We start from the raw sequence: 57671 nt of genomic DNA on the forward strand, positions 1-57671 counted from the left end.
TTAAGGTTCTGTCTATGAGGTAGCTTTAGTTTATTGAGAGCATTGAGTGTTGTTGCTCTTGAGTGACGTTGACGGTTTTCCATCAATACAACCAAATTAAATCAGTTTGTTTTTTTGAGCTAAGGGGCTTTAGATATTTAAGTTATTCATAAACTAATATTTAGAGTTAAAGTTCAAACTATTGTCATTTACGAAGCTAGGCAATTGATATAACTATACTTTATCATTGTTATTCCGTGATGGTGCTCAAGAGATAGTCTCTGTTTACGTTTTTTTACTTGAAAGCTATGCTAATAAGGACATAATGAACGTAAAGTTTACGTAGGTGGTGAAGGTGTTAATGTGAGCGAATCTAAAACAGAGACTGACTTAAAGAAAACAACTATACATGAAGCCGCAAAAATCGCGGGTGTATCAATAGCTTCGGTTAGTCGAGCTTTGAATAATAAACCTGGTATCAGCGAGAAAACACGTAAACGAATTTTAGATATCTGTAAGGATTTGGGTTACGTGCCGAGTACATCTGCGCGAGAGTTAATGGGAAATCATAAAAATACCATTGCTATATCTCTTGGGCCGATAGACTTCTACGCTTCTCGTTATTTGGGAATGCTTTGGCCTTCACTATCAGCTGCAATTCGTAACTCTGGTCGTAACTTGTTACCTGTGAGCTTTGGGGAAGTTGACTTACAGCAAGTTGGTGGTGCGATTTTACTTGGTATGACTACCAATGACCCACGTGTTGAAACCTGTAAAGAACTGGGTTTGCCATTCGTATGTATTGGTATGAGCGAAGGGTCCTTCTGGGTTGCTCCTGATGATTTCAACGGTGGTCGGGAAGCGACGCAACACCTAGTTGATAAAGGGTTAAGCGACATTTGTTTCGTAACACCAACAACTTATGGTGATGGTTATCAGTTTCGTCATCAAGGTTATATGTCGGTCATGGCGAGTAATGCGCTACCTATACGTGAATTGCGCACTGGGCATGATCCACTGGGAGAGATTGCCGCATATCGTTACTTTGTTTCTATGGATAAGCAACAACTCGAGCGCCACCAAGGGTTTGTTTGTGAGAGTGATGAGACGGCTTTGGGGGTCATTGCTGCGTTAAAGGATCGAGGCTACAAGATACCGGAAGACTTTTCTGTCGTTGGTTATGATGGTTTACCGGGAATTTCAAAAATGCTGACTACAATTGTTCAAGATACGGACAAAATAGCAGCCAAGGCAGCTTCTATGCTTGAGCTTGCTATGTTAGGAGAGCAGCCAGTAGGAGCTGTAGTTCCTATAACTCTGAAGCTCGGGCAATCGACGTAAACCAACAATATTAATTTTATTAACATGGGTATATCGAAAGGTATACCCATTTTTTATTCAATAAAGAAAACTTTACGTTATTGCGATGTGTTAAGTTATGAGATTAAGAAAATAGAGGCTTTTTTATAGTTTTTTCTGTTGGAGAAGCCCAATATCTGGCCAAAATAAGAGCAAGATCACTAAAATGGATTACTGTAACTTAACAAGAACGAAAATGTGACCGGAATAACGTAAGCGTTTACGTTAAGTGTGCATAATACCCTCAGATTTTGAAATTAATGAACTGAGGGCAACATGAAAAAAACAATATTGGCAGCATCCCTACTTGCTGCAAGCCTGTCTGCAACCGCAACTGAAAAAACAGAAATTACTATTGCTGGCTGGGGTGGTAATGATGTCGTTGTATTGAATAACTTGGTCAAAGAAGTATTAGCTGACGATTTTGCAAAATCGGGGCTAAGCGTTAAATACCAAGCGGTAGAAGGTGACTTCTCTCAGTTTATAACCAACTCTTTATCGGCTGGTACTGCACCTGACGCATTCTACGTTGACGTGGTTTTTGCTAATACCCTCGTTAATTCTGGCAAGGTAGCAGCAAACAGTGATTCACTCGCTAATGTGAGCTCTGCAGTCATTCCAAGCCTAAATAGCGCGTTTACGTCAAATGGTAAACAGTATGGAATTGCTAAGGATTTCAATACGATCGCGCTGCAATATAACAAAGATATTTTCGATGATGCAGGCGTTGATTACCCAACAAATAGCGATTCTTGGGAAGATTTACGTAAAAAACTGATCGCGGTGAAAGATGAGCTAGGTGATGAAGTATCAGGTATCTGTGTTATGCCTGATTACGCGCGTTTTGCTCCATTCGCACTTGCGACAGGCTGGAAACCTTTCAATGAAGAAGGCAAAACCGTACTGGATGAGAACTTCGAGCGTGCATTCAATTTTTACACGGGCCTTGTATCAGAAGATGAAGTTGGCATTTTGGCAACAGACTTAGGTCAGGGCTGGGGTGGTGGTTGTTTTGGTACAGAAGAAACGGCTGTAGCGCTTGAAGGTAACTGGATCAGTGGTTACTTACGCGACAAAGCGCCAAACCTTCCTTACGGCACAACACTAATGCCAACCGATCCGAAAACCGGTAAGCGCGGCAATCTTCTATTTACTGTTGCATGGGGCGTAAATGCAGACGGCAAAAACGTAGAAGCAACTCAAAAAGCCGTTCAGATCCTTACTAGTCAAAAAGCGCAAGAGTGGGTATTGGACTCTGGCCTTGCACTACCTAGCCGCAAATCTCTAAGTGACGCTAAATTCTTTGAAGTTGAAGATTCAGAAAGTGAGTTGGCGAAACAAGTATTTAAAGGTGCTCTAGAAGGTAACGTTGAACCATTTGCGTTTGGTGATTACGGCACGGCTTGGATGACTCCGATCAATGAAGCCTTGAACTCTGTACTGCTTGGTCAAATGACGCAAAAAGAAGCGCTCAAAATGGCACAAGCAAAATACGATGTATTGACGGCTAAGTAGTAGGGCGAACGATGAACTCTTTACGTTTACGCCAACAAGTTTACGGATGGCTCTTGGCAGGGCCATTTGTACTGACTTTAGTGGTGTTCTTTCTGTATGCATTGGTTCGTACAGTTTACTTTAGTTTTACTGAGTACGATCTGTTCAGTGACGCTGTTTGGGTTGGCTTAGCTAACTTCAAGGCGTTGCTTTCCGACGACTTGTTCTTACTGTCATTGGCAAATACGATTTGGTTCTCTCTCATCGTAACCTGTGTTCAAACGTTATTAGCACTAGGCTTAGCGATTCTAGTTAACTCAAAGATTCGTGCGAAAAGCTTCTTTAGAACGGCTTTTTACTTACCAAGCATTCTTTCTAGTGCTGCGGTAACGTTAATCTTCATTTGGTTCTACCAAAAAAACGGTTACCTAAACGGCTTTGTTACGGACGTAGTGAATCACTATCCGCACATCAGTTGTTTCGTGCTGATAGCGGTGGCATCTCAATTTGTTTTGGTTACCAAAGACCGTATTAAAGGACTGCCTGTTGGCTGGTTCGACCCGGCATGGGCAATTCTCTCTGTGATTGTGGCGGGCATCGCAACCTTTATTGCAAGTGCAATGGGGTGGATTGAAGTCACGAAAGATGTGGTTGAGGTTAACTGGCTGAACACGCGTGACCATGTTGGTCCAATGCCATTAACACTCTGGGCTATCGTGATTCAGAATATCTATACCACGATTCCAACCTTCATGTTGCTCTTTTTGGCGGGCTTGCAAGGCATATCTGGTGAGCTATATGAAGCCGCGCACATTGATGGGGCTAACAAGTGGCAACAACACTGGAATATTACGATTCCTCAATTGGCTCCTGTGACATTCGTTGTCGTGACCTTCTCGATCATCGGTACGCTACAGATGTTTGACCAAGTTGCTCTGCTGGGTTCAGCTGCACCTCTCGAGTCACGTATTACTATGGCGTACTACGTTTACCACAACGCATTTCCACCGGGTGGCACGCCACAAATCGGTATGGCGAGCGCAGCGGCATTGATATTGGCATTCATTACATTGGCAGTAGTTTATCTGCAGAAAATCTTTGGAATAAAGGAGAAGGCAGATGGCTAGTCACACTATGACTTCAAAAGATGATGCGGTTCCTGTGGCATCTATGGAACAGGTAGCGAAATTTCAAGAACGACGCCGCTGGGCGAAAGTGGCGTGGGTATACAGTGCACTGATTCTGGTCGCAACAGTAATGTTAGGTACTTTCGTTGTCGCCTTTTTAGCGAGTTTAAAAGACGACCCACTTGAGCAACCATTCAAATTTAACTTTGCACAGGTTCAACCTAGTAACTGGGGGGCAGCATACCAACTGGGTCAAGAAGGTAACAACGCACCTATGTTTGGTGGTTTTGCTCCGGGAGCGACGGTCAACTTTACAGTCACTTACGCTGTTGAACAGGGCAAAGAGTTTCAGGTACCGACCATTGAAGTTCCACGTCGCCGTCCAGGTACTGGCATGGCAGCAGCAACGGTGACAGATTTTGCTTCTGATTATGCAGTGGTTAGCGAACCTCGTCTGGTTGCTTCAAGTGATGATGTCACCTATGTCGAAAGGCGTGGTCGTAACGAGATCACAAAGCAAGGCCAAAGCCAAACTTGGGAATTTAACATTCTTTACCAAGGAAACGGTCCTGAAATTGCGACGCTTCCACTAACCGTAGAATCACCTCGTGGACAAGTGTTGATTGATAGCACCCTGGCACCAAGCAAGATGGAGCGTCGTGGTCGAGTCGCTGCATGGGATAACGCAACACCGGGTGTGATCGGCTATGTATTCAAGTCTTACGTTCGTGTTTACACAGAGTCTGTGAGTTTGGATACAGGTAAGAGCTTGTTCATGAGCTGGACCATCAACTCGTTCTTTATCGCGATTGGTAAGGTGATTTTGACTCTGTTCCTCGCGTGCACCGCAGGCTATGCATTAGCACGATTGAAGTTCACTGGTGCACGTGCTGTATTCGCTTTCATGTTGTTCAGTATGATGATTCCAGCACAGGTGACGTTTATTTCTAACTACTTAATTTACAAAGATATTGGGTTGTTAAACACACCTTGGGCGGTCATCACTGCGGTGGTGGCATCCGGTCAAGTACTCATCATGAAGCAGTTCTTTGAAAACATTCCCAAAGAACTGGAAGAAGCGGCAATCGTCGACGGTGCTAGCCCGTTAGTGATTCTTTGGAAAGTATTTATGCCATTGGCTAAACCAGCCATTTTGTCTGTAACCATCCTTGGCTTTCAAGGGGCCTGGAATGACTTCTTCTGGCCACTGGTGGTGATAAACAGCCCTGCGGATGCATTCACGCTTCCTGTTGGTCTATTAAGTTTACGTAACGCCTATGGCGTAGCAGGTGACTGGAACCTGATTCTTGCAGGCGCGTTCCTGTCGACAATTCCAGTACTTATTGTATTTATGGTTTTTCAACGTTACTTCGTTGGTAACGATATTTCTTCCGCTGTTAAAGGTTAATCCTCGGGGATATTTAAGATGTTTATGAACTACACCGCTGGTCAAGGCGAACTAAAAAATTGGATCGTTGAAGAGACGGCATTTGATTCAGCACTTCAAGGTAAATGTGAAGTGGTAATGAGCCAAGGTAACGGCTACATGGGTGCCCGTAGTGCCACGGAAGAAAAGTATGTAGGCCAAGTGCGTAACCTATTCATCGCAGGTACTTATAACAAGTTCGATGAAGAGGAAGTAACCGAGCTTCCAAATGCTGCAGACATGAGTTCAATTGAGATGTTCATTGATGGCCGTCGTTTCCATCTGGAGTCTGGCGAAGTAAGCAACTACTCACGTCGTCTAAACGTTAAGAATGGTGAGCTGACTCGTGAGTTCACTTGGACAAATACAGAAGGCAAAACGTTTGAGATGCGCTTCCGTCGCTTTATCTCGCAAGCAAACCTTCATCTAATGGCGTTCGACGTTCAAGTTAAGGCTGTAAACAGCGATGCGAAAATCGAAATCCGCTCTGGTGTCGATGCTCAGCTATCTAACTCTGGCGCTCAGCACTTCCACGAAGGTGAAAAGCGTATCTACGACAAGCGCTTCATTGAGCTGCTACAACATACGACAGAAAGCAAAGTTGATTTCGTATTCCTAACGTCTCATCGCTACTTCGTAAATGGTACAGAAGTTGAGATCGACCCAGGTCTACAGATGGACCGCCGTAAGGTATGGCTGAACATCCATCAAGAGCTAAAAGCAGGCGAGACATTTGGCACTGAGAAAGTGGGTGTTGTACACACTTCTCGTGACAAGCAGTTCGATGTTGAAGGCTACGAGCTTCAAGCTCTACGTGACCACGCACTAACTAACCTAAAAATGAATGCTGACCGCAGCTTTGACGAGCTATTAGCAGGCAGCGGAGTTGAGTGGGACAAGCGTTGGGACAACATGAACATCACTATCGGTGGCAACGATTTTGACCAACTAGCGACGCGCTTTGCTCAGTACCAACTAAACATCTTCACGCCAATGCACGACTCTCGCTTCGGTATCGGTGCGAAAGGTTTATCTGGTGAAGGTTACAAAGGTCACTCGTTCTGGGATACAGAAGTATTCATGCTTCCGTTCTTCATCTACACGATGCCAGAAGTTGCACGTAGCCTACTTGAGTACCGCTTCAAAACACTGGGCGGCGCACGTAAGAAAGCAGCAGACAACGGCTACATCGGTGCTCAGTTCCCATGGGAGTCTGCACTTACAGGTGAAGAAGTAACGCCAGTATGGGGCGCAGTAGACATCATCACGGGTAAGTCGACCAAGATTTGGTCTGGCTTTATCGAGCAGCACATCACGTGTGACATCACTTATGCGCTATGGCAGTACTACCAGATCACGGGTGACCAGAAGTTCATGGACGACATGGGTTACGAAATCATGTTCGACACAGCAACATTCTGGACAAGTCGCCTAGAGTGGCTAGAAGACCGCAACATGTGGGGTATCTGTAACGTAATCGGTCCTGATGAGTACAAAGAGCACATCGACAATAACGCGTTCACTAACTACATGGCCGTTGAAAACATCAAGCTAGCGATTCGTTACTACGAAGACCTAGAAGCATCTAACACAGAGCTACTGGCGAAGCTGTCTGACAAGTTGAACCTAGTTGAAGCGCGTAAGATGTGGCTAGAGCGTGTTGAAGATATCTACCTACCGCAACCGCGTGAAGAAGATAAGATCATCCCACAAGACGATACTTACCTACAAAAAGAGATCATTGACCTAACTAAGTACAAAGAGCAGCCATTCGTTGGTGGTCTGTTCCAAGACTACAGCCTAGATCAAGTGAACGAGATGCAGGTTTCTAAGCAGGCTGATTTAATGGTTTTATTCCTACAACAGGAAGATAAGTTTGACCTAGAGACTAAGCTAGCGAATTGGAACTACTACGAGCCGAAAACGCTACACGATTCTTCTCTCAGTCTATCAACTCACTCTGTACTGGCGTCAGATGTTGGTAACCCAGAGTTGTCTTACGACCTGTTCCAACAAGCGGCTTCTATCGACATTGGTCAGAACATGAAGAGCTCGGATCACGGTATCCACGCAGCGTCTATTGGTGGTATGTGGCAGTGTGTTGTATACGGTTTCGGTGGTGTACGCATGCTTGGTGGCGAACTGCGCATTAACCCGAACCTACCTAAACAGTGGGATAGCGTTAACTTCCCAATCTACTGGAAAGGTGAGCGTCTGGAAGTAACAGTAGACGGTGCTCAAGTAAGCATTGTTCGTCCAGAGTTTAACGGCCAGCCACTTAACATCGAAGTTGCGGGTGAGCCACGTGTAATTGAATCAACAGAGGCTACTTTCAATGTGTAAGGCATTTATCTTTGACCTGGATGGCGTAATTACTGATACCGCTGAACTGCACTACCAAGCATGGCAGCATATGGCGAACGAAGAAGGTTACTATTTCGATCGTGAAATCAATGAGCAACTGCGTGGTGTGTCTCGTGAGGCCTCTCTAAAAATCATCCTAGATGGGAAAGAGATCAGCGAAGAGAAGTTTGCAGACCTAATGAAACGTAAGAACGACTACTACGTTGATCTGCTAAACACAATTTCTGCAAAAGACGTACTACCGGGCATCGAGCAGTTCCTACTGGAGCTAAATGCACGTGGCATCAAGGTAGCACTGGCGTCAGCAAGTAAAAATGCGCGTCCTATTCTACACCGCCTTGGCCTTACGCCACTGTTTGATGCAATCGGTGATGGATGGTCAGTACAACGCTCTAAGCCAGCACCAGACGTGTTTATTCACGCGGCAGGCCAAGTAGGTGTAAACGCTGACGAGTGTATTGTGGTTGAAGATGCAGAAGCGGGCGTAGATGCAGCCAAAGAAGCAGGTATGCGCGTAGTGGGGATTGGCCCTAATGAGCGCGTTGGTCATGCAACATGGCGCTTCGAGGATACAGCTGAGATGAAACTTGCTGCAATCCTATAAAGCTAAACGCTGATAAAGCAAGCTTTACACATAATAACAAAGGGGCAGCTTGCCTGCCCCTAATACGCCGAACAAGGCGAAAGAATTATAACGTAGGTAGAACAATGGCACGCTTAGAACTGAAGAACATCAATAAAATTTATCCAGATGGTGCGCACATCATCAAAGACGCCAACCTAGTAATCGAAGACGGTGAATTTACGGTTTTCGTTGGGCCATCAGGTTGTGGTAAATCAACCATGCTACGTATGGTAGCTGGCTTAGAAGATATTTCTTCAGGCGAAATGTGCCTAGATGGTGAGGTTGTTAATAACCTGTCTCCTACGGACCGTGGGATTGGTATGGTTTTCCAATCCTATGCACTCTACCCACATATGACGGTAGAAGAGAACATCGCATTTGGTCTGAAATTGGCGAAAAAGCTCAGTGCAGACGAAATCAAAAAAGCCGTTAAAAATGTTGGTGAAATGCTTGAGCTGACAAATTTGATGAAGCAGAAGCCAAGCCAACTTTCTGGTGGTCAGCGTCAGCGTGTTGCTATTGGTCGTGCGATTGTCCGCAACCCTAAGCTTTTTCTTCTTGATGAGCCGCTGTCGAACCTAGACGCATCATTGCGTGTTCGTATGCGACTTCAATTAGCGGAGTATCATCAAAAGCTGAAATCAACCGTGATTTACGTGACACATGATCAGGTTGAAGCGATGACCCTTGCTGACAAGATCGTTGTACTACGTGATGGTGCGATTGAGCAAGTAGGTTCACCGTTAGATCTTTACTATTTCCCGAACACATTGTTCGTCGCAGGCTTTATTGGTTCTCCAAAAATGAACCTGCTACCAGCCACACTAATTTCTGCTTGTGAAGACAAAGCACACGTTGAAGTGGGTGATTACAAGTTTGAAGCGGAAGTGAATGCTCAAGGAGCAACTCAAGGCGCACTAATGACACTTGGCATCCGCCCTGAAGATATCCACCTAGATGAGCAAGGCGTTGGCGTTATTGTTGAAGGTTTTGAGCGCCTTGGCACTGAATCACTGCTTTACACAACACTGGTGCGTGGCGGTCAAGAAGTCTTAGTGCGCGTTCCAGGTACAGTTCATGTTGAAGTGGGCCAGCGTTTGAACATCCGCATCCCTGCTGAAAAATGCCATCTATTTGATAACAAAGGTAAGGCATACGAGCGTGGCCATACGCTCAATGACCTAATCACGCTGCCGCCTCAAGTGCAGCAAGCAAGTTAATAACGATAAGAATAATAAAAAAGCCCGCGGGTGAGCGGGCTTTCAATTACTGCGTTAGCAACGGTTACAGCCGTTGCTAACGTGGACATTAATGCCTGTTGTAGCAGGTACCAATAATTGCTCCTCACCGGAGCGGCAGTAACATAGTGATAATAAGGTAATAATCATGAAAAAAACAGTAGTGGCTTCCTCTGTATTCTTAGCTTTAGCTTTTTCCAGTGCTCTATTCGCTGAAGAGACGCAACAGGATGATAAAAAGGAAGAAAGATTAGCAGCCACAGTTGAGCAGTTAAAGTCTGAATACTCTAATGCAGAACTACTTACTGCGTTAGATGCCCCTCAGCAAGAGGAAAGTAAATTTCATGGAGTTCTAGGTAGTAATATCGAAGTCGAGCGTATTATTCGAGATGATGGCGTTAATGAAGGTAAAGTGAAATACACTATAGCGCAAGGTAGTTTCCGACACGATGACTTACCTGGTTGGGACTTTGGTTTTTATTCTGGCCGTGAAGAGTTGTTTAATGGCAACCTGAAGCATGCCGACTACAACCGAGGCGTAAACTCAATCCAAGAAATCTATGTTAACCGTAGTTACAACCATGAAAAAGGTAACATTGGTTGGGGTTTAAAGTTAGCCGGTGAGAGTATTGATCAGCGCACGACTCCGGGCGGTAAAGTGTTTGGCTCTTACCAACTGACAGATCGTTTGGGTATGCATGGTTACGCGCTTTACCACGTGGAATACAAGCGTGGCACCGGTGAGTTTCCATACTGGGAAGTTGAGCCGGGCTTTGGCTACAAAATCAATGACAATACGGGCGCGTGGTTGAACTTTCGTTACCAAGAAGGTCAGTGGAATGCAAAAGATGGGTACTCAGAAACTGAGACTGAGTGGATTATCAAACCAGGTATTTGGCATAACTTCGGTAAGCTTTCTGCGTCATTGTGGGGTGAATTTGGTTCATTCGAAAAGAGTGTTGATGCAACAGGCGCTCATGCGTGGACGGAAGATTACTCTAAGCTAGGTGTGTCTGCCAACTACCCACTTTCAAAGAACTGGCGCATGTTTGGTGAGGCAAGCTACAAGAAAATTGACTTCGCTAGCGGCCCGCAACGCGATGAGTTCGATGGTTACATTCCACTGTTTATCTTAGGCGCAAACTACAGCTTCTAATTCAAAATTTGTTTCTCTCCTTCAAGCGGAGGAGGGAGCACCACTCTTTTTAGTATTTCTAGTTTCGGGCTGGCTTTGGCGGCAACAGGTCCTTTTCGGAGCCTAAGTGTAGGCTCCATTTTTTATCGCCTATTCGAACCTAGACATATTTTTAACAACATCGGTATCGGCTTATGAGCGAACAATATCGCCCTTCACTCCATATGACTCCTGAATCTGGCTGGATGAATGACCCCAACGGATTGGTCTACTTCAACGGCCAGTATCACCAGTTTTACCAATATTACCCTCATGATACTGTCTGGGGACCAATGCACTGGGGACACAAAACCAGTACAGATCTGATTCACTGGCAAGAACATAGCCCAGCACTGCTTCCTGATGAGTCAGGAATGTGCTTCTCTGGTAGTGCAATTGTCGATTTGCATAATACCTCTGGGTTATTTGAGGATGGCCAGCCGGGTTTACTCGCTTTCTATACTTCGTTTATTCAGCCTAAGGTAACACTTGCCGATGGCTCGGAGGTTGAAGACCCTATTCAACAGCAGTCTCTAGGTTACAGCCAAGATGGCATGACGTGGAAGAAGTATGCTGACGGCGCGCCAATCATTCCTGCTCGTGGCAACCCTGACTTTCGCGACCCGAAAGTACTCTGGCATGAAGAAAGCCAAGCTTGGGTGATGGTGGTCTCTTGTGGTCAGCATATCGAGTTCTATCGTTCAACCAACCTACTAGACTGGCGTTTAGTAAGTGAGTTTGGTTACCAACATGGCGCGCACAGCAAAGGTCCTTGGGAATGCCCGGATCTGTTTGAGATGCAAATTGAAGGTAACGACGAAACTCGTTGGGTGCTAGTGGTTGGCATAGGTGAAGGCGCACATTGCGGAGGTGCGGGCACGCAGTACTTTATTGGTGATTTTGATGGTAAAACCTTCACCAACCACAATTACCCTGAGACTGTGCTGTGGCTAGATTTTGGTCGAGATTACTACGCGACACAATCGTTCTCTGATGTCCCAAAACAAGATGGTCGTCGCATCGTCAGTACATGGATGAGCAATCATCAATATTCATCAGAACTACCCACAAACGCTTTCCGTAGTTCAATGGCACTACCGCGAGAACTGTTTTTGTTCGAAAGTAAGGCAGGATTGCGAGTAGGCCAGCGTTTTGTAAAAGAGTTAAACACAGCGCTAAGCCTTGATGCGCAAGAGATCTTACCAAATGATGAGCAGGCAGTAAGTATCTACAGCCAACATAAAGCGATGAAGTTCACCGCGGATTGTTCGTTGGATTCAGAGCAAACATTGCACCTGAACGTGTACCAAGATACGCCAGCTTTCTTTGAATTTAAACGCTCGGAAAAGGGCATTGAAGTGCGTTCGGTGCGTCGCGGTCAGTTTGGCAAAGCGCACATTGATAAGCACTTCCCACACGATTACCGAATCGAGTTACCTGTTGATAGCAAATTCCAAGTGGAAGTGTTGATTGATAAAGGCTCGGTCGAGCTTCTGATAAATGGTGGCGAGTTCAGCTTCACTAATCTTGTTTATGCAAAAAATACCGATGCCAACGTAGCACTAAGTGTCGATAGCGGCAGCTTAAATCTAGCCAATGTCCAAGTAGCCAGCCTAATGGGAGAGAAATAATGTTAACCGAACAACAAGCTCACAAGGCTCTACATCAAGTACTTGAATCCGTTGATCTGCCTAAGCTAACTAAGAAAGATGAAAAGGTATTTTTAGAACGCCTTGAGCAATACTTCCCATCACTGACTATAAAGCTACATGCTCTCTATGGTGAACGTTATGACTTCTTCCTTCACTTACAAAAGCTGGTGGTTGTCCTCGCTAAGTCCTTTGCTGGTCGTAAGCGAAAGTGGAAGAACCTAGATGAAAAACGTCTAGTAAACCCTACGTGGTATCGCAGCGAAAAAATGCTTGGTATGGCTGTTTATGTAGACCTGTTTGCGGGCGATCTGAACAAGCTGCAACAAAAGATCCCATACCTAAAATCCCTAGGTATTAACTATCTTCACCTAATGCCATTATACAAAGCACCAGAAGGGGATAGTGATGGTGGATACGCTGTGTCGGACTATCGCAAGGTTGATCCTAAGCTAGGCACAGAGAAAGACTTAGCTCAATTGGCTGAGGCTTTGTCGAGTGAGGGTATTAGTCTAGTACTGGACTTTGTATTCAACCATACGTCATACGAACATCACTGGGCAGAGCAAGCGCGTAAGAGTAACCCAGAGTTTGAAGACTTCTACTACTTTTTTACCGAGCAGCAAGATGTCGACGATTACAACCAAACCTGTCGCGAGATTTTCCCAACGGTACGCCGTGGTAGCTTTACGTATCTTGATGATATCCAAAAGCACGTTTGGACAACATTTAACAGCTTCCAGTGGGATCTGAACTACTCAAACCCAGCAGTATTTAACGCAATTACTGATGAGATGCTATTCCTAGCGAATATTGGTTGTGAGGGTTTGCGCCTTGATGCGCTAGCGTTCATCTGGAAAGAGAAATGGACACAGTGTGAGAGTCTACCAAAAGCGCATGCCCTGATTCAGTGTTTCAATACCTGCCTGCAGATTGCTGCGCCAGCAGTGCTATTTAAATCGGAAGCGATTGTGCACCCTGACGAAGTAGCACAATATATCGACAAGGGTGAATGTCAGCTCTCTTACAACCCGCTAATGATGGCGTTGATGTGGGAAAGTCTAGCAACGCGTAAAACTGAGTTGCTCACGGCATCACTTAAGAAAAGCTTTGAGATCTCTGATGCTTGCTCATGGGTTAACTATATTCGTTGTCACGATGATATCGGTTGGACGTTTGATGATTCGGTTGCCGAACAGTTAGGCATCAATGGTTTCGAACACCGTCGATTCTTGAATCAGTTCTATACTGGTAAATTTGAAGGCTCATTCTCGCAGGGCGTGCCGTTCCAAGAAAACCCAACGACGGGCGATTGCCGTGTGTGTGGTTCATTGGCATCTCTAGCTGGCCTGGAAAAAGCGATTGAAGCCGACGACTCACAAGCAATTGAGTTTGCACTTAAACGTATTCGTTTACTAAATAGTATTAACTTGAGCATTGGTGGTATACCACTTATCTACCAAGGGGATGAGTTAGGAATTTTGAACGACCACTCTTACCTAGAAGACGAGTTCAAACGTGACGACACTCGTTGGGTAAACCGCCCAACAATAACTGCCGAGAGTATTAAGCTTGCTGAGCAAGCTGGCAGTTATCAGCACCGTATTAACCGAGACTTAAAACAAATGGTGGAATTGCGTAAGCAAAATCCAGTGTTTGGTGAAGCGAAAACGGAGATCCTTGAAACTTATCGACCACATTTGTTTGCTTATTACCGTGCTCATGAAAATGGTGAAAAACTGTTGGCTATTTGTAACTTCAGTGAAGTCACCCAACACCTTCCCGCTTCTATTTGTGATGTGTTAGGCGGACGCGATTGTCTTGATGTTTTATCTGACCAACGCTTTAGTGGTCCAACAATTGAAGTACCTGCATACGAGGTGTTGTGGTTAAGCAATATTACTAAGGCTTAGTTTGTTGTGATTTATTACGCTCATTTCGTTTGTAGGCTCTGCTTAGTTATCAACTAGATAGCCAGTTTACGTAATGGTACGGCGAAAACACCTTATAAGAAGCCCCACCAACTCGTGGGGTTTTTTACGTTAATTATCGAGCATAGCGTAAATAAATCTAATAAAAACTCATTTAGAGTAAATATAAATTATTGTAAATTAATGATATTTTCTTTGTCTGTGGCCATTTAATGTACTAAGGTTTTAATGTCGCCTGATATAAGGTCACCTTGAACTTGATTCTTTAGGAGAGCCAAATGAAATATCTCATCGCACTTGCTGTTGCCCTAACTTCTATGTCTGCTGCTGCCGGAGTTCCTAAAAATGCGGAGCCAATTATGGCGTGTTATTTTAATGGAAACCTAATCGGCACCATGACACCGACACAGTGTTTTTCAAAAGGGGGCGCGTTATATCATGTTCAGCGTTCTTCCTCGAGAATATCTTCATAAATTGAGTGTAGTGGAAGACATATCTGAATCCATTTGTACGTCAATTTTAGTTACAGTGTGGACTCTCGGATTAGCCTGTATTCGTCATTACATAATGTGGTGGCGCTGATCTCCTGCCAAGTACCTGCTCCCAGATCTAACAAATTGCGCTGTAACTGTTTGAAAGGTGGTTCACGTTATAATTTTTAGAAAGTGTTGCAAGCATCACCTTTAAAAGTCGTTTTTTATAAGCGGCTTTTTGCTTTCTGGTATTTACCAAAACCTCCTCAAATAATGCCCACTTCTTTGGTTAGAATTGTTTTCTCTCGAGCTGTAGGCTTGGTATTCCCTTATACCTTGAGTAAGATGACCCGAACCCCCTTAGTTTTTATGGAATTATGACTGAGTTATTTGAGCAAAAAAATTTGCAGCCTTTGTACATTCAAGTCGCGGGAGAGTTAAAGCGCGAGATTGATAAAGGCACTTATCCTGCGGGCAGTAAGCTACCGTCTGAAAATCAGCTTGTGGACCTGCTGAAAGTCAGCCGTGTAACGGTGCGTAAAGCATTGCAGCAACTCAATGATGGCGGTTACATCTTCTCAGAGAAAGGAAAGGGCAGCTTTGTTAAATCCAATAAACTGCGTCACGATTTTCTTTCCATGTCTGGTTTGGCTCAAGAAGCGGCGGGCGCAGGGTTAGAGGCAACGAATATTGTTGATGCCTTTGAGGTGTTGCCTGCGGATGAGCTTGTCGCTCAGAAACTCAATATTTCGCTTGGTGAGCCCGTTAACTTTGCTCGTCGTTTACGATTGGTGAACGAACAAGTCGTCTCATTTGAAGAGTTTTATATCCCTCGAGTGCTGTTGCCTAACCTCACAGAAGTAGATCTTAAGGGATCTAAGTTCGAATATTTGAGCCGTCACGGTATTGAGATGATCAAGACGCAACAAAAACTGTTGCCGGCTCTGCCCGACGCCACCGTTCAGCAGTTATTGGATGTTGGGGAGCTTGATCCTATCTTGATCAACCAATCACAAAACTACTATGAAGAGCAGAAGATATACGAATATTCAACGGTTTACTATAAATCTAGCTTGTATGAGTTTGAGATAACCGCACGAGTTTAGAGAATGTCGAATAGCCCACCTTTGTGGGCTATTTTTTTATCTATAGGTTTTGAATGTAAGCAATCTTATGCATTTCCAATAAATAACAAGTGTGACGAATAACAAAAAAACGACAGTGAAAAACACAACCTGTATTTCTTTGCACTCTTTGGAGACGAAAATTATGGCGCGAGATGCGAAAGTTGTAGCGAATAGAGTTATGGCCTTGCTGGGAGGTGAGGGCAATATCGCACAACTGAATCACTGTGCAACACGACTGCGTGTTGTGGCCAAGGACGATGAACAAGTCGATGCTGAAGGACTCAGCGCAACAGAAGGTGTACACGGGTACTTCTTCCAAAATGGTCAGCACCAAGTGATCTTGGGTACCGGATTTGTGGGTAAGGTTTTTGCCATTATGAAAGGCAATGAAGCCATTGAAGAAGCCCCACAAACTGAAGAGAAAAAAGACAAAGTCAGCACGTTCCAAACAGTAACACGTACTTTCTCTGACATCTTTGTTGCCATCATCCCAGCGTTGGTTGCAACTGGCTTACTTATGGGCTTGCGTGGGCTGTTGGTTAACGGCTTCGGTATTGAACTGTCGCCACAGTTAAATACGTTGTCTCAAGTTTTAACCGATACTGCCTTCATCTTTATTCCAGTATTGGTGACATGGTCTGCCATGCGCGTGTTTGGTGGTAACCCAGTGCTCGGTATTGTATTGGGCTTGATGCTGGTGGCACCGCAACTCGCCAATAAATGGGATGTCGCCTTTGGTAACGCCGAAGCGATGATGATTCCATTCATGGGTTTCGAAATTGCGGTGACTGGTTTACAAAGCTCGATTCTTCCTGCGGTGTTTATGGGGTGGTTTGCTGCCTTAGTTGAGCGCACATCACGCAAACACATCCCTGAAGTTCTGGATTTGATTCTGACACCATTTATTACGTTGTTGGTCTCTTTGATTGCTGGCTTGGTGTTCGTTGGTCCAATCCTACTCGGCATTGAAAAACTCATTACCGAAGCCGTTCTCTACTTCTTACAAATCCCATACGGCATTGGTGGCTTGATTTACGGAGGCGCAATTCAATTCATGGCGGTAACAGGTATGCACCACACCATCGTGCCTATCACTATCGCAATGGTGACAGATACAGGCTTTGACTACATCAACCCATTGGGTACTGCTGCAATTGCAGGCCAGTTTGGTGCGGCAATGGCGGTTATGTCGATGCAGACAGACAAAGTAAAGCGTACTGGTATGTTTGGTGCAGCGTTGCCAGCTCTGTTTGGTATCACTGAACCAGCGATGTTTGCGATTACTCTGCCTCGCGTAAAACCTTTCTTGTATGGCTGTATTGGCGGTGCATTAGGTGGCTGTTTGGGCGCGATTGCGGGTATTGGCTCTGCGGGTACGGGCGCAACTATGTTACCGGGTGTTCTGCTTTATCTTGGCGGCGGTCTAGGAATGTATGTGCTTGTTATGTTGGTGGGTGCGGCTTCGGCTTTCGCATTAACAAAGCTGCTTTACAAAGAGCCTAAATAATTTTTCACCACCTATTTGAGTGAATATCTTTTTCTTGGAGTTGTTATGGATTTTTCTAATCGTCAAAACCGCTTTGTCCGAATTCACGAGGTGAGCGAGGAGTATTTGGCGGATATTGAACACAAAACACAAACAGACCCGTTTTACCCGAGCTACCATATTGCACCAAAGCACGGCCTGTTGAATGACCCGAATGGTTTGAGTTACTTCAATGGCGAGCACCATATTTTTTACCAGTGGTTCCCGCTTGGTCCAGTGCACGGTTTGAAGCACTGGTACCACGTATCGACCAAAGATTTCGTGAACTTTACTGACCGCGGTATCGCGTTGTACCCAGACCAAGATTACGACCATCATGGTTGTTATACCGGTGTTGGTGTACCACACGATGACCAGTTGTACATTTTCTACACGGCGAACTTGAAAAAGGAGAATGATCAACGTCATCCGACTCAAGTTCTCGCGATTATGGACAAGCAAGGTAACGTGGAAAAGAAAGGCGTAGTCGTGGATTTCGATCCAAATGCCTACACTGCAGAGATTCGTGACCCAGTGCTGGTTTGTCGTGACAACGATTATCACATGTTGATTGGCGCTCAAGATCACAACGAAAAGGGCACGCTGGCTTATTATCACGGCAACGATATTGATGATTACCACCATATGGGTGACATCGATGTGGGTCTCGAAGACTTTGGCTATATGTGGGAGTGTCCTAATTACTATGAAACCGATGAAAACGGGGTTTATATCTTCTCACCTCAAGGCGTGAGCTCAGATAATAAGTATGATCTTAAGAACGTCTTCTCAGTGGTTTACATGGTCGGTGAACGTATTGATTTTGAATCAAAAGTCTTCAACAACCAAGGCTACCATGAGCTTGACAAAGGCTTCGATTTCTACGCGCCACAAACTTATCTGGATGACCAACAACGTCGCATCCTTATTGGCTGGCTGGGCAACTCAAAAAGTGACTACCCAACCGATAAGAATGGCTGGGCACACATGTTGACTCTGCCACGTGAGTTGACGATTGATGGTAGCTACCTAATTCAGACACCACTGAAAGAGCTTGAAGCGCTGCGTCAAAACTTAGTGGATGTTGAAGGCTCTACACCGGTGGAATTAACGTCACGTTCGTTTGAGTTAGAACTGAATGTGGATGAGTCTTTCACTCTGACTCTGGCTAACCAGAAAGGTGAGCAGATGGTGTTCCAAGGTGATCGCGATGAGCTGATTCTGGACCGCTCTCACGTTTCACATCTGCACGCGGAAGCATACGGCACGGTTCGTTATGCACAGCGCCTAGAGCAAGCACAAACTATTCGCATCTTTGTCGATAACTCAGCGATGGAAATTTTTGCTGACAACGGCAAGACAGTGTTCACCTCTCGCATCTTCATCGATGAGCTGTCTCTGGTCGCGCTCAATAATGCGACTGGCGCACTGCATTACATGTCTGCGATACAGGCTGCTCGCTAGCCACCAATAAATTATTCCAAAACAAAAAATAAGGCCCTCGTCGGGGAGGGCCTCTTATTGCCAAAATATAGGGTTTAGCATGAAAAATACACTAAAAATGTCGCTCGCTGCGGCTTCAGTAATGGCTGCAATGACAGCGAACGCTGGAATCAGCATTGTTGATACGGAAGAAGGTAACTTCTCTGTTGGCGGTAACGTGGAGTTGAACTTCAACTACCAAGACCGTGAATCACACGATAATAATGACAGCGAATTTAACCAAGACGGCCGCGTTCTAATTGAATTTGTTGGCGAAAAGTACACGAGCAACGGTCACTATGTGGGGGTTAAAGCACAACCTTTGTTTGAGAGCACAGGCAATATTGCACTGGATGATGCGTACTTTGAGTTTGGAGAAAAAAACGGCTGGGCAATTAAAGCAGGTCGTTTTGAAGCTTACGATATGTTCCCTGTTGGTCTTGATGTATTCCTAGAGTACTCAGGTGATACAGCTAACGACCTGTATTCAGACGGATCAGCCTATACGTACCAAGCAAAAGAAGTGCGTGGTCGCGGTTCAGACGGTCAAATCATGTATAGCCAAACCTTTGGTAACTTATATGTTGAAGTAGGTGCGATGCTAGGTGACCGCTCTAATTTGTTCGATGGCGGTCTTAACGGCAAATACCACGGTAAAGAGATCGAATCGAGCAAAGATTCATTTTTCGTTCGTCCAGTTGTCGCTTATCAAATGGGTGATTTTACGGTAGCCGCTTCGGTGGAAACCAACTTAGTTTCAGACGCGATTGTAGCTGATGGTGTAGATATCTCAGATCGTACAGGTTATGCACTAACCGGTAACTGGAGCAGCGGCGATTGGAGTGTCAATGCGAACGTTGCTTACCTAGATGCTGTAGACGAAAATAACCTAACAGCCGGTGTTAATGCACTTTGGAACAACTTTGGCTTAGGTTATATTCACGCTACAAATGAGTATGAAAACAAAAAGTTTTCTTCTTGGGCTGAAGGAAACGTAAATGTGTCAACATGGTATGCATCTTACGCATTCCGTGATGTACTTGAAGTACAAGACTTTTCAATTCTTCTAGGTACATACTACACGATGGTTGATAACAAACTAGACCAACAATCGGATGCATCCGCCTTTGCTGAAGAAGACGATTTCGGTGCTCGTGTACGTCTGTTCTACGAATTCTAATTTAAACGTCGTTACTAGAGGCAAAGTGATATGAACAAGGTTTGGGTAACTGGGGATGCTGTTGTGGATTTGATTCCAGATGGCGAGGCTCGTTATTTAAAATGCCCTGGTGGCGCACCAGCAAACGTTGCTGTGGCCATCTCTCGATTGGGTGGTGATACAGCTTTCTTTGGTCGAGTTGGGCAAGATCCGCTAGGGCGCTTTATGAAGCAAACCCTAACGGATGAGAAGGTGAATACCGATGACATGCTTCTGGATGAAGCTCAGCGAACATCTACAGTGATTGTCGACTTAGATGATGATGGTGAACGCAGCTTTACCTTTATGGTTAAGCCAAGCGCCGACCAATTTTTCAGCGTCGAAGACATCCCAACATTTGCATCTGGGCAATGGATGCACAGCTGTTCTATCGCTTTGGCTAACGAGCCATCACGCAGCGCAACGCTTGAAGCGATGAAGCGAATGAAATCAGCAGGCGGCTTCATCAGCTTTGACCCTAATCTAAGAGATGAGGTATGGTCAGACCCATCTCAGATCCAAGAAGTGGTGATGAATGCGGTCAATCTGGCAGACGTAGTGAAGTTTTCTGAAGAAGAACTGACGTTCCTGACAGACACTGATACCCTCGATACGGCTTTAGATGCATTAAATGCGGCGCCTAACAAGCTGATCATCGTGACGCTAGGCGCTCGTGGTGCGTTGGCGGTTTACAATGGTGAACGTCGAGTGATTGAGGGCACTAAAGTTGAACAAGTTATTGATACAACAGGTGCTGGTGATGCATTCGTTGGAGGCTTGCTAGCCAAGCTGTCTCAGAATACGGACTGGTGTTCTTGGAGTCAGGTTGAAGCTGCGGTGCACTGGGGTAACGGCTGTGGCGCACTTGCGACGACGCAAAAAGGTGCTATGACGGCACTGCCAAGTTTGGCTCAACTTACGAAGTTAGTTAGAGAGTTGTGATTATTGTCTTTTCACTTTCTGAAAAAAGTCGCTCAACAAGAGCGACTTTTTGTTATCTAAAGAGTGGGCAATATGCCGCAACATAACTGAAGGTGCTTGTTCTTTACTTGCTCATTATTAATGACTTTCCATACCTGTAGTTATTCATAAATTGCTAATGTTCGATTTTCTGAGGCTGATGTTTGTCCAGAAACGACTTAGACAGTTTTTCCTATAGTTAAATTTGGTTAGAAATATGCCTAGCATTTTAAACAAGAAAAACTACTGTATAAGTCCACCTTTCGTCCACCCAAGCAAAGCTGAGATAAAGTGGGGAAGGGGAAAGTTGATTATTTTCAGTGTATTGAGCGAGATTTACGACGTTTTTGAGGGCTCAAAAACGGTGAAACCCCGATGTTGGTAGCATCGGGGTTTCGAATTTCTAGATTTCTCGACTGGTAAGATCGATTATCTTTTCTATGCAGAAGGCTGGATTAATCCAATCTTATTCCTTGGTAGGGAATTAGATGCGGATGAAGTCCATGTGCTCAACTTTTGGCTTGAACGCGTGACGTTGAACGTCTTGTGGCTTAACCTTAACTTCTGCGCCGTCAATCAGTAGAGTGATTGCTTCGTAGAATTCAGGCTTGTCCATTTGGTTGATCACGTCAGCGTGAACAAGTTCGATAGCTACAGCTTCAGCTTCGCCACCGTAGATTACAGCTGGGAATTTACCAGCGTGACGTAGGCGGCGGCTCGCACCTTTACCTAGTTCAGTACGTACTACTGCTTCAAATTTCATAGTTTTACTCTCAAATTAGTAAAAATTAACTTCACACCTCAATGCGACCTTGAGTGTGTGGTAATGCTTAAACATAAAAGTTCATGCTTAAGCGAGCGCGGATACTAACATCACATTCCAATATGAGCAAGTCAGAAGCCCATCTCAAAGTGAATTTCCTTCGATAAGTGGTTCGTTTGGAGATAAAACGTTCGCTAACGCTTGTTTAGCGCATTTTACTCCCTTTTACATCGCAATCCTTATCTATTTATATCACTGCTAAATCATCAAGTTAATGAACGGAAAATGAATGTTTGCCTAAGACTTGGTTAAGTCTTAGTTCGTTAATCTTAGTGTTAATTAAACAGCAGAATGAATAGGTGAAAATATGAAACCGGTAAGCATTGTCGTAATTACGCTAAACGAAGAGAAACGCATTAGCCGCTTAATGGAAGAGTTGAGCGTGCAAACCCACCAAGAGTTTGAAGTGATTGTTGTCGACTCGAACAGTGAAGATAACACCAGAGAAGTGGCGCAAGCTTATGAAAACGCGTTGCCAAAATTAACGGTGCATCACATGGAAAACCGTGGTGTGAGCCTTGGCCGAAACACGGGTGCTTCATTGGCGCAATACAACCGAATCCTTTTCTTAGATGCTGACGTGAGCTTGCCTCGAAACTTCCTTGCGAAAGCGCTTTATGAACTAGAAGAGAAGAAGCTTGAAGTGGCGGGTGTGTACATGAGCTCGAAAGGTTTGCCGCTTGTACACAAGTTTGGTTACGGGCTATTTAACGCAGGCTTGTTTACTACTCAGTTCTTTTTCCCGACGGCGATTGGCGCATGTATTTTCTCGACTAAACGGGCGCATGATGAGATCGGCGGTTTTGATGAAGAGATCGTCCTGTGTGAAGATTGTGACTACGTAAAACGTGCGAGCAAAACATGGCGATTTAGATTCCTAAATATGACTTTTGGTTTTGACCCACGTCGCTTAGACCAAGATGGCGTTGTGAAGACAGGCTCTACTTATCTTAAAGCCAATGTAAGACGCTTCTTTAAAGGAGAAATGCGTAATAACGAGATGAACTACAAGTTTGGTCACTACAAAGAACAGTAAGCGTTGAGGTTGTTATGTTTGATGGACTAGGGTTGTTTCTGGGAGCATTGGGTGATGCTCTCATTGGCCCAAACCTATTTGTACCGGGAGAGCCGTTCTTTATCGCAGCGGGCTTTCAACTGTATTCAGGTGCATGGATGGCGTTGGTTTTGGTGATGCTAGGTGGTTTGCTTGGTGATCAACTCAGTTATTTCATTGGTTATAAATACGGTGTTAAGGTGCAACGAAGGCTCATTAAGTTTCGCCCTAAAACCAAAAGATTAATTGCGCGCTGCCGCTATCTGGTTGCTCGAAAAGGCACATACATCATTCTTTTTGCTCGTTTATTAGGGCCTATCGCTTGGGTTGTGCCATTTATAGCTGGCTCGCATCGTGTACCGTGGCGTAATTTTAGTGTGTTGGCGTTTATCGGATTGGCCCTTGGTGGAGGGCAGTTCATTGCTTGGGGCATGTTACTGGCGCACGGCGTTGAAAACTTCCCGTGGCTTAATAGCCTTAAGATATTTATCTCGGAGCATAATAGCTTGATCGTTGGTGTGTTCGCGGTATTAGTCTTCACCATTATCGGTTACCGAATGAAGTGGCGATGCTTAGTACTTAAGTCTAGTGCGCTGTTGTTGGCGTGGGTATTGTTTGCGAACTACGCTCACTTTTTCTGGAAAGCGGATGATTTTCAGAATCAACAAGAGACGGCTCAAATAAACAAAGTAGACTGGAACTCGGTTACCTATAAAGCGTTCCCCGGTAAATCTTCGTTCTACTCGGCGCAAGCGATCAACGTCATTTATGTTGGAGTAACCCCAAGAGACTTAATGAAACAATTAGGCTGGATAGAGAATCAAACCTTCTCTCGAAATGAAATTGAATGGGCTGGTTATCTCGCATTGCTTAGAGAAAAAACGCCGCCAGTGTCTGATTTATATTGGCGAGACAAGCCGCAAGATATGGCTTTTCAATTGCCGGGTAACCTGATGAAGCGCAGCCATATTCGCTGGTGGCGCGCAGGTGTTGATATTAAAACTAACCAACCTCAGTGGTTAGGTGCAATTAGCTATGATGATGGCCTTAAGGTCACCCCTTACTCTGGCATTGTGACCGTCCTTCATAACATTGACCCTAATGTTGATGAAGAGCGAGATCGGCTCGCTAATCAGATACGGACGTTACTACCAGACATCGAGTTAGATAAGTACCCATTGGCAACGGTGGAAGTGATCAATGAAGATCATGACTATTACACTGATGGTCGGGTATTAATGATTGGAGCAACGACCCTGAGTGATAATTCACAAACTTTAGATGTCGCGGTGAACGATATCCAGAGTGATATATAAGGTCGAATCAACGAAACCTTTCTTCGTAGTGCTCTGGTTTTTCTTAGATATCAACAAACTCAAGCCTTGTTTGAACTCTCAATCAAACAAGGCTTTGCACTATCTGCTTGCCATGTTTATCCAAACATCACCTTCTCTCACGTAATGCCTCGGCTATAACTTGTTCTACTTTGACTATGCTCATTAAGGGCGAGTAAGCGGCGAAAGCTAAGGACAACGTTATGCAAATGAATCCGATTGGTTGGTTTGAAATTTATGTTGATGATATGTCGAGAGCAAAAGCTTTCTACGAGTCAGTATTTAAAGTGACGCTGGAAAAGTTGAACAATGAAACGGGAATCGATGTTGAGATGTGGGTATTCCCTTGCGAAATGGAGAGTTACGGTGCCACAGGTGCTTTATGTAAGATGTCCGATGTAAAAGCGGGAGGCAACAGCACCATGGTTTACTTCTCTTGTGAAGACTGTGCGACAGAAGCAAGTTTGGCTGAGGCCAATGGCGGCAGGTTACAAGTGCCAAAAATGGACATTGGTGAGCATGGTTTTATTAGTGTAGTTAGCGATACAGAAGGCAATATGATTGGGCTACATTCGATGGGCTAATTATGTTGAAGTGAGCAGTGTTTCGTTGAACCGAGATAAAACTAAGCCCTAACATTACGCTAGGGCTTATTGGTTTCACTTTTACTTAGCTTGTTCAGCCTTTACTTACTTTAAGCACCAGAGAAGCTTTTAAGCCGCCCATTGAGCTCTTGCTGAGCGTTAGGCTGCCTCGGTAACTGTGTGCCATTTCATTTACGATATTAAGCCCTAAGCCTGTTCCTGGTGTGGTTTCATCAAGTCGGACGCCACGTTTGGTCACTTGCTCAAGCTTCTCTTCAGGAATGCCTTGGCCATCATCTTCAATCACCAACTCTATGTTGCCATCGTCGAGTTCATTTGCATGGACGCGAATAATGCTGCCCGCCCACTTGTAACTGTTCTCGAGTAGGTTGCCGACCATTTCATCAAGGTCGGTTTTTTCTACTGCCACTTCAATCTCAGAGTCTAGCTCGTTAATCATGGTGACTTCATTGGCAGCGTAGACTTTATCAAACGCCATTGAGATAGCTTCGACACGCTCACAAGGTGAAGACTTCACCGAAAGAATGTTCATTGCACCTGCCATACGAGCGCGGCCAAGGTGATAATCAATTTGGCTTTGAATCTGATGAATGGGCTGTTGCAGCAGTGCCTTGTCATCCTCTGGAAGTCGCTCTATCTCATTTTTTAGAACTGAAAGCGGTGTTTTCAACGCATGAGATAAGTTACCCGCGTGGTTACGAGCTCGTTCTAATAACTCTTGATAGTGAAAGAGCAGGGCATTGAGGTCAGAGACTAATGGAGAAACCTCTTTCGGGTAGTTATCGCTTAACCCTTGTTGCTCGCCGTTTCTTAGCATTACCAGTTCGCGTTGCATCTTGCTGAGCGGTAATAACGACCAACTGACTTGAATACCGATCAACATCAGCACGCCAACAAACAGCAACATTAGGATCAACCAGACTTGACCAGTAAGCTCTGTCAGTGTGGATTCTAATGGATCTTCATCAATACCAATGGTGATCGTGACAGGGTCGCTCAGTTCAGGCAGGTAGATATCTTGCTCGATGTAAATCAGCTTTTCTTTCTCTGGCCCTTTGACTGATGTGTGAATCGGTGAACGCTTGATGGTGAGGTCTTTATCCCATAGCGAGCGAGATCGAATGATCTGCTCTTGGGTAGCGGCGCGCCAATAAATACCACTGTAGGGCTGGTTGAACCTAGGATCAGACAGACGCTCTGCCATGATCAGGTTACCACTGTCATTGGTTTCGATATTGGCGGTTAACTCATCCATGGTTAAGCCAAGCTGCTGCTTCATGTCATCGACGAGGTAGTCGTTAACCAGTTTCGGAATCCCGACACCAGCCGCTAATATCATCGCACCTAGCCAAAAAGCCGCAGCAAGGAGCAAGCGGCTTTTTAAACTGATGTTTTTAAGTGTTCGTTTCTTTAGATTCATGCATTTCCAACCTGCCTTTGCTCATCGTAACTTATCGTATTGCGATGATCAGAACAGGCTGTCCACTTAATTAATGGTTGCTCTTGGCGTGATTGACGACTGAGCTATTCAGCATTCAGTTGGTAGCCAAGGCCACGAACGGTTTTGATGATCTTTGGTGCGATTTTCTTACGAATACGACCGATGAACACTTCAACCGTGTTTGAGTCTCGGTCGAAGTCTTGCTTGTAGATATGCTCAACCAACTCAGTGCGCGAGATAACCTTGTTTTGGTTATGCATGAAGTACGCGACAACTTTATATTCCAGCGCCGTGAGGCTAACTGCTTGACCTTGCCACAACACTTTAGAACTGCGTGTGTCTAGGCTTAGATCACCGATTTGAAGTATCGGAGCAGCACTGCCTGATGCTCGGCGCAGTTGAGCTCGGATACGGGCAATCAGCTCGACCATCTCAAATGGCTTAGTTAGGTAGTCATCAGCACCGGCGTTCAAGCCCTCAACACGTTGAGTTAGCGTGTCACGAGCACTTAAGATAATCACTGGCGTGTTGATGTTTTCGTCTCGAATGCCTTTTAATACCGTTAGGCCGTCAAGCTTAGGTAGACCTAAATCGAGAACAATAGCATCCCACTCTTCTGATGTTGCACGGTAGAGTGCGTCGATACCGTCTTGAGAAAGTTCTGGAACCCAGTCGGCTCCCTCAAGGGTTTCTAGAATTTGTTGGCCCAAGCGAGGTTCGTCTTCAACGACTAAAATTTTCATAATTGTTCTTCTTAATTCTTGTAATGACTGTTCGTTGTGCTTAATTGCTCGTCGTGATTAATGTAAAGTTGCGGCTCTGAATTATTCGCCGTGTTTAATTGCGTCTTTAAAGTTTCGGCCTTTAATCATGAGCATCTCTAACGTCTCGGCGTTGTATTCGACTTTGATGATGTTGTTTTGGTAATTGATTTTTAGTTCATACACCCAAATGTCGTCATCTTCTTCTAGCTCTACTTTAATGATTCTGCCATGAAGATCGTTTTCAACGGCCGCATACATTTCTGAGAAAGGGCGAATATAGCCTTCGCGTACAGCTTCGTAGACTTCGTCTTGATCTTCTTCAAATTCGATACGGGTTCCCGCTTTATGGACATCTTGTACAAGATCATGACCGTTATGATCTGAGTCAGCCCACGCACTAGCGGCGACACATAAGCCTAAGCTTAAAGAAAACATAGAAATCATAACTTTACTAAACATAGCGAATCCTAGAGAAGGTTGATAGCGTTCAGTATAAAAAAGTAATTCTGAACAGAAAGTGAACCTGATTAATAATGAGAATTTGATACCGAAAAACTTAACGCTTAAATGGCGCAGGCTTTAATACATAAGATTAATTGCCGAGTGTTAAGAACGTAAGACTTACTTTTATTCTTAACCTTAACGCTGCTGTAGTTCGTCTTCGAATATCTTGTCTCTCATTTTCCAAAAGCGTCCGACTTTACGGGCAATCACGAATTGAGGTGGGCGGAATCTATGTTGGTGAGCAACCACTTTCGTCGGTGAGGCTTCTTCGAAAGGGCGATGTCTGTCTGCAAGGTGAGGGCGAACAAACTGGTCTTTGAAGTTCTGCTTCTGCTTTTTGCTGGTTAATGACCAAAACTCATGCACTTGCGCTTGGTTTTCTCCGCGATAGGTGACCTTAAGTTGTGATTTACCTTTCTCGTCTTTAAGCACGTTGAGGTCCATTTCCAAGCATTCAAATACCAAGGCATCTTTTAGGTTCAGTGCTTCTTTTAGCTTTTTATCTGGGTCGACCAAGGTGGCATCACACTCATGACAAATGCGCGCGGCAATGTCGTTGTCAGCGCCGCATTCACCGCAGTATTTGGCTCGGAAGCGATAATTACAGTGTTCGCGTTCGCCCGTGTCTTCATCGGTAAAGTAGCCTTGGCATTTACGGCCAAAATGCTCGAGCAAGAAGCCATTGCTGTCTAGCTTGCCCCAGAAGTTATTGTTGAAGCCGCATGCTGGGCAGGGGATGGTGATGATTTCACTGTCTGAGTCGGGTTTAGGATCGCCCACTTCAGGTTGGTAAAGATCGTAACTGTTGCCAGCATAGTCGAGCACCAAACACTCTTTTTTACCCGGAGATAGGCGTAAGCCTCGGCCAACGATTTGTTGATACAAACTGATGGACTCTGTCGGGCGCAAAATCGCGATTAAATCGACATGAGGGGCATCAAAACCTGTGGTTAATACCGATACGTTAACCAAGAACTTGATTTTACGTTCTTTGAAGTCACTGATGATTTGGTCACGTTCGAGAGTTGGTGTGTCGCCGATTACGATTGACGATTCACCTTCGGGCAGTAAGCCAAGGATCTCTTGTGCGTGTCTAACAGTGGCAGCAAATACCATGATCCCTAACTTGTCTTTGGCCAGTTCAATGATCTGGTCGACAATTTGTGGGGTTGCACGTTTAGATTGCTCGATCACCATATCGAGTTCGGCTTCTTTGTAGCGGCCTGTACTTGCAGGTTTTAGCTGTGAGAAGTCATAGCTCAATACTGGCGCATCGATCATGCGTGCTGGTGTTAGAAAGCCTTCGTCCAACAAGTAGCGAATCGGCAACTCGAAAATACAATCTCTGAAAAACCTAGGCTCTTCAGATCGTACTTGTCCACGCGTGTGATACTGATAAAGCCAACCCATACCAAGACGATAGGGGGTCGCGGTCAGTCCAAGCACCTTGATGCCCGAATTATTCTCGCGCAAGTGGGTGATCACTTTTTGGTAGCTACTGGTCTTTTCATCTGGCACACGGTGGCATTCGTCGATAACCAACAGTGAAAATTGGTTAGAGAATGAATCGAGGTTGCGAACCACAGATTGAACCGAAGCAAACACCACTTGTTGGTCTGTCTCTTTTCGCCCTAAACCCGCAGAGAAAATTGAGCCTTTTAGCCCATAACCTTCATACTTTTCATGGTTTTGCTCGACCAACTCTTTAACGTGAGCGAGTACCAGAACTCGACCTTTCGCAAGCCTTGCTAGCTCTGCAATCACAAGGCTTTTTCCTGCACCTGTCGGAAGCACGAGCACTGCCGGAGTTTGGTGTTTTCTGAAGTAATGAATCACTGATTTTACAGAATCAGCTTGGTACGGGCGGAGTGTATACATATCGCGTCTTGTAAGAAGGAAAACAAATAGTGTGAAATAGCTCAACTAATTGAGCAAAGGTGACTATAATACCCGACTTAGATTAGTTGAGGTATTCATGCGTTTAGATAAATTTCTGTGCGATGCATTAGGCGTCACTCGAAGAGAAGCAACACACTTATTAAAATCCAAGGCAGTGACAGTAAATGATGTCATTCAAAAAAGCGGTTCACTCAAGGTAACTGAAGAGTGCGTTGTCGAATGGCAAGGCAATGAACTGAATGTTCACGGCCCACGTTACATCATGCTTTATAAGCCAGAAGGCTTTGTTTGTTCGCATGAAGATGGCGCAAATCGTATCGCGTTTGAATTACTTGATGAAATCAAAATGGACAAGCTGCACTTTGCTGGTCGTCTAGATATTGATACAACAGGTCTTGTGTTGATTACAGACGATGGTAAGTGGTCTCACCGTATCACTTCGCCAAAGCACAAGTGCGAGAAGACGTACCGTGTGTGGTTGGTTGAACCTGTTGAAGACGATTACGTTGAAAAATTCAAAGAGGGCATCCAGCTTAAGAGCGAAGATGGCCTAACACTTCCTGCACACCTAGAAGTTCGTGCAGAGCGTGAAGTGCTGCTAACGATTCACGAAGGCAAATACCACCAAGTTAAACGTATGTTTGCTGCTCTTGGTAACAAGGTAGAAGCACTACACCGTGAACGTATTGGCGAAATTGAGATGGACGAATCTTTAGAGTTAGGTGAATACCGTTACCTAACGCAAGAAGAAGTCGATTCAATCTGGAAGTAGTCCTTAGCTAGAAGTTGCTCTTAACAAGAAATTGTTCTTAACAAGAGACCACTTTTGCTGGAAATAGCCCTTTCGTTGTAAAGCCGACCATGGATAGCGTCGGCTGATGATGTTGACTGGTACTAGGAAAGTCTCAGCCAATCTTTGACTCGCGTACTCACGCTAGTCCCTAGCTCTATCAGTTGAACATTCGGAGAACCATGCAAACATCGACCTCACAGAGCCAAAGCTCCCAACTAGAAACACCTCAATTAGGCTTAGTGCTGTTTTTGATTCTAGGTGCGATTGGTGCACTTACTCCGCTAGCCATTGATATGTATCTGCCAGCGATGCCGACCATTGCTAAAGATCTTGGTGTGACGGCGGGTGAGGTACAAATCACGCTAACAGCCTATACCGCAGGTTTCGCGCTGGGGCAGTTGCTGCATGGCCCGTTGGCGGATAGCTATGGTCGCAAGCCTGTACTGCTTATTGGTGTGTTCTTGTTTGCTATCGCTTCTATGGTGAGTGCGACAACTCATGGCATTGAAGCGCTGACTTACATCCGTACCGCTCAAGGTTTTGCTGGTGCTGCGGCGGCCGTTATCATCCAAGCGGTGGTAAGAGATATGTTCGATCGTGAAGATTTCGCAAGAACCATGTCTTTCGTTACTTTGGTGATGACAGTTGCGCCATTGGTTGCTCCGATGATTGGCGGTTACTTAGCGTTGTGGTTCGGTTGGCGTTCAATTTTCTGGGTTCTGGCTATTTTTGCGGTGATCGTGATTCTGGCGGTATCGATGAAGATCCCAGAAACGCTTCCTGCAGAAAACCGACAACCATTGCGCTTTAAAACAACGATTCGTAACTATGCTCGACTGTGTAAGAACCCAACGGCGATGGGCCTGATTTTCTCTGGTGCATTCTCATTTTCAGGGATGTTTGCGTTCTTAACGGCAGGTTCATTCGTTTACATCGATATCTATGGCGTTCGCCCTGATCTGTTTGGCTACCTGTTCGGCTTGAATATTGTTGCTATGATCTTGATGACGAGCATCAACGGTCGAATCGTTAAGAAAGTGGGCTCTCACGCTATGCTCAGAGTCGGTTTAACCATTCAACTGTTTGCGGGCTTAGGTCTGTTAGTCGGTTGGATGTTAGATATCGGTTTGTGGGGTATTGTGCCATTCGTGATGCTGTTTATCGGCACACTGTCTACCATTGGTAGTAACTCAATGGCACTGCTTTTAAGCGGATACCCGAATATGGCCGGCACAGCTTCTTCGCTTGCAGGCACATTAAGATTTGGTACTGGTTCTGTAGTGGGGGCAATTGTTGCTATGCTACCAAGTGACACTGCAGGGCCAATGGCTATGATGATGGCAGCATGTGCAATACTGTCAGCATTACTATATTGGACATTAGGAAAGAAGGCATAATGTCAAAATACTATATTGAAATTCAGAAGTTAGTGAACGATGCGCTGGGCGAGCTGTATGCTCTGCATAAGTCTGGTAAAGCGATCGACGCACCTATCGCGAACAACCTTTATCTTGTTCGTTGGGTAACAAAAGCGATTAAATCTCAAGCTTATGATCGCGTGATTGTGCCTGACTTAGTTCGCTGGCAGAAACAGGGTCGCTCAAAAGGCAACAACTCTGATTTAACTTTTACCTTTAAACGTATTTCTGCGTTTTACGGACGTTTTTTCCCTGAAGGCGAAGAGCCTAAAACGCTAAAAGACAGTGATGTTGAAGCGTTTATGGACAAAATGTACGAGATGGGTTGGAGCGTATCGAGTGAAGATGAGCTAACGACTGGCGGTAAGATTCAATTCTTCACCGATGGCGAGCACTCTTTTGCTTTGTGTGGCAAACAGTGTGACGACTCTTTCGACGGTGAGTTGATGGTAAAGCCGATGAACTGGTTTGTTCGTGGTAACCACGCCGAGTTCATCCAGGCGGCGATGGAAGCGGGTTTCATGCTTCACAAAGTCACGGACTATAAGTCTGCGGTGAAGTATCACGGTGAATACATCGTTTACCCTGCTAACCAAGGCAACCAACTGGCTGAGATCCCGATTAGCGTTATCGGCTAACGGATAGATACGAGATGCGAGATGAGTGATACGAAGAGCCACTTACTCGCATCTTTTTTATCTTTTCTCACTAGTCACGGGTATCCCGCAACTGCGTTTAGTCTTTTCGCATCCCGCCACTCGAATCCCGAATCTGCTTTTAGTCTTTTGGCATCCCGCCACTCGAATCACGAATCTGCTTTTAGTCTTTTGGCATCCCGCTACTCGAATCCCGTATCTGCTTTTAATCTTTTCGCATCTCGACACTCGAATCTCGCATCTGCTCTTGTGCCTGCTTCTCAATCGCCTTCACCATGCCTTTGAAAATAAACAGGTGAGCTGGCATCATCGCAAACCAATACAGCAATCCTAGAAAGCCTTTTGGATGCCACCAAGCCGAGATGTTTAGCTCGCGAGCATCACCGTGGTCAGAGACGGTAATCTCGAGTCGCCCTAAACCGGGGCCTTTCATACCGAAAAGCAGGGATAGAAACTGATTCTCTTCACAGCGAATAACCTTCCAAGAGTCAATCTTGTCACCGACTTTGAGGTTGGGTCCTTCTGGCATTTGTCGAACCGGTACGCCGCCACCGAAAATAACATCCAACCATTCGCGTGTGCGCCATAAAGCGTTAGCGAAGAAGTAACCTTGCTTCGGGCTTCCGATTTGTTGAGCCACGTGCCAGAGCGATTCCAGTGAAGCGCTTGAAGTGATACTTGCGCCTGTTTTCTTTGGATAATAACCGTATCCAGCTTGCCAGCGTTTGAAGGCGGTTTTATCAAAGCCCCACACATTGCTTTTGACAAAGTTTCCTTCAGCGTGAATGGCTTGTTCAACCATGCTCTCGAACGAGACAAGCTTCTGAGGGTACTTTTCTTGGATGGTGGTCGAGTTAGCAATAAAGTCATGCTTTAAACCCGCAAGCAAGGCTCTACCTATGTTGGAAGGGACAGAGGTCACCACGCCAAGCCAATAAGAAGCGATTTTAGGTGTGAGTAGCGATGTCGCCCACAGCCTGAGTGGACGATCGGCAGTTTTGGCAATATGCGCGAATTGATTTCGATAAGAGACGATATCTGGGCCACCCACCTCAAAGGTTTGGCTTTCGTTAGGCGTGTCTTGTGCAAGTTTCAGCAGGTAGTGATTCAGGTTCTGCAAGGCAATTGGGTTCGCTTTAGAGTCGACCCACTTTGGCGCAATCATGATTGGTAGGTTGTAAACGAAGTCTCGCATTATCTCGAAGGCAGCTGAACCCGGGCCGATAATGACGCCTGCACGAAGCTCAGTAACAGGAACTGAACCTTTACGAAGCAGCTCACCCGTTTTCTTTCTAGCTTGAAGGTGCTCAGAGTTGCCGGTTTGAGGTTGAAGTGAACTCAGATAGATAACATGCTGGTTTTTAGGACCAAGTGCAGAAACAAAGTTACGGGCTAAGTTCAGCTCATAATCGATAAAGTCGTGGCCTTCCGCCATGCCATGGACGAGAAAGAAGATAAGATCAAAGTCGGGGACTAAGGCTTGTGTCGCAGCTTGATCGGCCAGATCAAGATACTCAAGCGATAAGCTTTCGTGAGGCTCGGTCCGTGCCTTTAAATAGTCGATATGCCTTGCTGCTGCCGTGACTTGATAGCCTTGCTCAAGCAGGAGAGGGAGGAGTTGCGAACCAACATATCCAGAAGCGCCTAAAACCAGTACTTTCTTCATTGTTACTCCATTTATATCTGTGGTTAAAAACCGAACATTGATATAATAGCGCGATATTTATCTTTATTCATCAATACGTTCCGTTTAGGTATCTCTCTATGTTGCTCTCTTCAATTATTCATCACACACGAGGTGATTTTGTTCGCAGGCTTATTGCGATTGCACTGCCCATCACCTTGCAGAGCATTATGTTTTCAAGCCGAGGCTTGGTGGATGTATTGATGTTGGGTCAACTTGGCGAAGCAGACATCGCAGCTGTGGGTGTGGCGAGCCGAGCGATGTTCGTGACGACCATTATGCTGGTGGGTGTTACCACGGGCGGTGCTCTTCTTACTGCTCAATATTGGGGCGCGGGTAATAGACAAGGTGTGAGAGAAAGCACTGCGCTGACGTGGCTGGTGTCGACACTGTTTGCTTTACTGACTATCGCGTTTTTCGTTTCATTTCCTGCACAAATCATGGGCGTGACGACCGACTCTCAAGAGGTCATCAACTTAGGCGTTGAATACATCGTAATTACGTCATTTAGCATGCTAGCGGTATCGTGTGTCAGCAGTATGGCTGTGGGTTTGAGAGCGATGCACAAACCCGGGCTAAGTACATTTTTCAGCGGTATCGGCATCCTGTCTAACGTGTTCTTAAACTGGGTGCTGATCTTCGGTAACTTAGGCTTTCCTGCGCTTGGAATCAAAGGTGCGGCGATTGCGACGGTACTGAGTGGCGCGATTGAAGTCGCGACTTTGTTTGGTTATCTCTATTTCTCTAAGCATTTATTAGCATTTAAGTTTTGCGATATTAAAGCGGCAGCTTCGATTGATAAGGTGGTTCGCTTCTTGAAGCTGTCTCTGCCGACCACGTTTAACTTCTTAGCATGGGCGGGTGGTTTGTTTGCTTACCACGCGATCATGGGGCAATCGGGCGTTCAAGGTCTGGCTGCGCTATCGGTCATGACGCCGGTTGAATCTATCTCATTGAGTTTATTGATTGGCCTTTCGAATGCGGCAGCTGTTTTGGTGGGTAATCAACTTGGTGCGAAAAACAATGAAGCGGTTTACTATCAATCGCTTGGCTTAACAATTTTGTGTTTCTTAACTAGTATTGTTGTAGCCGTTTTTCTCTATTTCGTTCAAACGCCAATACTTAATGCCTTTAGCGCACTGACGGAAGAAACCAGAGCCCTCTCAGAGAAGTTCATTCTGATCCTCTGTGTGGGTATTGTCATTCGCTCGGTGCCATTGACTGTGATCGTTGGGGTGTTGAGAGCGGGTGGTGATGTGAAGTTCTGCCTCTATCAAGATTTGATTGCTCAGTGGGTGATCGGTATCCCATTGGCAGCCATCGCGGCTATCTATTTTAAGTTTCCACCTGAGTGGGTATATCTGCTTTTCCTAACGGAAGAAGTCCTCAAGTGGGGCGGGTCGCTCTATCGCATGAAAACAAGAAAATGGATTAAAAACTTGATAGGAAGTTGAAGTAGGGCGCACCAATCGCATCACTTTATCGTTGGCGTGTGATCTATCTTTCAAAATACTTCCTCCTAACAGGGAATTAGTGTAGATTCTCCTTCCAAATTCTAACTAATGCGAGCTGTTTAATGTTAAAGCTGTCAGACCTATGTAAAGGCTATGTCGATGGGGGGGAGTTTCACCCTGTTTTGCAAGGTGCTGAATTAACATTAAACCAAGGTGACCAGCTGGCATTAATGGGAGAAAGCGGTTCAGGTAAAAGTACTTTACTGAATCTTATCGCGGGCTTAGACCTAGCGGACTCAGGTGAAATCGCTTTTCCTCACTTCAATATGCACGACTCAACCGAGCGTGACCGCACCGCTTATCGCAGAAACAACATTGGCCATATTTTTCAGCAATTCAACTTACTGCCAACGTTAAATATTGCCGATAACATCCGTTTTTGCCGCCAGTTAAAAGGCTTACCTGAAGACAAAGGTCTCTGGAGACAGATTCTCTCTGCTTTAGATCTTATGCCTTTACTTGGCCGTTACCCTGAAGAAGCGTCTGGTGGCCAACAACAACGTGCGGCCATTGCGCGTGCGCTGTATATGGAACCAAAAATATTGCTGGCCGATGAGCCGACCGGTAGTTTAGATGAGCGTAATGCAGAAGCGGTAATGCGTTTGCTGACCTCTTTGGCTCGTCAATTAGAATGTACGTTGCTGTTGGTAACACACAGTGAAAAAGTAGCTCTGCATATGGATGGTAGGATCCGTCTGCAAGGAGGGCAACTGCATGTTATGGCCCGTAGTTAAGGCACTACTCGGTCACTATCGACGTTACCCACTGCAGATTATTTTGGTATGGCTTGGTTTAACCCTCGGCGTATCACTTTTGGTTGGTGTTACTGCTATCAACCAACACGCCAAACAAAGCTATGCGCATGGCGAAAAACTCTTTTCGAATCCTCTTCCTTACCGTATTCGACCAAAACACAACGCCAATAAAATCCCGCAAGGCTTTTATATCCAACTTCGCCGTGAAGGTTTTCAGCAGTGTTCTCCTCTTGATCACCATCGTATCACTGATGAAAATGGCGCAAACTTCATGGTTGTCGGTATAGATCCTGTTTCTATGCTTCAGCTACAACCTGGTATAGCGTTAAAAGATCTCACCGCTTTGAACCTCATGAAGCCACCATATCCAATCCTTGTCAGTGATGATCTTGCTGAACACATGGAATGGCACAACGGTGATTACATCCCTTTGATGGATGGTTCTGAACTTGGTCCTGTGGTTGTTGATCAAAATAATATGATTAATGGTACAAGGTTGATTGCGGATATCTCCTTGCTCCGAATGCTTAAACGCAGTGCTGGGCTTTCAGTGATTGCTTGTTCAGACATGCCCACTGAGAAGTTTGAACGTCTTAAAAATATGTTACCTAATGGTTTGACGATCTCTCGTAGCTCTAAGGCAGAGCTTGAGTCGCTGACCAGTGCGTTCCACTTAAACCTAAAAGCGATGGGTATGCTGTCGTTTGTGGTTGGCTTGTTCATTTTCTATCAAGCAATGTCGCTTTCTTTTATTCAGCGTCAACCGTTAGTCGGGATTTTAAGACAAACGGGTGTGTCTGGTTGGCAACTGACTAAAGCGCTCTGTTTAGAGTTACTGCTATTGGTTTTACTGAGCTGGATCTGCGGCAATGTATTTGGCGTGATGCTAGCAAACCAATTGTTACCTGCCGTATCTTCAAGCTTGGGCGATTTATACGACGCTAACGTCGGCTTAACGATCGACTGGAATTGGCGTTGGAGTGGTTACAGCTTACTGATGGCATTGATTGGTGCTTTCTTAGCGTGTGCGTGGCCACTGGTTCGTTTACTTAAGTCTCAACCGATTCGTCTGTCTTCTCGTTTGTCTTTGATGCGTTTTGCGGGTACCGAGTTCACTTGGCAAGCGTTGATTGGCTGTGGCTTCTTGGTTGCTGCTGTTGCTGTGTATCAAGCCCCTCAGACTCAAGAAACGGGTTTTGCGATTATCGCGCTAATGCTGATCAGTGTGGCGCTATTTACCCCGTTTTTGATGTGGAAGTTATTTAACAGCCTCTCTTATTCGTTGCGCTGGGTTCGTGCTCGCTGGTTCTTTGCTGATGCAGCTTCCAGTATGAGCTACCGTGGCGTGGCGACGATGGCGTTTATGTTAGCCTTAACAGCCAATATTGGTGTAGAAACCATGGTCGGTAGCTTTAGAGATACCACTGATAAATGGCTAACACAGCGTTTGGCAGCCGATCTTTATATCTACCCAACCAACAATGCCGCTGCTCGTATGAGTAATTGGTTATCTGACCAACCTGAAGTGGATTCGGTTTGGTGGCGTTGGGAGAAAGATGTTGCGTCTCCAGTCGGTAGTATTCAGGTGGTCAGTACAGGCCCTTCTGAAGGCGAACTAGAAGCGCTGACGATCAAATTAGGTATTCCGAATTACTGGTATCACTTACATCACTCTAAAGGTGTGTTGATCAGTGAATCGATGTCTCTCAAGCTGGGGATTCGCCCTGGCGACTACATCGACCTCTATGACAGTCTCGGCTCTGGTTGGCAGGTTGTCGGTGTCTATTACGATTACGGTAACCCTTACCATCAAGTCATGATGTCGCATCGAAATTGGCTGTATGGGTTTGCAGGGCGGGGAAATGTCGGCCTTGGCGTAATACTCAAAGACGATGTGAATTCACTAGGGCTTCGCAACCGATTAGAAAGTGTATTCAGGCTTGGTTCTGAGCGTGTTTTCGATAATAACAATATTCACAGTCAAGCGATGCGGGTGTTTGATAGAACGTTCGCGATTGCAGATACACTAGGCAATATCACCTTGGTTATCGCCGTCTTCGGTATCTTCTTCGCGACGGTTGCGGGTGAAGTATCTCGCCAAAGGCATATTTCCTTGCAGCGCTGTTTGGGTGTCTCGGCGAAAGAACTGATCCTGACAGGTAGTTTGCAGCTGTTTGTGTTCGGGCTTATTTCCTCCTTAATTGCGATTCCGCTCGGATTAGCGCTAGCGAGCCTAATTGTAGATATCGTGATCAAGCAGTCTTTTGGGTGGTCACTCGAGTTACAAGTGATTCCTTGGGACTATTTGCAGACATTTGCATGGGCCATGGCAGCATTGATGCTAGCTGGTGCTTTACCAGTGATGAGAATGATTCGGAACACTCCGATGAAGTCACTGAGGGATGCGCTTTAGTATGTTTTTACGGAATACCTCAACTAAGTTAAGACAACGAATCCTGTCTTCTCTGCTATTAATCAGTTTCTTCGGCATCTTTTTAAGTGTTTGGGGTTATTACTCCTATTTCATCGATCCTGGTGAAAAGGGCGTGAATGAAGTTAACTCAATATTGGTTAATGAACACTTCAATGTGTTCGAACCTGTTTTGCCAGACCGCAATGTGTCGCTACCACAAGATTTTAAGTTCCACCCAGAGTTTCAGCACGAGTGGTGGCATTACTTTGCGTCTTTGAAAGGTGATGACGGTAAAGACTATTCGGTTCAGTGGAGCTTTTTCCGTATAGCAACGGACGAACGTGAAACTCCGGGGTGGCAAAGCCCTCAAGTCTATATCTCAAATGTAGTGGTCTCTTCTAAGTCCAAAGTATGGAAAGAACAGCGCATGGCTCGTGGCGGTATTGGCCAAGCGGGAATGACTAATCGCCCATTCAGGCTTTGGATTGATAACTGGAACTGGCGTGCACTCGGCAACACCCCATTCCCCGGGCGCCTTCAAGTGCAAACTGATACGTTTGGACTTGAACTCGACACCATTGCAAAAGGGCCCTATGTGCTCAACGGCGATAACGGTTATCAGAAAAAGCACGACTTATTACCTGTCGCGTCTTATAACTTCAGCGCTCCATTTTTATCTTTGAGCGGTGTGTTGAACCTAGACGGCGTTACCAAGGAAGTGGAAGGAACTGCGTGGGTACATAAAGAGTGGGGCAGTGGCTTACTTGGAGTGGGCCAACAAGGTTGGGATTGGTTTGTGTTTAACCTCGATGACGGCACAGCGCTGAGCATTAACCGCTATCGTCATAACCAACAGTTGCCTTACATATTCGGGACATTAGCAACGCGCTCAGGCAAAGTTTACCAATTAACGGAATCCGACATTTCCATTCAACCATTGCAAAATACAACGTTGATGAATGGAAGACGGATGCCTTTGCAGTGGATCATTAACGTCCCTAAGCATGATATCAACCTCACAACGCGTATTATACGCAGGGATATGTGGCTTCCATTTGTCATACCATATTGGGAAGGGCCGATTAAGGCGAGCGGGAGTCATGAAGCGACAGGCTTTATGCAGTTAACTGGCTACTAAAAAACACCTAAGGCTATAATTTGATAGCCTTTTTTTATGCCTGCGCCTTTTAGCGTCCCCCAATGAATTGTGCATACAGGTTCGATGATCTCATTTATACTTAATTCATGGTGCATAACAATATTATGGAATATACGACGTATTGTTTAGTATTTGTAGGAAAAACCGAAGTTAAACATCCGAAGAAGTGATTATCTATCAATTAAACTTGGATATAAACTCGTGGTTATTCTTTGTTATTCGTTTATTTAAATAATAAATATAAGGGCGAAATCATGACCGACGTCATCCGTGACTTCTTTAAAATGGAATCTGCTGGCGGCATCATACTAGTCATCGCTGCGGCGATCGCAATGTTTGTAGCAAACTCACCACTGAACGAAATGTACCAAGGTGTACTTCACAGTTACGTTCTTGGTATGTCTGTGTCTCACTGGATTAACGATGGCTTAATGGCTGTCTTCTTCCTTCTAATCGGCTTAGAAGTTAAGCGCGAACTTTTAGAAGGCGCATTAAAGTCTAAAGAGACAGCAATCTTCCCAGCTATCGCAGCCGTTGGCGGTATGCTAGCTCCGGCACTTATTTACGTGCTATTTAACTCAAGTAACCCAGAAGCGCTTCAAGGTTGGGCTATCCCAGCGGCAACTGATATTGCATTCGCATTAGGTATCATGGCGCTTCTTGGTAACCGTGTACCGGTTAGCTTGAAGGTGTTCCTATTGGCTTTAGCAATTATCGATGACCTTGGCGTTGTTGTTATCATTGCACTGTTCTACTCAGGCGACCTATCAACGCTTGCGTTAACGGTTGGTTTCATCGCAACTGGTGTGCTGTTCATGCTAAACAACAAGCATGTAACTAAGCTGAGTGTGTATCTCATTGTTGGTGCAATTCTGTGGTTTGCAGTATTGAAGTCTGGTGTTCATGCAACGCTGGCTGGTGTAGTGATTGGTTTTGCTATCCCACTGAAAGGCAATAAAGGTGAACATTCTCCGCTGAAGCATCTAGAACATGCTCTGCACCCATACGTCGCTTTTGCAATCTTGCCAGTCTTTGCTTTTGCAAACGCAGGTATTTCATTGGAAGGTATCTCAATCTCAAGCCTAACAGGTATGCTACCGCTTGGTATCGCTATGGGTCTATTGATTGGTAAGCCTCTTGGTATCTTTGCATTCAGCTGGGGTGCGGTGAAATTGGGTGTTGCTAAGCTCCCTGAAGGTGTGAACTTTATGAACATCTTCGCAGTATCTGTCCTGTGTGGTATTGGTTTTACAATGTCTATCTTTATTTCATCACTAGCATTTGGCCCAACGAATGTAGAGTTTGACACACTAGCTCGACTAGGCATCCTGATGGGATCTACAACAGCTGCAATTCTAGGTTACTTCCTGCTAAGCGTTTCTTTACCGAAAACAGCAAAGCAACAAGAAGTAAAACTATAATCAGCGGTAGGCTCGTTTAACGGCGAGCCTATTCACTGATTAACAAGCTAACTTCTGAGTAGCAAGACGAGTCACAGAGTCTCCCTCGACTCATGTGACGACAAAGAACAAAAAAGCCGTGATGGGCAACCCTATCACGGCTTTATTGATCTTATAACTAAGCTGCTGTTGTTCGACACTCGCTCTATGTCACATCTAGATCCACAGTGACAATGTCACGCTACTTTTCAAGCGTGGTAAATATGGTCCACTCCTCGACGATCTGTTCGCTTAGTCCGACAACTGTGGCTGTTACTCGGCGGTTCAGTGCATGAGACGTAGCATCGTTGCCATCGCTCTCTAAGCGGTTTTCACCGTAACCAACAACTCTTACTCGGCTCGGGTCGATACCATTCGACAACAGTTCATCTTCAACGTGGTGAGCGCGTTTCTTTGATAGCTCTAAGTTGTATTGACTCGCGCCGACTTTACTGGCGTAACCTTGAATCTCTATCGATGCACTTTGGTAGGTTTCTAAGAACTCAGCCATAGTGGTGATTTGATCTGAGAAGATAGGGTTAACTTCATAGGAGTCATTGGCGAAAAGGATGTTCAGCCGTCTGACTTCTTGCGAGCTAACCGTCTCTCCACAGCCTTCGTTGTCTACCAGAGACGACTCTGGTGTGCCAGGACAGGTGTCTCGTGCATTGACCACACCATCGTTATCATCGTCTTGCAGGTCAGAAATTTGCTCCGCTTCTGGCGTTTCTATGTAGGGCTCTTCATTTTGGCTAGAGCATGCACATAGCGTTATCGTTAATGCGGAAAGTAATAAATAAGGTCTCTTCATCATTAATACTCCACTGCCGTTGTCCACTCGTCTGGAATGTCGACCAGTAGAGCGTTCAATAGAGAGCCTGTCGCGTTCATTACACGGTATTTAGCGTACTGTTCAGAGTAATGCGCATCTAAGTAATCTTTGCGGGCTTCAAACAATTCGTTTTCAGTGTTAAGCAGATCCAGTAGCGTACGTTTACCGATTCGATATTGTTTCTCATAAGCGATAACGGTTTCTGATGCCGAATCCACGTGATCAGACAAGAAGTTCTTTTGTTGTAACGTCAGATCCAATGCACTCCAAGAGAGGCGAAGGCCTTCTTCAACTTGTCGATAAGCACGATCTCTTAGATCTTTTGCTTTATTGAGTTGGTAAGCTGCAGCTTCTGAATTAGCACTATCGGTACCACCGTTGTAGAGGTTGTATCGCATTCTCAACATTGCCAAAGTCTCTTGGCTCGAACCTTCATCGCCTCCAGCATCATCTCGCCATGATTGAGATGCCTCGATAGAGAACGTCGGGTAGTTAACCCCTTTTGATTGTTTGTACTGGAAGTGCGCTGAATCGACATCTGCAGTCGCGACTTTGATGACTGGGTGTTGGTCCAGAGCATCAACAAGCGCGTCTGATAATGACAGAGGAATCATAGAAATATCGGCTCTTGGGTAGACTAAGCCAAGCGGTTCTTGACCCACTATTCTTCTAAATTGGGTGTGGGTATCAATTAGGTTGTTCTGTGCGGCTAATAAGTTGCCGTGAGCTTTTGCAATCCTTGCTTCTACCTGAGATACATCTGCGGTTGAGCCTATGCCTGAGACTGCACGCTTTTTGATGTCTTTATAGATTTTCTTGTGGATAGCGAGGTTACTTTCCGAAAGGGCTAAAACTTCAGTTGCTTTGACTGCGTCTAAGTAGATCTGTGTGACCTCTAGCGCTTTGTCTTCGGCATCCGCGAGCAATTGCAAACGAACCGATTCTGCTTCTGCGGCAGTACGATCAATATCATTGAGAGTCGATGAACCATCCCACAGCAACTGAGTGAGGGAAATCGTCGCTTCCTTTCTTGTGAGATCGGTATCGGGGCCGTTATTTGGTGCAGGGTTTATGCCTTCGTAACCAATACCAGCATCCAGGTCGATACTAGGTCTATAAGCACCACCTGCGGCGTCATTTCGTTTCCGTACACTCACAAACTCATTAAAGATACTCTTTATCTCAGGATTGGTAGCCAAGGTAATGGCTACGGCCTGTTCTAAAGTTTGAGCAGAGAGTGGAGTTGCAATAACTAAGCAACACATAATAGGTAATTTCAACAGTCTCAAAGTAGGTCTCCTTCTACTTTTAAAAGCTCCCGCCGCTTCCCAACAAGCGTTTAACTACTTAATTGAAAAGGGTATTAAACGAAGCTTAGGACATCTGCAAGAAATTGCTAAGTTTGTTGGCTTTATTTCGAATGTAAGTCTCTATCCTTATTGATTAATTTACCAATAGTAGCAAGTGGCAAGCTTCGAATGGATGCACCGTAAATAGAGGAAACGTAGTATTAGGTTTGGACTCAGATAGGTAAACGTTGGCTAGTAGGTTGTTTGAAATACGAGTTCCAGTGATAACAATGTGCCAAGCATGGTAGTTCGACTCTTAGGAAGAAATGACAGCATATAAAGAGGCGGTCGCGCTGTTCAGGTTGTAGTTAGTAGCTGTGAAGAGGGGTAAGTAAGGCTCACTCTCGTCCCAAACAACAAACAAAAAAAAAGCCCAAACCAACGTGGTTTGGGCGGATACAAGTATAGGAGTTAATAAGGAAAATACAGTAATTAAGAAAGCAGTGAGAAGAACAAGTTTGACGGCCTGTTAAACTTCTAAATACGCTGTTTTCTATATAATTTATGACCCACCATTTCCATTTCAGTTCCAAGAAAATTCATTATTTTTTTCTTTTTTTGTAAACACACAGCGATTCAATCGGTTAGTGCTGAGTTTTATTAACTGGTACGACCAATTTGTGAAAGTGTGATGTTGCTTGCTTGTTAAATAAATGTACTAAGCGTATATTTCAAACAGTTGTTTAATACGAGTGATTGAAATGGCACCAAGAAGTACAACCAAAGACAAAATCTTAGATGTGGCTGAAGGCTTATTTGCTGAGCACGGTTTTAATGACACCTCTTTACGCACGATTACGAGTAAAGCGAATGTCAACTTAGCTTCAGTGAACTATCACTTTGGCGATAAGAAGACTCTGGTTCGTGCGGTACTCAATCGTTACTTAGAAGCATTTATGCCAGCACTGCAAGATGCATTAGTGAACTTAAACTTGAACGAAACGTATTCTATGAGTGACGTGTTTGAGTCTCTGAGACAGCCACTAAGAGCACTTAATGATGTTAGGCCAAATGGTACAAGCCGGTTCATGTTACTTATCGGCAGAGGCTATACAGATGTGCAAGGACACTTGCGTTGGTTCATTACTACCCGTTATAGCGAAGTACTTTCTTTGTTTACAACGTCAGTAATGAAGGCGAATCCGAACCTCACTCAAGAACAGTTATTTTGGCGATTACACTTCACCCTAGGGACTTGTGTATTCACCATGGCATCAAGTCAGGCTCTGGTAGAAATTGCAGAGAATGACTATGACAGAAAGATAGATGCTAAGGCAGTGGTCGATATTCTTATTCCATATTTAGCCGCTGGCATGTCAGCAGAAGAATAAAACAATAAAAAGCGAAACATTCACAACCAATATAGTGAACAAAAGGATCTGAACTATGAGCTCTCTAAGACAAAAATGGGTAAGTGACCCAGCTTTTAAACTCTTTAAAAAAGTACTACCACCACTATCTAGCACCGAGAAAGAAGCGATGGAAGCGGGTAGCGTGTGGTGGGACGGAGAGCTGTTTTCTGGTAAACCAGATTACACTAAGCTGCATCAATACCCAAAACCTCAGCTGACAGCAGAAGAGCAATCGTTCATGGATAATGAGCTTGAAACCTTGCTCGCTATGCTTGATGACCACCAAATTGTAAAAGAAGATCGAGACCTTCCTGAAGAGGTGTGGAACTTCTTACGCAAAGAGCGTTTCTTTTCGCTAATTATTGCGAAAGAGTATGGCGGTCGTGAATTCTCAGCACACGCTAACTCAACTATCGTAACTAAGATTGCGACTCGCAGTATCAGTACTGCGGTTTCAGTAATGGTTCCAAACTCTCTTGGTCCTGGTGAGCTGCTGTCTCACTACGGCACTCAAGACCAAAAAGACTACTGGCTACCTCGTCTTGCTGACGGTACAGATATCCCATGTTTCGCACTAACAGGCCCAGAAGCGGGTTCTGATGCGGGTGGTATCCCTGATGTCGGTACTGTGTGCATGGGCATGCACGAAGGTAAAGAGACGCTAGGTATCAAGCTTAACTGGAACAAACGCTACATTACACTAGCACCAGTGGCGACGGTACTTGGTCTGGCTTTCAAACTTCACGATCCAGAAAAGCTACTGGGTGACAAAGAAGACATTGGCATCACTTGTGCGCTAATCCCGGCTGACCACGAAGGTGTTGTGATTGGTGAGCGTCATGACCCACTTGGTCTTGCGTTTATGAATGGTCCAACACGCGGTCACGATGTATTTATTCCTATGGAATGGTTAATCGGTGGTGCCGATTACGCAGGTAAAGGCTGGCGTATGCTGGTGGAATGTCTGTCTGCAGGTCGTGGTATCTCATTACCCGCACTTGGCACGGCGATGGGCCACCTAACGGCGAAAACGACCGGCGCATACGCTTATGTTCGTAAGCAGTTCGGTATGTCGATTGGTAAGTTTGAAGGAGTTGCAGAGAGTTTAGGTCGTATTGGTGGCTTAACGTATCTACTAGAAGCGACTCGTACACTAACAACTACTTCACTCGATATGAAAGAGAAGCCGGGTATCGTTACGGCTATCGCGAAATATCACATGACAGAAATGGCGCGTACTATCCTGAATGATTCAATGGATATCCACTCTGGTCGTGCAATTCAAGATGGTCCAATGAACTACTTAGCTGCGCCTTACCTAGGTATTCCAGTTGCTATCACAGTAGAAGGTGCGAACATCTTAACTCGCAACCTGATGATCTTCGGTCAAGGTGCGACACGTTGTCACCCATACGTGCTAAGCGAAATGGAAGCGGCAGCAAACCCAGATGAGAAGCAAGGTGCGAAGGATTTCGATAACTTGTTGTTCAAGCATATCTCTCACGCAACTAAGAACACGTTTGGTGCGTTCGGTGCGGCATTGACAGGCTCTAAGTTCATTAAAGCGGATATGAGCGGTCCAACGAAGCCTTACTACCAAGACTTAACTCGCTTGAGCCGTGCGCTTGCAGTGAGTGCGGATTTCGCAATGCTTACACTAGGTGGCGAACTGAAACGTAAAGAGCTTATCTCTGCACGTCTAGGTGATGGTCTAAGTTACCTATACATGGCGTCTGCAGCGCTTAAGAAGTATGAAGATGAAGGTCGTCAACAAGCTGACCTAGACTACGTACACTACGCGGTTCAACACTGTTTCCATAACGCGGCTAAATCGCTACAAGAAGCGTACAGAAACTTCCCGAACAAGATGGTAGGTAAAGTACTTAAAGGTCTAGTTTTCCCTGTCGGTAACCACTTTGAAAAACCAAGTGATAATCTAACGGTACAACTGGCAGAAAGCTTGATGACTCCGGGTGCACACCGTGAACGTCTAACTCACCTTTGCTACATAGGCAAAGAAGAAGAGGATAGTGTTGGCCTAATGGAGAATGCGTTCAATGCGATGTACAGCATCAAGCCTCTCGAACGTAAGATCTTCAAAGCAGTGAAAGAGGGCAAAGTGGCTCGTAAAGGTCTATTGCAAGATAAACTTGCTCAAGCACTGGCGGCAGATGTTCTTACTCAAGACGAAGTTGACCAAATCATTGCAGCAGACAAACTTCGCTACGCAGCGATTCAAGTTGACCACTTCAGTCATGATTACAGTGAAACTTTGACGCGAAAAGAGTTAAAACCTAAGCTAAATAGCGTTGCTTAGATAAAGAAATGACAAAAGGCACCTTATTAGGTGCCTTTTTTTGTTTTTGTCGTAGAAGTTGCAATAGAGGCGTTAACAAATGGTGACTTAGTCAGCAAATATTCACTGAGTGCTCCAACCACTTGCATTTTCGCCACATTTTTACAGAAATTAGATGCCATTTGCGTACGAAACTTTTATCCTTAACCTGATTTTTTAAGGAAGTTGAATATGATCATCAAACCTCGAATTCGCGGATTCATCTGTACTACAACACATCCAGTCGGTTGTGAAGCTAATGTAAAAGAACAAATTGCTTACACAAAAGCTCAAGGCCCAATCGCAAACGCACCTAAACGTGTACTAGTTGTTGGCTCTTCAAGTGGCTACGGCTTGTCTTCACGTATTGCGGCTGCATTTGGTGGCGGCGCTTCAACTATCGGTGTTTTCTTTGAGAAAGCCGGTACTGAGAAAAAGCCTGGCACAGCTGGTTTCTACAACTCAGCAGCGTTCGACAAGTTTGCTAAAGAAGAAGGCCTATATTCAAAAAGCCTGAACGGCGATGCTTTCTCTAACGAGGCGAAACAGAAAACAATTGACCTGATCAAAGAAGATCTAGGCCAAATCGATATGGTTGTATACTCACTGGCGTCTCCAGTGCGTAAAATGCCAGAGACTGGCGAAGTAATTCGTTCATCTCTAAAGCCTATCGGTGAAACGTACACGTCAACTGCGGTTGATACGAACAAAGACACAATCATCGAAGCAAGCGTAGAGCCTGCAACTGAAGAAGAGATCAAAGACACTGTTACTGTAATGGGCGGTGAAGATTGGGAACTTTGGATCAATGCTCTTTCTGAAGCTGGTGTTCTAGCGGACGGTTGTAAGACGGTTGCTTACAGCTACATCGGTACTGAACTAACGTGGCCAATCTACTGGGATGGCGCACTAGGTAAAGCTAAGATGGATCTAGACCGTGCAGCGACAGCGCTGAACGAGAAGCTAGGCCAAACTGGCGGTACTGCAAACGTTGCTGTTCTTAAGTCTGTAGTGACTCAAGCAAGTTCTGCAATCCCTGTAATGCCTCTTTACATCGCTATGGTGTTCAAGAAGATGCGTGAAGAAGGTATTCACGAAGGTTGTATGGAACAGATCTTCCGTATGTTCAGCCAACGTCTATACAAAGAAGACGGCAGCGCGCCAGAAGTGGATGAAGTGAACCGTCTACGTCTAGATGACCTTGAGCTTCGCGAAGACATTCAAGATCACTGTCGTAACCTATGGCCTCAAATCACAACTGAGAACCTAAAAGAACTGACTGACTACGTAGAGTACAAAGAAGAGTTCTTGAAGCTATTTGGTTTCGGTGTTGAAGGTGTTGATTACGAAGCTGACGTTAACCCAGCTGTTGAATTTGATGTAGCTGACATCTAATTCAAGTTATCGAATCTAAACGAAATAGGCGCTCATTGAGCGCCTATTTTTTTGTCTGCTATTTGGTTCAAGAGATTAAGAGCAGATATGGGATTCGAGTGGCGGGATGCGAAGAGATTTAAGAGCGGATACGGCTACCGCGATTCGAAGGGGGACAAGAGTAGAAATAAGGGATGAAGAGAGTTAAGAGCAGGAGTGGGGAAGAAGGCTTGAACCGCTTAAAACAGGTTATAAAAAATGCACTAACCCAAAGTGAATTAGTGCATTCGAAATATCTAAGCTTGGCTGCTTTTAATGCAGCAGATGCTAGCTAATTATGATGATGAAAGTACCTGCTAAGGTCATCAATATATTGGCTATCGCATAAGTACCCGCATAACCCAGAGCCGGAATTGTTGAGCGAGCGTGGTCATTTACGATGTCCATCGCTGGAGCGCAAGTTCGCGCGCCAATGATTGCACCGAACAACAAAGCTCGGTTCATCTTCAATACGTAAGCGCCAACCAAGTAAGCGAAGAATACTGGCAGCACACTCACTACTAGGGCAATACCTATTACCTGTGGGCCAACTTGGGTTAAGTGCTCAAATATCTTACCACCGGCGCTCAAGCCGATACCGACCATAAAGAACATCAAACCGAGGTCTTTGACCATGTTCAGAGCACCTTGAGGCACATAACCGAAAGTAGGGTGGTTCGCTCGTAAGAAGCCAAGCATGATACCCGATAGAAGCAGGCCAACCGCGTTACCTAGCCCAAACGATACCTGACCGAATGTCATGGTGATCAAACCAAACAAAATACCCAAAATGAAGAAGCTACAGAAGGCCATCAAATCCGCCATTTGGCTGTGGATTGAGATGAAACCAATTTTCTCAGCTAGGCCGTGCACTCGACTCTTTTCACCACTCACCTGTAGGACGTCACCTTTAGAAAGCACGATGTTTAAGTCCATCGGCATTTCAATCTGAGCACGTACTACGCGGTTAAGGAAACAGCCGTATTCAGACAGGTTTAAGTCTGATAGGCGCTTACCTGCGATACTGTCACTCTTAACGACGATCTCTTCTTCCACGATACGCAGATCGAGAAGGTTACGGTCGAAAACTTCTTTACCGTTACGGAAGCTTGGGTCTAGACGAGCGTGGCTATCTGGGAAACCAACCAATGCGATCTCATCGCCTTCTTGCAGAATTGCATCACCATCTGGATGGGCAAGAATACCATTACGTCGAATACGCTCGATGTAACAGCCTGTTTGGCGATAGATGCCCAGTTCACGCAGATTCTTACCGTCAGTCCAAGAGATGAGCTCTGGTCCCACTCGATAAGCACGAATAATGGGCAAGTAAACCTTACGCTGACCTGAAGCGCCTAACCCACGTTCTTGGGCGATTTGCTCTGCCGAGTCGTGTAGGTTCACTTTTTGAAGTTTTGGAATCAAGCGAGCAAACATAATCATACTGATTAAGCCAACCAAGTAAGCCATCGCGTAACCGACTGAAAGGTTTTCGATAATCAGGCTCAAGTCCATGTTTCTTGGTAATTCTGCAAGCCCAGAATTCAGAGCATCTTGAGCACCTACCAATATCGGCGTTGCTGTTAAGGCACCTGCCATCATGCCTGCAGATAAACCAAAGCCTAGGCCAAGGTAATGACTACTGAAATAGGTTAGGGCAATTGCGGTAGAAAGTACCACAAGGCTCAGAATGAGGTAGTGCTTACCGTCTCTGAAGAAGATACCGAAGAAGTTTGGTCCAGCTTCAATGCCAACACAGTAGATGAACAGCATGAAACCAATGGTGAGCGCATCTGCGTTAAAAGAAAAGCCAAGATGTCCCATGATAAGGGAAGTAATCAAAACACCGATTGAATTACCAAGTTGGAGGCTACCGAAACGAATTTTACCAATGGCTAATCCAATCGATAAAACAACAAAGATGAGGAGAATGGGGTTTTGTTCTAACAGAAAAACAACGTCGATATTCACGGTGGTCGCTCAATAATTGGCGTGGAACACAGGGTAAGTTTGAGAGGTGAATTGTATCTAAATATAAATAAATTATAAGCAATATTTTGTTAATTTACTTGATTTTGACCTTATTCTTATTCCGTATGAAAACTGGTCATAAAAAAGCCCGCTACAGTGAGCGGGCTTTCTATAAATCGTACAGTCTAACGCCTAAATGGGTCAGCTGTTTAAGGCTTTAGCCCTGATTCTCGTTTGAGAAATCCTAGCTTAGTCGAAAAGACCTAGGTTTTCTTTTGCGTATGCTTCAAATTCTGTGCAGCCGCCGATGTGGTCTTGGTCGATGAAGATTTGTGGAACTGTATCGACAGGTTTACCAACAGTCTTCTCTAGATCAGCTTTGCTGATACCTTCAGCGTGGATGTCTACGTAACGGTAGTTGAAGTCATCGCGTTTAGCTTTAAGAGTTTCAGCATGCTCTTTTGCACGAACACAGAATGGGCAAGCAGGGCGACCAAAAATAACTACAAACATTTAATTTCTCCTAAATACGGGATGAGGCTCGTTAACTCGATTATGTTAACTATTCTTTAGTGAATGCCACTCAAAATTTCATAAAACCAACTATGCCTCAATGCCATGGGGAAATAAAGATGGAATTACCTCTTAATACAATAGGTTTTGTCTATCAGAGCAAATAATGGTCACAAAAAGGATCCATGCTGATTTCTGATGGGTATTCAGATTGATTACCCTTAATTTAAGAGTGTGAATTACCCCTAAGAATACGACATTAATCCATCTTTAATGCGACAAGTTGCACCTCGTCAAAAAAAGCGCATACAGAACGAGGTATCTTAATACTGATGCACTATATAAAGGCTAAATTCCAATAACCAAGAGTTCGCAGTTTTGTTCGGTCATAGGCGCAGGAGGCACCATGTTTCAATTTATGACATCTACAAAGATCATCTTTGGTGATGGAGCACTTTCCGCTTCATTGTCTCTCTTTAATCAATATGGCTACAGCGTGCTATTGGTTACAGGCAATACATTAGAGCGCACTTCAATTGTTACTGACTATCTTGATGCGCAGAGTATGCGTTATCAGCACATTGCCGTTTCCGGTGAACCTAATATCAAAATGGTTGAAGAGGCGGCTATTTCTGCTCGTCGATTTAAGCCAGATATGGTTGTCGCCATGGGGGGCGGTAGCGCCATCGATATGGGCAAAGCGTTGGCTGCGGTTTTACCTAATCAAGGCAATTTATATGACTATGTTGAAGTGGTCGGGCGTAATGTTCCTCTTAAAACCAAACCACTTCCGTTTATCGCAATTCCAACCACAGCGAGTACCGGCGCCGAGGTCACTAAAAACGCGGTGCTGAAATCAGGCCAAGACCAAGTAAAAATCAGCCTGAGAAGCCCAGACATGCTGGCCGACGTTGCGATTGTCGACCCAATCCTAACTCATGGAACCAATCTATATCTATCTGGGCGAGGTGCGATGGATGCCTTTACTCATCTAATGGAAGCCTACGTGTGTGGTGAACCGAATCCGTTAACCGATATGATTTGTGAAGAAGGGCTGCGTAAGTTGAGTGGTTCTGTGGTTAAAGCGTGTGTTTATGATGAGCCTCAAGCGCGTTCTGATCTTGCTTTCGCTTCTATGCTCGGTGGTATGGCGATAACTAATGCCAAGCTTGGCGCAGCCCATGGTTTAGCCTCCGCACTAGGAGGTAAGATTTCTGCGCCTCATAGTGTGATTACCGCGCGTTTAGCGCCGTTTGTGATGTTGGAGAACATAGCCGTTGCAAAAGAGCAGCAAAGAAGCGACATCCTAGCGCGTTATCAGCGAATCGCTCAGATAGTAACAGGTAACGTAGAAGCAATAGAAGAGGAGGCAATTTCTTGGTTATCGGAAGTGCTTGATACGCTTAAGTTACCCAACTTGTTGGAATTTGGTGTCTGTGAAGCCCAGTTTGATGAGGTGTCTGCCGACGCGCTCAAATCAGTGGCGATTAAAGGAAACCCTTTGCCGCTTAACCAAGAGAGGCTCGTGCATATTTTGAAGCAAGTATGCGAGAAGTGCAGTTGTAGAGAAGGGCATCATGAGGGAGCTTCAATGAATCAAATTGGGCAAGAGCCAGCTGTCGAGTCGAGCTTTACCATTATCAATTCTTATGCGTCCGAAAACAGCGTGGTTGAGAAGGGCAATAGTTGGACTATCTAACGGTCTTAAACTTGTTCGTTGTATAAGTCATTTTATACAGACAAATAAAAACGGAGCTCTAGGCTCCGTTTTTTTAATTCAACTTGTTCTCTGGTCATCTGTTTTCAGTTCATGACTAAGCAGATTAGAACTGAGAGTACTTCTCGTAACGTGAATCACGAAGTGACTCTTTGACGCGCTTTAGGTTCTCTCTGAAACCAGAACCACGACGTAGCGTAAAGCCTGTCGCTAGCACATCGATAACCGTCATCTGAACAACGCGACTTGCCATTGGCATGTAAACGTCAGTGTCTTCTGGAACATCCAGAGAAATAGACAACGAGCTCGCTTTATCCAGTGGAGAATCTTTTGCTGTGATAGCAATAACTGTCGCACCGTTTTCACGCGCTAAGTTTGCAATCTCAACTTGGCTTTTAGTGCGGCCAGTATGAGAGATAAGAACAATAACGTCGTTATCACTGCAGTTAATGCAGCTCATTCGTTGCATCACGATGTCTTCGAAACATGTGATTGGGATATTAAAACGAATAAACTTGTTTTGAGCATCTTTGGCGACAGCAGAAGAGGCACCCAGTCCGAAGAACGAAATGCGTTTTGCTTGAGTCAGCAAGTCAACAGCACGATTTACTTGCATCGCGTCTAGACTGTTTTTAGCAACGTCTAGACAAGCCATAGTTGATTCGAAAATCTTATGCGTATAAGCATCTGGACCATCATCTTCTTCAACATTACGGTTCACGTAAGGTGTACCGTTTGCCAAGCTTTGAGCTAGGTGAAGTTTGAAGTCAGGGAAGCCCTTTGTGTCTAATCGACGACAGAAGCGGTTAACTGTAGGCTCACTCACGTCAGCCATTTTAGCTAAGGTAGCAATGCTAGAATGAATTGCAGTTTGAGGGGAAGCCATAATTACTTCGGCTACCTTGCGCTCAGACTTGCTGAAATTTTCCAGGTTTTTTTGTATTTTTTCTAATGTATTCATAGTGTTCACAAGGGTATAGAGAACAACTTGCTAGTTAATATCTTTTACCAGGGGGTATGGCTGAAGCAAATATCAGTAAACACAAAGCCGATGTATATTCGGTTTCGTAAATACTGCTGCGTCAAATAGATATCAAGCTAACTAGCACCATAGAGTCAGTATAAACCCAACATACTATTTACTAATACAAAAACAGGGCATGAATGCTTAAGAATATGACAAACCTCAACAAAATTTTAGAAAACTACAGAATTGGAAGAGAGTTTGAGCAAAAAGAATGCAAAATGGGTATGAACTGACAGCTTAGTTACATCAAAAAGAAAGAAATTTTCAATTTGATGCAACTAAAATTGAATGACTATGCGTTGATTTGCGTAACCAGTTTGTTGATTTTGCCCATCAAGTTTGGTGCTAGTTTAGAGATCTCACGCTGTTCTTCAAGCACTGACGAAAGAATGTCATTGCCTGTTAGTGGGTTTGCTAATACCACGCGGAAAACGATGATTGGCTGATGTACCCATGCTTCAGGGTTTAAGCGTGTACGTGACACGAAAGACTTACCTGTTTCACGCTGCTTCTTCTGAATAAACTTAGTCAGCTCATTGAGCAACTCATTCAGTTCGACACGATGTTCAGGCTCAGCTTTAAGCAGTGCCGCTTTGACTGACTCAGGGACATAGCGATAAGTCAGTAGGCAAAGCTCAGGTTCTGAAACCAGCTCGAAGTCGCTCTGATCTTTAATTAGGTCGGCAAAGTAGCGCGCTTTGTTGATGCTTTGGTCGATCAGCAGTTCATAACCTGGGCGGCTAATGATGTGCATTGCGGCGTAAACCAGCATTGCCATACCTGAACGAGAACCTTCTAACGTATGGCTGCCTAAATCTTTTGAGCCTTTACGAAGAATGTATTGAGCATGATGTTCAATCGCAGTCATCGCATCTGGCTTCTTAAACAGAACCATACCCGCACCCATAGGGATATAAAGCTGTTTATGCGCATCAATCGTGACTGAATCCGCCAGTTCAATACCATCAAGTAGGTGACGATGATTGTTAGACATCAGAGTCGCACCGCCCCAAGCTGCATCAACGTGGAAATGACAATCGGATTCGGCACACACCTCAGCAATGTCTCTTAGCGGGTCGATATTACCGGTTTCGGTTGTACCAGCCACACCAATGACGGCGAAAGGTTTGATCTTGTTCTGCTTGAGCTGCTCGATCTTGAGTCTTAAATCATCAGTACAAATACGGTTGTCGTTATCTGTTTTAACAGACACTAGACCTTCTTGACCAATACCAAGGACATCCGCGGCTTTTTTCAGAGAGTAGTGGCCACGTTCAGAGACTAAGATGGCAAGGCCTTCGTAGTCGTAGTGCTTCATGGCTTTAAACAGGCCTTCTTTTTCTACACCTTTGAACGAACCTTGCGCTTTTAGTGCGTTGTTACGTGCAACCCAGAGCGCTGTAATGTTCGCGATGGTACCGCCAGAACAAAACGCACCTAAAGAGTGGTTTGCGCTGTGCATCCAACGAGAATAAAACTGGTCACTATCTTGATAAATCAGGCGATGTAACATGCCCAGAACTTGACGTTCTAGGGGAGTGAAAGCTTTTGAGGTCTCGATTTTTACTAGATTCTGATTCAACGCAATCATGATTTTTGAAAGCGGCATCAGGAAGTACGGCAACGCAGAGGTCATATGGCCAATAAAACTTGGCGAAGACGTGTGAACCGAATGAGACACAAGAGAATCGAGGAGATGCTCAGTATGTTCAGAAACAAACTCAGGCTGCTCTGGGATATGAGCATTTGAAAAATCTTTCTCAATTTCACGTAGCGGCTTTTCTTCAGCCACAATATGTTCACGTAAGAATTGATTCAGGTTTCGTGAAAGTTTGTCTTCAATTTGAGTGAGTGTTGAATCTGGGCCTTCAGGTACCGTGAAGATACGTAGAAGACTGTCGAAGCTAACATCTGCTGTTTTTTGTTCCGTAACCATAGCAAGCGAGTTATTTTTCTAATATTGACGCGAGCGGGACAATCTAAACGAAAACGGGAACAATGTCCCGTCTTAATTATGAAATCCAACTTCTCAAAAAAGCATATTAAATGCGGGGTTATTTACACTTAATCGCTTCAAGTTTACTGATCGACTGGTTGTAACGCTGCAGCGCTGAGTCGATTTGCTTAGGGTGACTAAGCAGCTCTGCAAAGGCAGAACGTAGTTCGTAGTTTTGAGCGTGAGGCGTTGATTGGCGGTCATCGAATGTTGTTTTCGCGATTTTACCAAGCTCATCATCACGTGTTGATAGCGTTTTAATGTCGTGTTGCTCAAGTTGCAACCAACCTTCTACAGGTTGCTCTGTTGCCACTTTGCTTGAGTCGTTTACTAAGTAGTAGTGAACCGCAGCACGGTTAAGCTCAAAGTGGTGCTTACGACCTTCTAGGAACCACTCACTCACTTCTGTTAGCTCTGGATATTGCTCAGAGGTTAATGCAGCAAGGTCGGCATACCAATTCAAAGAAGCGTCGATGTACGCATCATATTTTTTTGCTTGGCACTGGTTTGTCTCAGACATTGAATCTGCTGCAAAAGAGAAAGTAGAAGTTGAAGCTAGCAGTAATGCGACGCAAAGGCGTTTCATAGTGGTTCCTTTTGTAAGTTTATTCTTTTTATAACTTTGTCGTTACAGGTTACCGTGATCGTTATTTGTTGAGCAATGACACTTAGTGTCTTTTTATTTCGGTAACTGTATCGGTGTCTTGGGCATTGGTATTCGAGTTGCATTCTAATCTAAAACAAACGCTATTCCTGCGATCTAGTTAGCAAGAGATACAAAGAACAACATCAATATCGGAACAAGCAAGCTGAGGATAAAGCCACTGACGATAGCGATAGGCACACATCTAACGCCGCCTGTTGTTTGAATGACCGGTAAGGTGAAGTCCATCGCAGTCGCACCAGCATAACCAATGGAAGTGCATGGGTAGCTGCGAATTAGCACTGGAATCAGTATCAAGGCAACTAACTCTCTTAACAGCTCAAGCATGAAAGAAGCGCCACCATAGACAGGACCAAAGGCGTCACCCATTAAGATACCAGCCAGAGAGTACCAACCAAATCCAGAAGACATTGCCAAGGCTTTGAACAGAGGGATATCTAGGATGTAAGCCGCGATTACACCACCTAACATTGAGGTGATGATAATGGTGATTGCGATAACCATACCGTGCTTGTTGAGTAAGATCTGACGAAGTGTGAGTCCGCTATTACGCAGCTGAATGCCGATAAAGAATAGAAGAACAAACAGAATCCATTCGCTTGCGGTATCAACCCAATCAAGGCCAATAGGCAGCACTAAGCCAGCGATTAGCCCTGAACCTACCACTAAGATGAGTTTTGCAGATTCCATCGCCATAGAAGAGAGGGGAAGCTTCTTCTTGCTACTGTCGGTTTTGAGTGGCAATAACTTATCAATAGCGGGCAGTGCCATTAGGTTACATACGCTTAAGCAGACAAAGAAAGTGACGGTATATAGCAGGATTGTCTGCAGGTTACTGCCTAGGTTATCGAGGGCGGCTAAGCTTAGTCCCATTAACGCCAGAATCACGTAGATCAACCGCGATGTTGAGCGGTTGATAAATTCTAATGTCTGAGCGTTCGAAATTGCAAAAAGATACCCCACGACGAGTGGCGCAAATATAAAGATCATCCCTGTAAACATGCTTTCCCCATTGCATTTACTTCATATTACACTTACTTGTAATTTAACAGTGACTTAGAAGCCGCTAGTATTGATCACGTCGCTTAGCTTTGCATTAAAATCATGCTTGCTCAA

The 57671-nt window shown here is 44.9% G+C and carries 46 protein-coding genes (1 of these 46 running past the window's edge); 31 read left to right on the top strand and 15 right to left on the bottom strand.

What is annotated here, in order from left to right:
* Positions 1-342: 342 nt before the first annotated feature.
* The 16 genes from AB4161_RS07275 (at position 343) to AB4161_RS07350 (ending at position 21113) form a co-directional block, all read left to right on the top strand.
* Positions 343-1320 (top strand): LacI family DNA-binding transcriptional regulator, encoded by a 978-nt coding sequence (locus tag AB4161_RS07275; RefSeq protein ID WP_017060356.1) that lies wholly within the window; start codon positions 343-345, stop codon positions 1318-1320.
* Between the two features lie 294 nt (positions 1321-1614).
* Entirely contained in the window at positions 1615-2853 is a 1239-nt protein-coding gene (locus AB4161_RS07280; RefSeq protein ID WP_136982396.1) for an extracellular solute-binding protein, read from the top strand.
* An 11-nt stretch (positions 2854-2864) separates the two neighbouring features.
* Complete coding sequence (locus AB4161_RS07285; protein WP_372083095.1) at positions 2865-3959, top strand: carbohydrate ABC transporter permease; 1095 nt, start codon at positions 2865-2867, stop codon at positions 3957-3959.
* Positions 3952-5367 carry a carbohydrate ABC transporter permease gene (locus tag AB4161_RS07290; RefSeq protein WP_017060359.1) on the top strand — a complete coding sequence of 472 codons (1416 nt, stop codon included), beginning with the start codon at positions 3952-3954 and terminating at the stop codon, positions 5365-5367. The genes AB4161_RS07285 and AB4161_RS07290 overlap by 8 nt, the downstream gene beginning before the upstream one ends.
* 18 nt (positions 5368-5385) lie before the next feature.
* Positions 5386-7728 carry a glycoside hydrolase family 65 protein gene (locus AB4161_RS07295; RefSeq protein WP_029236448.1) on the top strand — a complete coding sequence of 781 codons (2343 nt, stop codon included), beginning with the start codon at positions 5386-5388 and terminating at the stop codon, positions 7726-7728.
* Entirely contained in the window at positions 7721-8353 is a 633-nt protein-coding gene (gene pgmB, locus AB4161_RS07300) for a beta-phosphoglucomutase (protein WP_017060361.1), read from the top strand. Before AB4161_RS07295 ends, pgmB begins: the two co-directional genes overlap by 8 nt.
* Positions 8354-8457: 104 nt before the next feature.
* Positions 8458-9594 carry an ABC transporter ATP-binding protein gene (locus tag AB4161_RS07305; RefSeq protein WP_017060362.1) on the top strand — a complete coding sequence of 379 codons (1137 nt, stop codon included), beginning with the start codon at positions 8458-8460 and terminating at the stop codon, positions 9592-9594.
* Between the two features lie 166 nt (positions 9595-9760).
* Positions 9761-10768: an OmpG porin family protein gene (locus AB4161_RS07310; protein ID WP_136982394.1), complete on the top strand. Its 1008-nt coding sequence runs from the start codon at positions 9761-9763 to the stop codon at positions 10766-10768.
* Positions 10769-10941: 173 nt separating this feature from the next.
* Positions 10942-12417, top strand: a complete 1476-nt coding sequence (locus tag AB4161_RS07315; protein ID WP_372083096.1) for a GH32 C-terminal domain-containing protein — start codon at positions 10942-10944, stop codon at positions 12415-12417.
* Positions 12417-14348: an alpha-amylase family protein gene (locus AB4161_RS07320; RefSeq protein ID WP_017060366.1), complete on the top strand. Its 1932-nt coding sequence runs from the start codon at positions 12417-12419 to the stop codon at positions 14346-14348. The genes AB4161_RS07315 and AB4161_RS07320 overlap by 1 nt, the downstream gene beginning before the upstream one ends.
* Positions 14349-14644: 296 nt before the next feature.
* Positions 14645-14839 (top strand): hypothetical protein, encoded by a 195-nt coding sequence (locus AB4161_RS07325; RefSeq protein ID WP_048617545.1) that lies wholly within the window; start codon positions 14645-14647, stop codon positions 14837-14839.
* A gap of 377 nt (positions 14840-15216) precedes the next feature.
* The gene (locus AB4161_RS07330; protein WP_017060368.1) at positions 15217-15945 is read left to right on the top strand and encodes a GntR family transcriptional regulator; all 729 of its coding nucleotides are present in this window, start codon (positions 15217-15219) and stop codon (positions 15943-15945) included.
* A 163-nt stretch (positions 15946-16108) separates the two neighbouring features.
* Complete coding sequence (locus AB4161_RS07335; protein WP_372083097.1) at positions 16109-17473, top strand: PTS transporter subunit EIIC; 1365 nt, start codon at positions 16109-16111, stop codon at positions 17471-17473.
* 45 nt (positions 17474-17518) lie between these two features.
* A complete protein-coding gene (locus tag AB4161_RS07340; protein ID WP_372083098.1) occupies positions 17519-18955 on the top strand; it encodes a sucrose-6-phosphate hydrolase in 1437 nt (478 codons plus the stop codon).
* A gap of 79 nt (positions 18956-19034) precedes the next feature.
* Positions 19035-20153, top strand: a complete 1119-nt coding sequence (locus AB4161_RS07345) for a carbohydrate porin (protein WP_372083099.1) — start codon at positions 19035-19037, stop codon at positions 20151-20153.
* A 30-nt stretch (positions 20154-20183) separates the two neighbouring features.
* Positions 20184-21113: an aminoimidazole riboside kinase gene (locus tag AB4161_RS07350; RefSeq protein WP_372083100.1), complete on the top strand. Its 930-nt coding sequence runs from the start codon at positions 20184-20186 to the stop codon at positions 21111-21113.
* Positions 21114-21615: 502 nt separating this feature from the next.
* Here AB4161_RS07350 and rplY read toward each other — a convergent pair.
* Positions 21616-21894 carry a 50S ribosomal protein L25 gene (rplY, locus tag AB4161_RS07355; RefSeq protein WP_017060373.1) on the bottom strand — a complete coding sequence of 93 codons (279 nt, stop codon included), beginning with the start codon at positions 21892-21894 and terminating at the stop codon, positions 21616-21618.
* Between the two features lie 367 nt (positions 21895-22261).
* Here rplY and AB4161_RS07360 point away from each other — a divergent pair, with 367 nt between their 5' ends.
* From AB4161_RS07360 to AB4161_RS07370, 3 genes are all read left to right on the top strand, one after another.
* Positions 22262-22990, top strand: a complete 729-nt coding sequence (locus tag AB4161_RS07360; protein WP_017070601.1) for a glycosyltransferase — start codon at positions 22262-22264, stop codon at positions 22988-22990.
* A 14-nt stretch (positions 22991-23004) separates the two neighbouring features.
* Positions 23005-24324, top strand: a complete 1320-nt coding sequence (locus AB4161_RS07365; RefSeq protein ID WP_372083101.1) for an LssY C-terminal domain-containing protein — start codon at positions 23005-23007, stop codon at positions 24322-24324.
* A gap of 221 nt (positions 24325-24545) precedes the next feature.
* Positions 24546-24926 carry a VOC family protein gene (locus tag AB4161_RS07370; protein ID WP_372083102.1) on the top strand — a complete coding sequence of 127 codons (381 nt, stop codon included), beginning with the start codon at positions 24546-24548 and terminating at the stop codon, positions 24924-24926.
* A gap of 94 nt (positions 24927-25020) precedes the next feature.
* Here the strand turns inward: AB4161_RS07370 and AB4161_RS07375 are convergent, their stop codons facing one another.
* The 4 genes from AB4161_RS07375 to AB4161_RS07390 form a co-directional block, all read right to left on the bottom strand.
* Positions 25021-26367, bottom strand: a complete 1347-nt coding sequence (locus tag AB4161_RS07375; RefSeq protein WP_017068035.1) for an ATP-binding protein — start codon at positions 26365-26367, stop codon at positions 25021-25023.
* A 104-nt stretch (positions 26368-26471) separates the two neighbouring features.
* Positions 26472-27131, bottom strand: coding sequence for a response regulator transcription factor (locus AB4161_RS07380; RefSeq protein WP_004734666.1), 660 nt, complete (start codon positions 27129-27131; stop codon positions 26472-26474).
* Positions 27132-27212: 81 nt separating this feature from the next.
* Entirely contained in the window at positions 27213-27611 is a 399-nt protein-coding gene (locus AB4161_RS07385) for a PepSY domain-containing protein (RefSeq protein ID WP_004734667.1), read from the bottom strand.
* A 180-nt stretch (positions 27612-27791) separates the two neighbouring features.
* Positions 27792-29534, bottom strand: a complete 1743-nt coding sequence (locus AB4161_RS07390) for a DEAD/DEAH box helicase (protein WP_372083103.1) — start codon at positions 29532-29534, stop codon at positions 27792-27794.
* Positions 29535-29631: 97 nt separating this feature from the next.
* Between AB4161_RS07390 and rsuA the strand changes: the two genes are divergently transcribed.
* From rsuA to AB4161_RS07405, 3 genes are all read left to right on the top strand, one after another.
* A complete protein-coding gene (rsuA, locus tag AB4161_RS07395; protein WP_017060380.1) occupies positions 29632-30327 on the top strand; it encodes a 16S rRNA pseudouridine(516) synthase RsuA in 696 nt (231 codons plus the stop codon).
* A gap of 200 nt (positions 30328-30527) precedes the next feature.
* Entirely contained in the window at positions 30528-31745 is a 1218-nt protein-coding gene (locus AB4161_RS07400) for a Bcr/CflA family multidrug efflux MFS transporter (protein WP_017060381.1), read from the top strand.
* Positions 31745-32404 (top strand): DUF2913 family protein, encoded by a 660-nt coding sequence (locus AB4161_RS07405; RefSeq protein WP_017060382.1) that lies wholly within the window; start codon positions 31745-31747, stop codon positions 32402-32404. Before AB4161_RS07400 ends, AB4161_RS07405 begins: the two co-directional genes overlap by 1 nt.
* A 223-nt stretch (positions 32405-32627) precedes the next feature.
* On the opposite strand, the gene AB4161_RS07410 is transcribed toward AB4161_RS07405, so the two are convergent.
* Positions 32628-34088 carry a DUF2867 domain-containing protein gene (locus tag AB4161_RS07410; protein ID WP_372083104.1) on the bottom strand — a complete coding sequence of 487 codons (1461 nt, stop codon included), beginning with the start codon at positions 34086-34088 and terminating at the stop codon, positions 32628-32630.
* A 98-nt stretch (positions 34089-34186) separates the two neighbouring features.
* On the opposite strand from AB4161_RS07410, the gene AB4161_RS07415 reads away from it, so the two are divergent.
* The 5 genes from AB4161_RS07415 (at position 34187) to nhaA (ending at position 41368) form a co-directional block, all read left to right on the top strand.
* Positions 34187-35560, top strand: coding sequence for an MATE family efflux transporter (locus AB4161_RS07415; RefSeq protein WP_372083105.1), 1374 nt, complete (start codon positions 34187-34189; stop codon positions 35558-35560).
* A gap of 122 nt (positions 35561-35682) precedes the next feature.
* Positions 35683-36354, top strand: coding sequence for an ABC transporter ATP-binding protein (locus AB4161_RS07420; RefSeq protein WP_017060385.1), 672 nt, complete (start codon positions 35683-35685; stop codon positions 36352-36354).
* Positions 36335-38788, top strand: coding sequence for an ABC transporter permease (locus AB4161_RS07425; protein ID WP_136982098.1), 2454 nt, complete (start codon positions 36335-36337; stop codon positions 38786-38788). Before AB4161_RS07420 ends, AB4161_RS07425 begins: the two co-directional genes overlap by 20 nt.
* On the top strand, positions 38778-39926 hold the full coding sequence (locus tag AB4161_RS07430) for a lipocalin-like domain-containing protein (RefSeq protein WP_017068753.1): 1149 nt from the start codon (positions 38778-38780) through the stop codon (positions 39924-39926). Before AB4161_RS07425 ends, AB4161_RS07430 begins: the two co-directional genes overlap by 11 nt.
* A 275-nt stretch (positions 39927-40201) precedes the next feature.
* A complete protein-coding gene (nhaA, locus tag AB4161_RS07435; protein ID WP_010441484.1) occupies positions 40202-41368 on the top strand; it encodes a Na+/H+ antiporter NhaA in 1167 nt (388 codons plus the stop codon).
* Positions 41369-41588: 220 nt separating this feature from the next.
* Here the strand turns inward: nhaA and AB4161_RS07440 are convergent, their stop codons facing one another.
* Both AB4161_RS07440 and AB4161_RS07445 read right to left on the bottom strand, forming a co-directional pair.
* Positions 41589-42200, bottom strand: a complete 612-nt coding sequence (locus AB4161_RS07440; protein ID WP_017060388.1) for an OmpA family protein — start codon at positions 42198-42200, stop codon at positions 41589-41591.
* Positions 42200-43507, bottom strand: a complete 1308-nt coding sequence (locus AB4161_RS07445; RefSeq protein WP_372083106.1) for a TolC family outer membrane protein — start codon at positions 43505-43507, stop codon at positions 42200-42202. The genes AB4161_RS07440 and AB4161_RS07445 overlap by 1 nt, the downstream gene beginning before the upstream one ends.
* 761 nt (positions 43508-44268) lie before the next feature.
* Between AB4161_RS07445 and AB4161_RS07450 the strand changes: the two genes are divergently transcribed.
* The 3 genes from AB4161_RS07450 (at position 44269) to fabV (ending at position 48649) form a co-directional block, all read left to right on the top strand.
* Complete coding sequence (locus AB4161_RS07450) at positions 44269-44898, top strand: TetR/AcrR family transcriptional regulator (RefSeq protein WP_017065403.1); 630 nt, start codon at positions 44269-44271, stop codon at positions 44896-44898.
* A 55-nt stretch (positions 44899-44953) separates the two neighbouring features.
* The gene (locus AB4161_RS07455; RefSeq protein WP_372083107.1) at positions 44954-47236 is read left to right on the top strand and encodes an acyl-CoA dehydrogenase; all 2283 of its coding nucleotides are present in this window, start codon (positions 44954-44956) and stop codon (positions 47234-47236) included.
* Between the two features lie 210 nt (positions 47237-47446).
* Entirely contained in the window at positions 47447-48649 is a 1203-nt protein-coding gene (gene fabV / locus AB4161_RS07460) for an enoyl-ACP reductase FabV (protein ID WP_017065406.1), read from the top strand.
* A gap of 306 nt (positions 48650-48955) precedes the next feature.
* On the opposite strand, the gene AB4161_RS07465 is transcribed toward fabV, so the two are convergent.
* Both AB4161_RS07465 and AB4161_RS07470 read right to left on the bottom strand, forming a co-directional pair.
* Positions 48956-50638, bottom strand: a complete 1683-nt coding sequence (locus AB4161_RS07465) for an aspartate:alanine antiporter (protein WP_017060395.1) — start codon at positions 50636-50638, stop codon at positions 48956-48958.
* A 249-nt stretch (positions 50639-50887) separates the two neighbouring features.
* Positions 50888-51151 carry a GrxA family glutaredoxin gene (locus AB4161_RS07470; RefSeq protein ID WP_009847069.1) on the bottom strand — a complete coding sequence of 88 codons (264 nt, stop codon included), beginning with the start codon at positions 51149-51151 and terminating at the stop codon, positions 50888-50890.
* A 406-nt stretch (positions 51152-51557) separates the two neighbouring features.
* Here AB4161_RS07470 and AB4161_RS07475 point away from each other — a divergent pair, with 406 nt between their 5' ends.
* Positions 51558-52850: an iron-containing alcohol dehydrogenase gene (locus AB4161_RS07475; protein WP_372083108.1), complete on the top strand. Its 1293-nt coding sequence runs from the start codon at positions 51558-51560 to the stop codon at positions 52848-52850.
* 124 nt (positions 52851-52974) lie between these two features.
* On the opposite strand, the gene AB4161_RS07480 is transcribed toward AB4161_RS07475, so the two are convergent.
* The 5 genes from AB4161_RS07480 to AB4161_RS07500 all read right to left on the bottom strand — a co-directional run.
* Complete coding sequence (locus tag AB4161_RS07480; protein ID WP_004734686.1) at positions 52975-53829, bottom strand: MurR/RpiR family transcriptional regulator; 855 nt, start codon at positions 53827-53829, stop codon at positions 52975-52977.
* Positions 53830-54187: 358 nt separating this feature from the next.
* Entirely contained in the window at positions 54188-55831 is a 1644-nt protein-coding gene (panP, locus tag AB4161_RS07485) for a pyridoxal-dependent aspartate 1-decarboxylase PanP (RefSeq protein ID WP_017060397.1), read from the bottom strand.
* A 118-nt stretch (positions 55832-55949) separates the two neighbouring features.
* Positions 55950-56477, bottom strand: coding sequence for a hypothetical protein (locus AB4161_RS07490; protein WP_017066066.1), 528 nt, complete (start codon positions 56475-56477; stop codon positions 55950-55952).
* A gap of 174 nt (positions 56478-56651) precedes the next feature.
* Positions 56652-57557: a lysine exporter LysO family protein gene (locus tag AB4161_RS07495; RefSeq protein WP_372083109.1), complete on the bottom strand. Its 906-nt coding sequence runs from the start codon at positions 57555-57557 to the stop codon at positions 56652-56654.
* A gap of 54 nt (positions 57558-57611) precedes the next feature.
* Positions 57612-57671 carry the end of an HDOD domain-containing protein gene (locus AB4161_RS07500; RefSeq protein ID WP_017066065.1) on the bottom strand. 861 nt of this gene lie beyond the right edge of the window, so 60 of the gene's 921 nt are visible here — the last part of the coding sequence; its start codon lies off the right edge, out of view; the stop codon is at positions 57612-57614.

The organism is Vibrio sp. 10N.286.51.E5, from assembly GCF_041469125.1.
GTDB lineage: Bacteria > Pseudomonadota > Gammaproteobacteria > Enterobacterales > Vibrionaceae > Vibrio > Vibrio crassostreae_C.

Coding starts and splice junctions, on each gene's coding strand:
- AB4161_RS07280 (WP_136982396.1), top strand. CDS start 1,615: ATGAAAAAAACAATATTGGCAGCATCCCTACTTGCTGCAAGCCTGTCT.
- AB4161_RS07285 (WP_372083095.1), top strand. CDS start 2,865: ATGAACTCTTTACGTTTACGCCAACAAGTTTACGGATGGCTCTTGGCA.
- AB4161_RS07290 (WP_017060359.1), top strand. CDS start 3,952: ATGGCTAGTCACACTATGACTTCAAAAGATGATGCGGTTCCTGTGGCA.
- AB4161_RS07295 (WP_029236448.1), top strand. CDS start 5,386: ATGTTTATGAACTACACCGCTGGTCAAGGCGAACTAAAAAATTGGATC.
- pgmB (WP_017060361.1), top strand. CDS start 7,721: ATGTGTAAGGCATTTATCTTTGACCTGGATGGCGTAATTACTGATACC.
- AB4161_RS07305 (WP_017060362.1), top strand. CDS start 8,458: ATGGCACGCTTAGAACTGAAGAACATCAATAAAATTTATCCAGATGGT.
- AB4161_RS07310 (WP_136982394.1), top strand. CDS start 9,761: ATGAAAAAAACAGTAGTGGCTTCCTCTGTATTCTTAGCTTTAGCTTTT.
- AB4161_RS07315 (WP_372083096.1), top strand. CDS start 10,942: ATGAGCGAACAATATCGCCCTTCACTCCATATGACTCCTGAATCTGGC.
- AB4161_RS07320 (WP_017060366.1), top strand. CDS start 12,417: ATGTTAACCGAACAACAAGCTCACAAGGCTCTACATCAAGTACTTGAA.
- AB4161_RS07325 (WP_048617545.1), top strand. CDS start 14,645: ATGAAATATCTCATCGCACTTGCTGTTGCCCTAACTTCTATGTCTGCT.
- AB4161_RS07330 (WP_017060368.1), top strand. CDS start 15,217: ATGACTGAGTTATTTGAGCAAAAAAATTTGCAGCCTTTGTACATTCAA.
- AB4161_RS07335 (WP_372083097.1), top strand. CDS start 16,109: ATGGCGCGAGATGCGAAAGTTGTAGCGAATAGAGTTATGGCCTTGCTG.
- AB4161_RS07340 (WP_372083098.1), top strand. CDS start 17,519: ATGGATTTTTCTAATCGTCAAAACCGCTTTGTCCGAATTCACGAGGTG.
- AB4161_RS07345 (WP_372083099.1), top strand. CDS start 19,035: ATGAAAAATACACTAAAAATGTCGCTCGCTGCGGCTTCAGTAATGGCT.
- AB4161_RS07350 (WP_372083100.1), top strand. CDS start 20,184: ATGAACAAGGTTTGGGTAACTGGGGATGCTGTTGTGGATTTGATTCCA.
- rplY (WP_017060373.1), bottom strand. CDS start 21,894: ATGAAATTTGAAGCAGTAGTACGTACTGAACTAGGTAAAGGTGCGAGC.
- AB4161_RS07360 (WP_017070601.1), top strand. CDS start 22,262: ATGAAACCGGTAAGCATTGTCGTAATTACGCTAAACGAAGAGAAACGC.
- AB4161_RS07365 (WP_372083101.1), top strand. CDS start 23,005: ATGTTTGATGGACTAGGGTTGTTTCTGGGAGCATTGGGTGATGCTCTC.
- AB4161_RS07370 (WP_372083102.1), top strand. CDS start 24,546: ATGCAAATGAATCCGATTGGTTGGTTTGAAATTTATGTTGATGATATG.
- AB4161_RS07375 (WP_017068035.1), bottom strand. CDS start 26,367: ATGAATCTAAAGAAACGAACACTTAAAAACATCAGTTTAAAAAGCCGC.
- AB4161_RS07380 (WP_004734666.1), bottom strand. CDS start 27,131: ATGAAAATTTTAGTCGTTGAAGACGAACCTCGCTTGGGCCAACAAATT.
- AB4161_RS07385 (WP_004734667.1), bottom strand. CDS start 27,611: ATGTTTAGTAAAGTTATGATTTCTATGTTTTCTTTAAGCTTAGGCTTA.
- AB4161_RS07390 (WP_372083103.1), bottom strand. CDS start 29,534: ATGTATACACTCCGCCCGTACCAAGCTGATTCTGTAAAATCAGTGATT.
- rsuA (WP_017060380.1), top strand. CDS start 29,632: ATGCGTTTAGATAAATTTCTGTGCGATGCATTAGGCGTCACTCGAAGA.
- AB4161_RS07400 (WP_017060381.1), top strand. CDS start 30,528: ATGCAAACATCGACCTCACAGAGCCAAAGCTCCCAACTAGAAACACCT.
- AB4161_RS07405 (WP_017060382.1), top strand. CDS start 31,745: ATGTCAAAATACTATATTGAAATTCAGAAGTTAGTGAACGATGCGCTG.
- AB4161_RS07410 (WP_372083104.1), bottom strand. CDS start 34,088: ATGAAGAAAGTACTGGTTTTAGGCGCTTCTGGATATGTTGGTTCGCAA.
- AB4161_RS07415 (WP_372083105.1), top strand. CDS start 34,187: ATGTTGCTCTCTTCAATTATTCATCACACACGAGGTGATTTTGTTCGC.
- AB4161_RS07420 (WP_017060385.1), top strand. CDS start 35,683: ATGTTAAAGCTGTCAGACCTATGTAAAGGCTATGTCGATGGGGGGGAG.
- AB4161_RS07425 (WP_136982098.1), top strand. CDS start 36,335: ATGTTATGGCCCGTAGTTAAGGCACTACTCGGTCACTATCGACGTTAC.
- AB4161_RS07430 (WP_017068753.1), top strand. CDS start 38,778: ATGCGCTTTAGTATGTTTTTACGGAATACCTCAACTAAGTTAAGACAA.
- nhaA (WP_010441484.1), top strand. CDS start 40,202: ATGACCGACGTCATCCGTGACTTCTTTAAAATGGAATCTGCTGGCGGC.
- AB4161_RS07440 (WP_017060388.1), bottom strand. CDS start 42,200: ATGATGAAGAGACCTTATTTATTACTTTCCGCATTAACGATAACGCTA.
- AB4161_RS07450 (WP_017065403.1), top strand. CDS start 44,269: ATGGCACCAAGAAGTACAACCAAAGACAAAATCTTAGATGTGGCTGAA.
- AB4161_RS07455 (WP_372083107.1), top strand. CDS start 44,954: ATGAGCTCTCTAAGACAAAAATGGGTAAGTGACCCAGCTTTTAAACTC.
- fabV (WP_017065406.1), top strand. CDS start 47,447: ATGATCATCAAACCTCGAATTCGCGGATTCATCTGTACTACAACACAT.
- AB4161_RS07470 (WP_009847069.1), bottom strand. CDS start 51,151: ATGTTTGTAGTTATTTTTGGTCGCCCTGCTTGCCCATTCTGTGTTCGT.
- AB4161_RS07475 (WP_372083108.1), top strand. CDS start 51,558: ATGTTTCAATTTATGACATCTACAAAGATCATCTTTGGTGATGGAGCA.
- AB4161_RS07480 (WP_004734686.1), bottom strand. CDS start 53,829: ATGAATACATTAGAAAAAATACAAAAAAACCTGGAAAATTTCAGCAAG.
- panP (WP_017060397.1), bottom strand. CDS start 55,831: ATGGTTACGGAACAAAAAACAGCAGATGTTAGCTTCGACAGTCTTCTA.
- AB4161_RS07490 (WP_017066066.1), bottom strand. CDS start 56,477: ATGAAACGCCTTTGCGTCGCATTACTGCTAGCTTCAACTTCTACTTTC.
- AB4161_RS07495 (WP_372083109.1), bottom strand. CDS start 57,557: ATGTTTACAGGGATGATCTTTATATTTGCGCCACTCGTCGTGGGGTAT.